Origin of the sequence: Xanthobacter dioxanivorans (assembly GCF_016807805.1) — a bacterium.
GTDB lineage: Bacteria > Pseudomonadota > Alphaproteobacteria > Rhizobiales > Xanthobacteraceae > Xanthobacter > Xanthobacter dioxanivorans.
In genome coordinates this window covers 951,247-1,006,736 of record NZ_CP063362.1, presented here as the reverse complement: position 1 = coordinate 1,006,736, position 55,490 = coordinate 951,247, and the positions used below count along the sequence as shown (strand labels likewise).

Below are 55,490 nucleotides of genomic sequence, written 5' to 3'. Positions count from 1 at the left end.
TCTGCGTGAGCCTCGGGCTCAAGGACTGCGCCGCGCCGATGCCGTGACGGCGGCGAGGCGGCGCGCTTTCGCACGGATGGGCGCGGCCTTGCCCAGGCGCGTTGTTTCAACGCGTTGTCCTTCAGCCTTCAGGAATCCGCCTCGCTCGAAAGCCCTCCAACTCTAAGATGGATAACGCGTTTTCCGATCAGCTTGCGAGGCAGCCGATCGGCGCGTGCGCTAGCGTCGGCCTTCCACGGTATCCACGAGCTCGGCCATGGCGCAGGTGATGTGGTAGAGCGAGCTGCCGGGCGCCGGCATGGGCACGAAGGTGCCATCGGGGTTCAGCACGTCCTGCCACGTGCCGGGAACGGGCATGTCGAGATAGAGCTTGAGGCCCTGATAGGCACGCCGGGCCTCGCGCTCCTCGTCCGGGCGACCGGTGCGGCGCAATCGGGCGAGCGCCACCTTCAACCGTTCCGTCTGCGGCCAGAGGCGGGCGGTGGCCTTGTGCACCGAGCCGTCGGTCAGCACCTCGTTGATGGCCACGTCCTGTACCGGATCGATGCCGGTGCGCCGGCCGAAGGCGACGAGGCGGTCGGAAATCTCGGCGCCGGGCCAGCCCCAGGCCGAAAGTCCCTCGAACAGCCACGCCCATTCGAAGCAGTGTCCCGGCTCCACGATGGTGCCGTCGATGCCAGGGGCGGGCACGAGGTCCTGCGTGAAATATTCAATCAGCGCGCCCGTGGCCGGGTCGATGAAGCGGTCGCGGCACAGGGTCGCCATCTCCTCGGCCAGCGCCTTCCAGCGCGGTCTGCCGGTCACGGCGAAGAGGGCCGAGAAGGCCTCGAAGAAATGCATGTGAGGGTTCTGGTGGCGGAACGGGCGGGGAATGTCGTGCTCGACAAAGCCGCCGGCCGGATGCCGCCAGCCGTGCTCCAGCGCATCCGCTTGCCCTTCCGCGACCTCGAGCAGATCGGGCCGGCTCAGCGCCCGGCCCGCATGACCGAGGCAGAACAGCATGAAGGCCTGGTCGTAGAGATCGGCCCGCTTGTCCAGCACCTGCCCATCGGCGGTGAAGCGATGGATGAACAGGTCGTCCGGACGCCGTCCGTGGGCAAGCAGATAATCCATCGTCTCGCCGGCCAGCGCCTGCCACGGCCCGTCCCAACCGAGCCGGCCCATCTCGCAGAAGGCATAGACATGGCGCGCCTGCACGAACAGGCGGCGCGGCGCGTCGTCCGGTGCGCCGGCGCTATCGAGGCGCTCGGCGAACAGCCCCTTGGGGTGACGCCCCCTGCTCGCCCACAAGGGCGCCGCCGCTCCGAACATCCAGGCGCGGGCATCTTCGGCGAGATCGGCGAGGGGGTGGGCCTGTGCGGCGGGGCGGGTCATGGCCGCGGCTCCGGATGAGGAAGACGAGTCACGGGACGAGGGGGCGGGCGAAGGCGAGGAGATCACCGCCGGGAAACAGGTGGCCGGCGATGCCCGCCGCGGCCGCCGCTTCCATGTCGGAAGGCTGGTCGCCGATGAGCAGGCTGCGCGCCGTGTCCACCGGCCAGCGGGCGAGGAGGTCGAGGATCATGCCCGGCGCCGGCTTGCGCCAGGGATGAGCGGCGCGATAGGCCTCGACGGTGGCTTCCGGGTGGAACGGGCAATAGCGCCAGTCGTCCACCCATGCTCCCCCCTCCGCCAGTTGCCGGGCCATGAAGTGGTGCAGGGCGTCCACGTCTGCCTCGCCATAGTAGCCACGGGCGACCCCCGACTGGTTGGTGACCACGAAGACGAGGTAGCCGCTGTCGTTGAACAGTCGCACCGCCGCCTGTGCGCCGGGCACCCAGCGCAAGTCCTCCGGCCGATGGGCATAGCCCGTGTTCACGTTGAGCACTCCGTCGCGGTCGAAGAACACCGCAGGCCGGCGCGGGGGTGGGGGGCTCAAGAAAGATCTCCCGTCAGTCTGGCATTGTCCGGGCTGTTCCCGCATTCCGGAGCCAGCCTAACCCGGCGCTGCATCGCGCAGGCGGCGAAGCGCCAAGCTGCATTGGCCAAGAGGATGGTAATATCACGCCCCTGCGGTGTCCTTGTCTTCTGACTAGCGTCTGGTATGACCGGAGAAGCTACAGCATTCCACCCCATTTCCAGCGCAACGGGGCCGTTCCGGAATGGGGCGTGTACTGACGACATTCAAGGGCATCATCGAGAACCGCATGCCGCGGGTTTTCGCTTTCGTTTGCCCATGGATCGACGAGCACGTGGCGAGAGATCCGGCCAGCGAGATTGGGCTTCTCCCGATGCTGGTGGCGCAAGGCGACACTGTCTGCGACATCGGCGCCAACCGCGGGCTCTTCACCTACTGGCTGCTCAAGGCGGGCGCGCGGGTGTTCGCCTTCGAGCCCAATCCGCGCCTCGCCAGCATTCTGCGCCTGCGGTTTCCCGAGGAACTCGCCTCCGGCCAGCTGAGGCTTTTCGAGACCGCCCTGGGGAGCGGCAGCGGCGAGGCGGTGCTGCGCATTCCGCAGGACATGTCGCCGCTCGCCACCATCGACGGCAATCTCGCCAACGACATGCACGGTCCCGTCGATGACGTTCGGGTGACGCTGGCGCGGCTCGACGCGTGCGTGGACGCCGATGTCAGCTTCATCAAGCTCGATGTGGAAGGCTACGAGAATAAGGTGCTGGAAGGGGCGGCGGGCGTGCTGCGCGCCAGCCGGCCGACCCTGCTGATCGAGGCCGAGGAGCGCCATCGACCCGGCGCGGTGGCCGCCGTGATGCGCATCCTGGAGCCGCTCGGCTATCAGGGCTTCTTCCGCCTGGGCGGGCGCATGCAGCCCATTGCGGCGTTTGATCCGGCCATACACCAGGCGCTCCATGCGCTGGTGCCTGACGGCTCCCGGCCGCGGCGCGGGGCCGTCTATGTCAACAATTTCCTTTTTTCGGCCCGCCCCGCCGTGACCGGCCATCTGCGGCGCTGGACGGCCTGACGTCGACCCACGGCCAGCCAACGTCGGTGTCAGGCCGCGCCGGATGTCACGCCGCCCGATGGGTCGAGCCTTCGCCCAGGACCCGGCCCTGCGGATGGAGGGCGACGTAGTTGCCGAAGTCGGTGGGGCGTGCGGAGAGCGGCTTCAGCGCGCCGTTGTCCTCAAGCTGGAAGAAGTGGTAGCCATGTGCCGCCAGCGCCTTCCAGGCCCCGGCGGTGTCGCCGCCGTCCTTCACCAGGGTGGGGCAGTTCATCTCGAAGATGACGGTCGGGCGGAACGTCTCCAGCGTGCGGGCGGCACCGCCGATCACCCGGTCCTCCGCCCCTTCCACGTCGATCTTGATGCAGTCGACCCGCGTGAGGCCGAGGTCCGCCACGAGGGTGTCCAGGGTGGTGATCTCCACCTCCTCGCTGTCCGTGCTCGTGCCGTCGTTGATGAGGGAGAAGGCCTGGGGATCGTCGCCCAGGGGATTGTGAAACAACACCGCCTTCCCGACCGTGTCGGAAATGGCCTTGGGCACGATCGTGACGTTCTTGAAGCCGTTGAGGGCGAGGTTCTGCGTAAGCTGGAGGCCGGCATCGGCCCCGGGCTCCGCCGCCACCACGCGACTGGCGATGGTGGCGGCCTTCAGCGTGAACAGGCCGATGTTGGCGCCCACGTCCACGAACACGTCACCCGGCCGCACGAATTTGTCGAGATAGCGGACCTCGGGCTCCACGCTGTCGCGCAGGAGGTAGACCGAAGTGGTGGTGAAGCGCAGGTCGGCCGGAAGCTTGAGGCGTGCGCCGGGGGTGATCTCGGCGATGGGGCTGCGGCCGAAGGCGACGTGCAAGGCCAGGGAAATCGCCCGCCCGGTCACCGTCAGCGGGGCTTCGCGAAATGCCGGTTCGTTCACGAGCTTCTTCACCCGTCTCAACATCTCGCAGCCCCCTCAACTCTCTGAACCGATCGACGGTCGAACAACGCTGGCACCGTGGCCGCCCTTCCGCGCCTTCCGCAGGGGCGCGGCGCGCGAGCGGCCACGAAGGCCGGAATAGACAGACCTTGCCGGACTTCGGCAAGGCTTGAAAGGGCCCTTCGGTCGAAAAAGGCTGCCTCGGGGGACGTCGTGTCAGCTCCGCCCTTCCGGAGCGGCCTTGCGGGCGGGCCGCTTCTCGCTCATCAGGCGCAGGAGCGGGCGCTCCACCAGCAGATGGACCACGACGGAGACCACGATCGCTGCGCCTACCGCCGTCACCGCGCAGGCGATGTAGAGGGCCGGCCCCTGCAACGCCAGCTGCGGGGAGAGCCGAACGAACACCTGGCCCACGGCGGACAGCACCATGCCGTGAACCAGGTAGAGCGAATAGGAGGCATCCCCCAGCAAGGCGAGGAGGCCGACCCGGGGCACGGGCCGGGACCGTTCCAGCACCAGGGCGCCAACCACCACCATGGCCGCCGGGATGCCCCAGCGGAGCATGCGGGTCTCAGGTGGCACGTCGCCTTGCGAGAGCAGGGAGACGAAGCCGCACCCCATCAGCACCCAGCCCCATCCGCGCCCGATCGTCGGACCCTTGAGGTACCAGAGGCCGATCGCGAGGCCGAAAACGAACTCCAACATGATGGGAGATGTGTAGAAGGCGAAGAACGGGTTGTCGCCGGGCGCGGCGATGCCGAGGAGGGCGAGGCCGGCGATCGCCAGGCTCACTGCCGGTAGCCTCTGCCGCTGCGGCAGCAGCAGGGCCATGCCCCACAAGAGGTAGAAGAACATCTCGTAGTTGAGTGTCCATCCCGGAACCACAAGCGGCTCCAAGGTGCCGAGCACCGGGTGCCGGGCCGGCAGGAAAAGGTAGGAGGCGATGATGTGCCAGGTCTCGGCCCGTCCGCTCTTCACCAGCTGCGGCGCGAGCAGCAGCAAGGCGAGGCTCGCGGTGGTGACGATCCAGTACAGGGGGGCGATGCGCACGAGCCGCTTGTGATAGAAGCTGGCCGTGTAGCCGGTCCGACCGTAGGTGGTGACCAGCATCAGGAAGCCCGAGAGCACGAAGAAGATATCGACGCCCGCGGCGCCGGACTGCGGCCAGGGCGCGATAAGACCGAGCCGCTGCAGCGGCGCTCCGAGATGGAACACCACCACCATCAGGCTGGCGAGCGCCCGCAGGACTTGCAGCGATTCAAGCATGGGCGCCTCGGGTGCGGCTGCGCACGGCTTCAGCCCGCGCTCCTTGGGGCCCCGGCGCGGCCCAGCGTGACATGACGGGTGGCATGGCTGTTTCCCAGGGTTCGACTGATGCCGCGGTGCAGTGGTCCGCGCGATGCGGGAGGGCATGGCGTCCTGCGCCGCTGCCGATCCAGATGGACGATGAGCGCCATCACCACGCCGAGTTCGCCAGGGGTGAACACCACCGAATAGACGGCCGAGCTGACGAGCAGATACAGCACGTAGTCGGCGAGGGCGAGGGTGAAGGCGTCCGCAAGGTCGCGTGTCAGGCGGAAGACGTAGATGAAGCACCAGATGTAGAGCACGGCGAGGAGCGCTGCCCCGATCACCCCGTACTCGAAGATCACGCCGATCCAGCCCAGGTCGGCGATGAAGAACTGGTCGTTGCCGAAGATGTCGTTGAGCGTGGTGGTGCTGAAGCGGGTGGTGGCGCCCACGCCGAACGTCCAGCGCATGGGATCGTCACCGAGGAAGGCGAAGGCCAGCGCCGACGAATTCTGCCGCACCGACAGCGAGGCGCCGAGCGCGTCCTTCGCCCCGTCCAGGGAGCCGCCGGAGAACAGGCCGAGCTTGTAGGCGATGAAGACAATGCCGGCCGCCATCCCCAGCAATGCCGCGCCGAAGATGATGCGCCGCGCCTTCGGTGGCAGAGACATGGTCATCCCGTACGCAACCACCACCACCGCGGCCGCGATGGCGGCGCGCTGCTTGAAGATGAACAGCATGGGCAGGAAGGCGAGGGCGATGGCGAGGGCAAACAGCACGTTGCGCCGCAGGATGAACGAGCGCGCGAGGAAGAACACGAGGATCATGCCGAAGAACATCGGCATGTAGACGCGATAGCCGCGTTCGAGGTCGTACAGCAGCAGCTTGCTGTCCGCGGGATTGTTCGCGTACCAGGAGGTGGGCGCGGCCAGATAGATGAGGACCATCAGGACGAAGGTCGCAGCGCCGAAGGCCAGGACCACCTTGCGGATGCTCGTCACCGGCACGGCCAGCAGCGCGAGCATGGCCGACAGGCTGAAGTAATAGGTGAAGGGCCAGGCTTTGATGGTGGTGGTGAGCGCGTCGAGGAAGCCATTGCCCAGCTGGATCATGGAGACCAGCGGCGTGAAGCCGAGCGCATAGGCTAGCACCACGAGGAACATGCCGCCCACCGGCAGTTTCATCCGGGCCATGGCGTAGAGCGCCAGCGGCAGGGTCAGGAACGGCCAGCCCTTGGACAGGAGGTAAGGTGGGGGATACTCATTGAGATAATAGAAGACCTGCGCGAACAGCGGCAGGGTGGCGGCGAAGACCAGTTTGGCGAACAGCACCGCGCCGTGGTTCAGGCCCGCATCCGCGGGGGAGAACGCGACCGCCGCGCGCCGCAGCGGCATCACCACGCGGGGGCGCGCGACAGAGGCGCTGGCGCTGGTGCCGGGCGGGCCTGCCGCGCCATCCGCCATCATGCGGGGTCCGCGCCGGAGCGTTTCATCCCGTAGGCGGCGGGATCGCGTTTCGCCTTCGCTGCGATCCGGAAGATGGGCAGGGAATCGACGAACACCCGCTCGATGTGGGTCCCCGGGCTCTGGATCAGCCGGTACAGCCACTCCAGCCCGAGCCGGCGGAAGGCAGGGCTCGCCCGCTGCACGAGGCCGGTGAGGAAGTTGAGGGCGCTGCCGACGCAAAGGCCGGTGCCCACCGCCCTGCCGCGCGCACGGATCATGTGGGCGAGGTATTCCGAGCGGGGCGCCCCCGCCACCAGGAACACGTAGCGCGCGGGATGCTCCTCCACGAAGCGGATGGCCGCCTCCACCGCCGCGGGATCGTCGATGAAGCCCATGGGCGGCACATGCAGGTTGAGCGTGCGGATGCCGTAGCGCTCCACGAGGCGCCGCTTCATCTCTTCGCTCCCGCCGATCACGGTCACCGCATCGTCCGGCCCGATGACGTGCTCGAACAGATACGTGGTCAGGTCGCTGCCCGGGCAGAGCGGAATATCGAGGCCGAAGAGGTTGCGGGCCAGCCAGTGGGGCACCGAGCCGTCCAGCGTGTGCAGGCCGGCGGCGGCCAGCGCCGCCACGAAGCGCGGGTCGTCGTGCTCGTTGAGCCGCACCAGGTGCGAGGCGTTGGACGTGACCACGTAGCTGAACGGCGCGCCCGGCGCGCGCCCGGCGATCGCCTGCGCGGCGCCGGGGACGTCGAGGCAGGCAAACGGCACCTTGAGGAAGGTCTGCGTCCGGACGGCAGAAGCCGGGTCGAACTCCGCAAGCATCTTGGGTCCAAGCCTCTTCGGGCGCCGTGTCCGTTCGCGGCGCGGGAACTGCACGGTACCGGGGCGCGCCGCCGCAAGGTTACTGCAGGAACGAGCTTGCGCCGCCGGTCTGAGTGTAGGAACCGATCGTATAGCTGAACTGGCGCTGGAACGGCACCACCTTGGTGATGAACTGGTCGATCCAGAGATTGACCTCGGCAATGGACGAGCGCGGCACGTAGATGATGTCGCCGCTCACCAGCGGCACGTCGTTGGCGTCGAAGCCGGTCTGGATCACGTCGCGCACGTTGATGAGGCGCAGCATGGGCTCGTTGTTGGGGCCGCGGCGGATGAGCGCCACCTGCCCGGTGCGCGATTCCTCGGTGAAGCCGCCGGCCTGAAGGATGCCCTGCAGCACGCTGGTGCCCATGTCGGCAAGCCGGAAGGCGCCGGGATGCGCCACCGTGCCGCCCACATAAATGCGGGCCGAGACCGCCTCCTCCAGCGAGACCACGACCTTCTGGTCCGTCAGTTCCTTGCGGGACTCGCGGCGGATGTATTCCTGGATGCCGGACAGCGTGCTTCCTTCCACCCGGATCTGGCCGATGGCGCGGGGCGCGACCGACCCGTCGGGGCTGACGGTGAGGTCCTCGTCCATCTCGCGGGTGATGAAATACTTGACCTTGATCTTGTCGCCGGGACCCAGGCGATAGCTCGGCACCTGATCGGTCCAGGGCTTGAAGCGGTCGGAATTCAGTTCGGTGAAACGCAGCTCGTGCCCGGTGGTGAACGGCTCCGTGCCTGTGCTCTGCGAGGTGGCGATGGCAGCGCAGCCATTGAGCAGGAGGCTGATCCCCGCGATGGCCACCCCGATGCGCCAGGCGGCGGGCCCGCGGCCGCGGGTCGCGGAGCGGATCATGTCCGGTGCCGTGCCGCGAGCGGTGTCCACCCCGTCGCACTCTGGCAAGACCATCGACGAACCCCCGCAACGAATCATAAGCAAATGGTTAACGCGCAGGTGATCATGTTTCGGCCGCCTTGTGAGGAGGCGTCAACAGAGGAATCTGCGGCGAGAACCGTCGAACGTGGTAAAACCACCCTAAAGGCGCATGGTTAACGATCGCTTATTGACGGTATCGGACCGCTCACTAAGCTGCAAAATGTCGGTGCTTCAAAAACTTAAGGGGCGCCATCGCGCCCCTTTTCTTTCGGCGACAGCGGCTTTGTGCGCTGGCCTACGCGCGGCGATAGAGCCACTGCGGCAGGTAATAGCGTCTGCCGAGGAAGATGAATCCGAACAGCAGCCCGCCGCTTTCGACCACCGAATCACGCAGATGAATGGCGGCGGGCTTGCGGGTGCGCTCGGCCTGCACCGCCATGATGTTGCCGTCCACCAGCTGACAGAAGCGCTGGGTCACGAGCGAGGCGCGCGGCAGGTTGGAGCAGACGACGATGCAGTCGAACGCCTGCTTCAGCTCGGCCATCATCAACTCGGCCTCGGCGATGGGCAGGCGGATGTCGAGCAGGGGAGAGCGCTCCACATCCGCGGCGGCCCACAGCAGCGGCACCGGCGTGCCGGTCACGGCGATGCCGCCGCGCACTTCACCGCCGCCGGCATCCAGCGGATACGGGGTCGTTGAGCACAGGTCCACCAGCAGCGTGCGCTTTTGCCGCTGCCGGGCGAACTCCTCGGCCAGGCGCCGGGCGAACCAGGGCAAAGCGTCGTCCGCGTCGGGGGAGAGCAAGTGCATGGCCCGCAACGGCTCGTCGTCGATGCGCGTGTCGAGCAGCATGGTGGCGCAACTGCCGATCGCCCGTTCGGTGGCGAGGCTTTCGGGCTGCTCCGCATCCTCGTCGAGAACCGCGATCGCCGGCATGCCGAGCACGCGCTCGGCCTCGCTCGGCATGATGAAGGAGGTGCGCAGCGTCGAGGTGATGGCCCCGGCCGCGGCGCCGAACAATAGCCCGGCGAACAGGCCCGCCGCCAGCAGCGGCAGCGCCAGTGAGCGCTTGGTGACGGCGGAGCCTGCCTCCTGCACCACCCGCACCGACGATTGGCGAGACTGGGCTGCCGCCTCCTCGATGGAGGCCGCGACGGCCCGGCGCTGATACTCGCGGAAGCCTTCGCTCAGCGAGTCACGCTTGCGGTTGAGCTCGATCAGCGGTGTCTCGGCGGCGCGCAAGGCGGAAAGCCGCTCCTCCGCCACCCGCTGCTGCTGCACCAGCTCCCCTTTCTGACGGGAGAGCGAATCCTGCTCGACCCTGAGGCTCAGGATCATGTTCTGGATGTAGTTGACCTGAGGATTGCGGACCGCGCGGTCGGTGGAATAGCGGCGCTCGGAACGGCTCTTGATGCGCGCCCGTATGGTCACGATCTGCCGTTCAAGGTCGCGCAGCAACTGGCTGCCGGGGGCATACTGGGAGGCGATGCGGTCGCGCTCCAGCAGCAGCTTGCTGAGCGTGTTGTTGTCCTCGTCTCCGGGCAGGGCGTCGGTCTTCTCGGAGAAGTCGAAGACGGAGTCGGGCAAGGCGGCGAGTTGCTTCTCGGCCTCGGTCAGCTGGGCGGTGACCGCCACCTCGCGCTCGGCCACCTGGCGGCGGCGCTGCAGGATGCCGTCCACCTGGTTGGCGGCGAGGATGGCGTCCTGGCTGAACTCGATGATGCCGGCCTTGGCCTTGAGCTTCTCGATCTCGGCATCGACCGTGCTGAGGTCGCGGCTGAAGCGGGTGACCTCCAGGTTCAGGATCTTGGCGGTGGGGTTTTCAAACAGGCGTCGCCGCGCCGCGAGATAGTTCTTCACCAGCGCGTCGGCGGCCTCCACCGCCAGGTCGCGGTCGGGATTGGTGAAGCTCACGCGGATCACGTTGGAATCCGACAGGACGGATGCACGCACGCTCGCCTGAAAGCGTTCCACCGCCTTGTCCAACACGTCCTTGTCGGAGCTGAACAGTCGGGTGATGGCCGAAAACCGGCCCGGGGGGAACAGGCGGTCGGCGCCCACCTGTTCCACCGTGGCGCGGGCGACATCCGCGCTCTCGATGATCTGCACCTCCGACTCGACCTGCTTCAGTCCCTCGATGCTGAGCACGGAGGGGCCGGTGTCGGTCACGTTCTGGGAGTTGGAGACCTCGCGGCTCACGATGACCATGAGCAGGCTGGAGGCGGTGTACTCGGTTCGGCTCGTCACCGCCGCGCCCACGCCCACGGCGAACGGCAGGAGCGCCGCCAGCAGCACGACCCGGATATGATAGAAGGTGGCGATCAGGAGGTCGCGCAGGGTGAACCCGAGGGGGGCGGTCCCGGTATCCGGAGCCGTGTCCGTGGCGCCCGGCTGCGCCGCGTGCGGCATCAACATGCTTCCCCCTGATTGCTCCGCGACGCGGGTCGGCACTGAGGTCATCGCTTGCCGCCCCCGCTCCGAAGCGGCCGGCGCCCCGCGTCTTGCGTGGCGTTGCCGGCCCGGCGCTGCGGCTCAGGCGGACGATGACGCCGTGAGACTGCAGCGGTGCCATTACTTTAGCGTTAACCACGGGTTTCCGCCGCCCCTCCCCACTCAATAAGTTGGAGGCGATAAGCGATCGGATGGAAAACCGGTCCTGTCGGTCCGGTCAGCGAATCGTCCCTCGGGCGTTTCCCGTTTCACGGTATCGGGAAACGCATTTCTTCACGCGAATCGGTCTCCACTTCGCTCGAAAGCGCCCTAGGTGTTTAGTCCCAGCATGTCATGGTTTGACCGGCGCCAGCGGTGCGGCGCGGATGCCCGGGACAATTCCTGGGGTCAATCCGCTAGCCAAGGCGCGACAGCTCACGAAACTGACGCGGCGTCACGCCTGAGATTCGTCGGAAGGCGCGACTAAAATGCGCAGGGTCCGTGTAGCCGGAGGAAAAGGCGACGTCGATGATCTTGCAATCGCTGTCGCGCAGCAGCCGGCTCGCATTCTCGTACCTGACCGTGTCGAGGAGGTCCGAATAGGACAGGCCGACATGGGCGAGCCTTCGTTGAAGCGTCCGCGCGCTGACGCCCGCAATCTCGGCGACGTCGGCAAGGGCCGTGGTGCCCTCGTCGAGATAGGCGGGCAGCATCAGCTTGAGCAGATCGACGATGTCATAGGCGGAAGGGCCGTCTTCATTGTCGCGCGGCGACGCAAACGAGGCGGTCGAACGGTTGGGGAGGCCGAGCAACGTGATCGGCAGGCTAATCCAGGCGGCATGCTGGCCTGACAGAAACCGCACATTCGGCCAGCAGGATCGCGTCGCCGGGCTCGGCGCATAAGACGACTCGAAGGCGATCGCCGTCGGCATCCAGTCAGGCCCCGCGAATTGCCGGACAATGTGGATCGGGAAAATATTCTGGATCCATTGCGCGTATTTCAGATGCAGTCGCCCCGTCCCGGCAAGCCGGCTGCAGACTCGCACATGATCGGCGCCATGTTCGATCCACATGCTGAGGATGGTGTCTTCTCGCGACGCCCAATAGCAGGCGTGCCGGAGCGCGACGAGCAGCGTCGGAGAGTGCGCGATCAGGGCCCGCGTCTTTTCTCTCATATGGGAGAAATGCAGGCGTTGGGCGGCGAGAAAGCCGAAATCCGCGATGCCCTGGGTTCTCTGGGCAGTCTCGACGAAGTGCAGCGCCGGCAGGAGCGGCAAATAGAGATCGCTCTTTTCGGCCAGAGACGAGGGCAGCCGGGACCGCTCCAGGAGCGTCTCCGTCGGAGCGCCGATATCGTCGAGGATGCTGACGAAGGGCAGCAGGAACTGGCCGCGTGTCAAAGGAATATCAGCCATCTGACCTCGCCGCGATCACCGCGTTGACGCCTTTCACAAGGCCGAATCCCAAGACATTCGCGACCGCAGGGTTGAAGACTACCCGGTGGCGATTGTCGCGAAAAGGCAAGACGGGCAGGTTGGCCATGCTCGAAAATCTCGCAGTCGAATTCGCTTGCCGATCTGGCCGCGATCGCGTGTTGCAGCGCCCCGAAGCGCGCACCGCCGAGGCCGCGGCTCTGTCCGGGCAGTGATGGCGTGGTCCCGTTGGCTCACGCGTGTGCTGGCCTTCGTGATGCAAGTGGGCGGGAAGGCTGGCAATGCAGGCAGGGACGGTTCAGGCGAGGGCGTCGTTGGAGCGAGCGCGCGATGGCATGATCTTCGTGCCTGCCGGAAGCTTCTGGATGGGATCCGATCATCATTACCCCGAAGAGAGGCCGGCCCATCGCGTGAGCGTCGACGGCTTCTTCATCGACGAGACCCCTGTCACCAACGCACAGTTTGCCGAGTTCGTGGCAGCCGCCGGATATCGCACGTTTGCCGAATTCGCGCCCGACCCTCGCGACTATCCCGGCATCTTGCCGGAGATGCTGTATGCGGGGTCGCTCGTCTTCCGGGAGCCTGCCGGGCGGGTCGATCTCCACGACTGGTCGCAATGGTGGACTTTTCTCAAGGACGCCAATTGGCGCCAGCCCCATGGGCCGCACAGCGGCCTGGCCGGACTGGACGATCATCCCGTTGTCCACGTCACCTACCACGACGCACGGGCCTATGCTCGATGGAAGGGCAAGGATCTGCCGACGGAAGCCGAATGGGAGTTCGCCGCCCGCGGGGGGCTCGACCGGGCGGAATATGCCTGGGGATCGGAACTGAGCCCCGATGGCCGCTACATGGCCAATACTTGGCAAGGATCGTTTCCGAAGGTCAATCGCAAGCTCGACGGATACGCCCGCACTTCGCCCGTAAAGGCCTTTCCGCCCAACGGATACGGTCTCTACGACATGATCGGGAACGTCTGGGAGTGGACGTCCGACTGGTTCGCCCCGAAACACGAAGCGGACGCGACGAAAGCCTGCTGCATCCCCAAAAACCCGCGCGGGGGGCCTGAGGCCGCCAGCTACGACCCGTGTCTCCCCCAGATCAAAATTCCGCGGAAGGTCTTGAAGGGCGGGTCGCATCTGTGCGCTCCGAACTACTGCCGCCGCTACCGACCCGCAGCGCGCCATGCGGAGGCGATCGATACGTCAACGAGCCATGTCGGGTTCAGGTGTGTTGTTCGAAATGGAGAAATGAATGAAACGGTCTCCTAGTCACCCATTTCGAGCGCGCTGGTTGGGCGTGAGCACGACGCTGCTGATGTTGGGAGCGCCAGCAGCGGCCCCGGCCCAGGAATCGCTGCCGTTCCCGCTGACGCCCTCGGGGAGCAAGGCTGGTCCGACGATCGCGGAGTCGACCTACAGCCCCTTGCCGGTGAAGTCGCACTTGCCCGCCAATGCACCCAACATCGTCGTCATCATGCTCGACGACGTCGGCCCGGCGCTGCCGAGCACCTTCGGCGGCGTGATCGATACACGCACGTTGAGCCGCGTCGCCGGTGACGGGATCACCTATAACCGCTTCCACAATGCCGCCATGTGCTCGCCCACTCGCGCGGCGCTGCTGACCGGGCGCAATCACCATCGCGTCGGCTACGGCCAGATCGCCGAACTGGCAAACGACTGGGACGGCTATTCCGGCCGGATCCCGCGCACATCGGCGACCGCGGCGAAGGTCCTCGGCTATTATGGCTACGCGACGAGCGCCTTCGGAAAATGGCACAACACGCCGGCCAACGAGACCACGGCCGTCGGCCCCTATACGAACTGGCCGGCGGGCCAGGGGATCGGCTTCGACTACTTCTACGGCTTTCTTGCCGGAGAATCCTCGCAATGGGAGCCTGCGGTCGTCGAGAATACGGTTCGCGTGAATCCCTCCGAAGGGAAGAAGGAATACCACTTCACCGAGGACATGACCGACAAGGCGGTTTCATGGATGAAGCAGATCCATGCGCTGACGCCGGATCGGCCCTTCTTCATGTATTGGGCGCCGGGGGCCTCTCATGGCCCGCATCACATTTTCAAGGAGTGGGCGAACAAATATGAGGGCAAGTTCGACGAGGGCTGGGACGTCATGCGCGAGCGCGTCTTCGCCCGCCAGAAGGAACTCGGCTGGATCCCGAAAGACACCGAGCTGACGCCGCGACCGAAGACGCTTGCCGCGTGGGCCGATATTCCCGAGGACGAAAAGCCGTTCCAGCGTCGGCTCATGGAAGTGTTCGCCGGATACACCGAGCACGCCGATGCGCAGGCCGGCCGGTTGATCGATGCCCTGGACGAGCTCGGCATCCGCGACAACACGCTGGTCTTCTACATCTGGGGCGACAACGGCTCGAGCGCCGAAGGTCAGAACGGCACGATCAGCGAACTCCTGGCGCAGAACGGCATTCCTTCCGACGTGAAGGATCACATTCGCACCATGAACGAGCTCGGCGGTCTGGACGTGCTCGGCTCGCCCAAGGTCGACAACATGTACCATGCCGGCTGGGCTTGGGCGGGCTCCACTCCGTATCGCTCGACGAAGCTGATCGCGGCGCATTTCGGCGGAACGCGCACGCCGCTCGCCGTGTCCTGGCCAAGCCGGATCAAGCCCGACAAGACACCGCGTCCGCAGTTCCATCACGTCAACGATATCCTGCCGACGATCTACGACGTCCTGCACATCAAGCCGCCCAAGCTTGTCGACGGGGTCACCCAGGATCCGCTCGACGGCACCAGCATGACCTATTCCTTCACATCCCCGATGGAGCCGGACCACAAGAAGGAACAGTATTTCGAGGTCATGGGCAGCCGCGCCTACTACAAGGACGGCTGGATCGCGTCCGCCTTCGGGCCGAGAGTGCCTTGGCAAGCAGGTGTCGATCCTTCAATCATGACATGGACGCCCAAGAACGACGTCTGGGAGCTTTACGATCTCAAGAAGGATTTTTCGCAGGCGAAGGACTTGGCCGCTACCAATCCCGGCAAGCTCGATGAGCTGAAAAAGGCGTTCGAGGTGAGCGCGAAAGCCAACAAGGCCTATCCCATCGGCGGAGGACTGTGGTCGGCTGTCTTTCACCCGGAAGACGCACCATCCAATCCTGCCAAGGTGTTCGAGTTCACCCAAGAGGTCATTGCGGTCCCGGAATTCACCGCGCCGCAGCTCGGATCGCGTAGCAACCTCGTCATCATCGATGCCGATCTGCAGGCGAACTCGAAGGGGGTGCTTTACGCGCTTGGCGCCGTCTCGGGCGGCGTCGCGTTGTGGGTTGAGAACGGCAAGCTCAGCTACGAGTACAACCTCTTCGAGGTCGAGCGGACGCGGCTGGAAAGCTCATCCCCCCTCCCGACTGGGAAGGTCAAGATCGAGGTCGAAACTCGCAAGGCCAACGGGGTACGCCCCGCGCCTCTCGACATCGTTGTCCGCGTGGACGGCAAGGAGGTAGCCAAAGGCCGCGTCTCGCGCTCGACCGCGATCGGGTTCACCGCCAACGATGCCTTCGACGTTGGCCGGGACAGCTATTCACCCGTCTCGCTTGCCTATTTTGACCGTAAGCCATTCGTGTTCAATGGCAAGATCCAGCGCCTGAAGGTCGAGTATCTGGATTGAGCGCCGACCACCCGGAGACGGCGAGCACGATCTTCGCCGCCTCCTTTCGGGATTCCGACAGCGCGGAAACTTCACTCTTCGGAGCAGTGAGGAGGCCATCCCGGCGGAAGCCGCGGCTGAATCACGAAAGGAACGTGATGATGAGACGAGTTGCTTTTGCCGCTGCACCTTCGACGCCGCTGGCTCCGGCCAAACGGAGGCGTGGCAGTTGAAATGATGAAAACGGCTCGACTGTCTCGCGAGTACCAAATCTCGGACCTTCTCCTCTAGCTTCCAGGCCAGACGTGATATCGTGATCCAGCCGGTAGAAGATCCTCCACGAAAATCGGTCTAATATCGACCAGAGATGGTTGTCATGCCGCATCTTGAGCATATGCTAGAAGACATTTCGGCCAAGAAGCGCTCGATCTCTCAAATAAAATCGGACGATCATTTCATTCGCGATGCAATCGATAGTACTATAATCGTAATATCAACAGATGTAAGCGGAATAATAACCTGCGTCAGTCGTAAATTTTGCGAGATGAGTGGATATTCCGAAGAGGAATTGATCGGCTCCAATCATCGGCTTCTCAAGTCCGGCGAGCACGACACGGCGTTCTTGCGGGGCATGTACCGTCAGATCGTACGCGGCAGAATCTGGCACGGGGAGATTTGCAATCGCCATAAGGACGGGTCGCTCTACTGGGTCTACGCAAGCATCGTTCCGCATATCTGCGAGCGCGGGAAGATCAACGGCTACACCTCAATCTGGTTCGATATCGCGGCGCGTAAGCTGCTGGAGGAGGAGCTGCGCGCGAGTAAGGAGGACCTCGAGCGACTCGCCAGCATTGATCCCCTGACGAATCTGGAGAACCGCAGGCGGTTCCAAGAACACATCAGTTCGCTGGTCCATGAGTATCCGCGCACAAAGCGCGAATTTCACCTCGCGCTTCTCGACGTCGACAGGTTCAAGGAGGCCCACAATACCTTTGGTCATCCGGCCGGAGACGATCTTCTCAAAATGGTAGCGACACGCCTGCGCGCGATCGCTGACGAGCACCTGCTCATTTCCCGCCTGGGCGGAGATGAATTCGGGCTGATCTTGACGGCCTGTTCGAGTGAACAGGCGAATGCTGTCTTAGAGGCGGCATTAGAGGTGATCCGCCAGCCCATGCTGATCGCCGGCACGTCGCGACGCTATTCGGCGAGCCTTGGCTTCGCGACTTTCCCGATGCACGCCGAGGATGGCGCCGACCTGCTCAAGGCCGCGGGCCTGGCTCTCCATCACGCCAAGATGAATGGCCGGGACTGTATCGAGAGCTTCCAGCCGCAGTTCCGAGATGTCGCCGAAAGGAGAGCGTTGCTTTTGGCCGAGGTTGAAGGCGGCCTTCGGCAGGGCGCCTTCGAATTCCACTATCAACCCATCGTTCCGGTCGCGGAGCACAATCCGGTTTCGCTCGAAGCGTTGATGCGCTGGCGCCACCCGCAACAAGGCCTGCTGTCGCCCGCCGGCTTCCTGGAGGGCTTCGCCGACCAACAGGTTCGCACCGCCTTCGGCACGTACATGCTGAAGAAGGTATTCGGCGACGTTGCTGCATTCCAGACGTACGGGCTCACGATCGGCCGCGTCGCGCTCAACTTGACTAGCTCCGACTTCCAATCGGATGCTTTTCTGGATCATTTTTTCAACCTCAGCGCAGGAACCGGCATTCCGCTGTCCAGTTTCTGCGCCGAGGTGACCGAAGGAATGTTTCTGGGAGCGAATCAGAAGCGTGTCGAGTGGGGCCTTCACCGTCTCCATGAAGCCGGAGTCGAAATCGCCCTCGATGATTTCGGAACGGGCTTTGCCTCGCTCACGCATCTACGCCAGCTTCCGATCGATCGCTTGAAAATCGACCGCAGCTTTGTCGCCAACATGGTCTTGTCAAACGAGGATCAGGCCATCGTCCGCGGGGTGATCGATATTGCCCATGGCCTGGGTGCGGTCGTTACCGCTGAAGGAGTCGAGACCGTCGAGCAGGTCGAACTTCTGACCGATCTGGGCTGTGACATGCTGCAGGGTTGGTATTTCGGTAAGGCTTGCGCAGCCGAACGCTTGCCCTCGCTTCTCAGTGCCATGCCTGATTGCCGAATACGGCGGCCTGAAGTTTAGGCGCCTCTCATGGTGGCGGCTTGTCGCTCGATCAAAACGCGCTCGAGCAAAAAATTCGTATGTCGCCCGTGAGTCCCGGAAATCCGTCACCAGGCTGCTGCGCAACCCGGCGCCTCGCCGCGATCGCCGCTGACGCTTTTTACAACGCCGAATCTCGGGGGGTTCGCTACCGGCGGGGGAGAATAGCGGCGCGCGATTGGCGCGAAATGGCAAGACGGGCAGGCTGGCCATGCGCGAAATGCCTACAACGACATCCGTCGGCCGATCGGGCTGCGATCGCGTGCGGCAGCGAGCCGGAGCGCTCGCGCATGCCGGTAGGACCGGCAGGGCAGAGGACACCCAGCAATGTCAAGCGCAACGGCGCGCGATTTCGCCATAGGCTTGATGTCGGTTTCCTTGTGCGGGTCGGCTTGGGCATCCGATCTCCCGGAGTCCGCCACGCGGCCGGCTCCCGTCCTGGCGTCCGCTCCCAGCTTCTCGGTCACCGGCTATGTCTGGGCAACCGCGATCGACGGCACGAGCGCGACGCTGCCGCCGCTGCCGGCGGCAGATATCAGCCTGCGCTTTCGCGACGTGCTCAAGGAACTGAACGGCGCTTTCATGGCATCTGCCGAGATGCGCATCGACCGCTGGAGCTTCCTGGTCGACGGACAGTTCTCGCAGCTGACGACCGGCGGTACTCTGCCCGGCCCGTTCTCCGCCAGGCTGAAGCTGCGCTCCCAGAGCCTGACCCTGCAGGGCTCGGCCTTCTATCGCGTCCATGAGGACGACGTTTTCGCGCTCGATGTCGGCGGCGGCGTCCGGTTCTGGAACCTCAACACCAAGCTCGAGATCGCTTCCGGGCTTACCAGTCTCCGCATCGATCACAGCGAAACGCAGATGTGGGCCGACCCGATCGTCGGCGCTCGCCTTGGTGTGGAGCTCGATGGTCCATGGAGCCTGACGGTGGCGGGCGACATCGGCGGTTTCGGCGCCGGCTCGCGCTTGACCTGGCAGGGTCTGGGCAGCGTCAACTATGCCTGGAGCGAAAGCCTGACGCTGAAAGTCGGCTACCGGGCGCTCCATATCGATTATCGCGACGGCGGCTTCCTTTATGACGTGACGCAGCACGGCCCCGCCGTCGCGGCAACGTACCAGTTCTGACCGGGGCCTGGATGAGTTCGGCCATGTCCAAAGGAATAGTAATGTCGATGACCGGAACCACACTGCGGGCCACCCGTGTTTCCCTGCTGGCGCTGCTCGCGCTTTGTGGACAGGCCCTGGCGCAGGCAGGCGAAGCGCCGCCCGCTGTCACCGACCCGCATTTCAAGATCGCGCCGGGCTATCTCAAGCGTTCCGACCTGCCGAACAGCCTGGTCCTGCTCGGCCCGCCGCCCGAGGCGAACTCGGCCGCGCTGGCCCGGGACGAGGAAGCGCGCAAGGCGACGATCCCCGCGCGAAATACCGAGCGCTGGAAGCTCGCCCATAACGACGCCGATCTCGCCTTTCCGCAGGCCGCCGACAATTTTTCCTGCGCAATGGGAGTTCGCATCGACAGCGAGCAGACCCCTCGCCTTTACGCGATGATGCTGAAGATGCTGTCGGATTTCGGCCTCTCCACCTATGGCGTGAAGAACAAGTACAACCGGACCCGTCCCTTTGTGGTTCACAACGAAGCGACCTGCCGGGCGGATCAGGAGGCCATTCTGCGAGACGACGGCTCCTACCCGTCCGGCCACACCGCGGCCGGCTGGGGCTGGGCTCTCGTGTTCGCGCAGATCAATCCCGAGCGCGCGGATGCCCTGCTGAAGCGCGGCCTCGAATTCGGGCAGAGCCGCGTGATCTGCAACGCGCACTGGCAGAGCGACGTCGATGCCGGGCGGATCATGGGCGCGGCGACGGTCGCGCGGCTGCAAACCGACCTGACTTTCCTCGCCGACCTCGAAGCCGCAAAAGCGGAAGTGAAGGACGCGAAGGCGAAGTCGGTGCCCTCGGCGGCCGAATGCGCTGTGGAGGCTGCCGCGCTGTCCGCGCAGTAGCCGATCGACCGCCCTTCGCCGGCGATCAGCCTAAAACACGGACGCGGTGCCCTTCGGACTTGCCCCGATGAGCAAATCAATCAAAGCGCCAATGAGGTACCGTTCAATGCGAATGACCTTGGTCTACAGCCTGAGTTTCCTGGTTCTCGCGCCATGCGCGGCGTCGTCGCAGCCGGTTCCTGTCAATGTCGACAACTTCAAGCGCGCCGAGACCGATTTCTACATGGGCAAGACGGCCGAGGCCGGCGGGCTCGGGAAGTTCGTCCATAACCGGACGCCGACGCCGATCGACAACCAGCCCGTGGTCCGGATGAACCGGGATACGCTCTATTCCCAGGCGCTCTTCGACCTCGATGCCGGCCCGGTGACCATCACCCTTCCCGATGCGGGCAAGCGCTTCATCTCGATGCAGGTCATCAACCAAGACCATTACACCCCGATGGTGGTCTACGAGCCGGGCCGCACGACGCTCACCAAGGATGAGGTTGGCACCCGCTATGTGTTCGTTGCGGTGCGTATCCTCGTCGACCCCAACGACACCAAGGACCTCGCGCAGGTTCACGCCCTGCAGGATGCGCTGAAGGTGGAGCAGACGTCAGTTGGCACGTTCGAGGCCCCGAACTGGGACTTGGCTCAACAGAAGAATATCCGCGCGGCACTCGAAGCGCTGGCTCAGGCATCCGGCAGCTTCGCCAACGCTTTCGGCCCGAAGGGAGAGGTCGATCCGGTCAAGCACCTGATCGGGACAGCCGCCGGCTGGGGCGGCAACCCCGACAAGGACGCCTCCTACCCCTCAGTGACCCCGGCCAAGAACGACGGCAACACGGTTTACAAGCTCAGGGTAAAGAAGGTCCCTGTCGACGCGTTCTGGTCGATCAGCGTCTATAACGACAAGGGCTTCTTCCAGAAGAACGATTACGATGCCTATTCGGTCAACAGCATCACCGGCACGAAGAGCGCCGATGGCGCGATCGACATCCAGTTCGGCGGCTGTGACGGCAAAATCGCGAACTGCCTGCCGATCACGAAAGGTTGGAATTACACGTTTCGGCTCTACCGCCCTCGGGCCGAGATCCTGAACGGAGAGTGGAAGATGCCGGAGGCGCAGCCTGCGCCGTAGAAGGCATGTGCATAAGTGCGGAGACGGGACGCTGGTTAGAAATGGCCTAAACCCCTTAAGACCTTTCATAAATCCCGAAGGTAGCCGGAGTTCCGATCGGTGCCGATAGGGACCCCAGGTGACACGAGCATCTTGAAGCTATTTCAATGAGTTGAAGCGATCTGAGCCGGGGGACCCGGGCGCTGATTCACATCCTCAACCGACGCACCACCAACCATCAGATCCCGAATCATGGTCGCCCATCGATTCACAAACCCTGAAAATGCAACTGTAGTGAGAGACCGGAATCGGTCAGGAGCGGGCCCTCCCGAGCGAGCCTCCTCCAATTTGAGCATGAGAACGTCGGCCCCGATGGCTCAATGATCGCGCTGCCGGCCCAGCTTCCACGCATTTCAAATCTCCGCGAAGAGCAAGTGTCGATCTCGGTCAAAACCTGCCGGGGCATGACGGTGGACGACGCGGACACTGAAGGTCGATCGTTCCTAGAAGGCGCGGGGCATCAGGCGGCGCACGGCGACGGCCGAGCCGATGGCGAGCTGGGCCGCGAATACGGCGGTGGCGATGGCCGCGCCGATCATGCCGAACGGTGGAATGAGCAGCACGCACAGGACGAGGCAGACCACCGTCTGCGCTACCGTGAGCCAGCGCAGGATGCCGCCGTGGCCGGCCATGGCCAGCACGATCTCCTGGCAGGGCAGGAGCGCGTAAACCAGCTGGCCGACCGCGAGGATGACGAGGGCGGTGGACGCGATCTCGAAGCCCGGGCCCACCAGGTGCAGAAGTGTTGCCGGGAAAAAGAACATGCCGGCGAGCAGCGGCGCGCTGAAGAGAGCGACCGCGAGGCGGACCTTGCGGTTCAACTGGCGCAGCTCGTCCCACCGGCCCTGCCGGTGTCGTGCGGCGAAGGAGGGGGCGGCCACGCTGCCGATGGAGGCGCTGACCACCCAGGTGAGCATGGAGATGCGGCTGGCCACGCTGAACGCACCGACCTGGGCGGGAAGCCCGAAGCTGGCCAGCAGCAGCACCGGCAGGGCGGGCAGGAGGATCTGCACGGTCTCCACCACAGCCAGCGGCATGGCGGTGCGCCAGAGCGCGGGCAGCCGCTCCGCGTTCGCCGTCTCCGACGGGGCGTCGACGAAGCGGTGGCGCTCCCGGAAGACCAGCGCGGCGCCGATGGCTGTTGCGGCCGCGTTGGCGGCGGCGAGGGCGCAGAGGATGCCGTCGAGCGAGTGCACTCCGGCGAAGAGGGCCGCGAGCGTGAAGAGGGGCCACAGGCCGTTCTGGACCAGCTGTCCCCATGCGCTCTTGTGCAGGCCCATCAGGGCGTTGCCGACGAAATAGCACAGGGCCTGCGGCAGGATGACGAAGGCCGCGAGGAAAAGCGGCCGGGCCGCCTCCGGGTCACGGAACAGGTAGGTGGCGATCGGCGCCGAGAGCGCGCCGGTGGCGATGGACACGACGAGGCCGAGCATGAGCACCGCCAGGGCGCCGGCCAGGAAGGCGTGTCCTGCGGCGCGGCCCTTGCCCACGGCGAGTTCGGCCGCCACATGGCGCACCACCGCCCGCTCGAAGCCACCCCGTGAAACCGTGGCGAGGACGCCGATCCAGGTGAGGCACAGGAAGAAATAGCCGGACTCATGCACGCCGAGGATGCGCGCGCTCACGATGTAGAGCCCGAGCTTGCCCACGAGTTCCAGGCCGCGCGCCATCATGGCGGCGACGTAGCCGCCATAGGTATTGATGAGGCTCGCCAGGGAGCGGGGCAGCGTATCGCTCACGGGCGTGCCGATCGCCGCCGGAGGAAGGCGGGCGCCAGGTCAGGGCGTGGCACCTGCGTCGGCTCAGCGCCGGCTTCGTCTTCCGCGCAGGTGTCGCCTGTCGTCCGCACGCCGATCCCCCCGCAAGGGCGTCACCGCCCCGTCCCGCCTGCCCATGGCCCATAATGGGCCTCCCGCCCGGCGGGGGTGATTCCCCAAAGCACCGTCCGGCTCTATGAGGGAGCATTAGTGCGCGCGCGTCGCGGAGGGAAGCCGCTGGGCGGGGGATGGCGCATTTTGCGCCCGCCGCCGATGCTCCCGCTCTCCCGTGAGGTGTGGCGCGGCGACTTGAGGGCGTCGGCGGATGATCACAGGTACCGCATCATGCAAGGGACGCCCACAACGGCGCGCGCGCGCTCCGGCGCGGGCGGCTCACTTGTGGCGGGCGGGAGTCGTCGTGGCGGCGTGCGTGGGGTGGCTCATCGGGCCGGCTCTGGGTCAGGCTCCCATGCAAAGTCTTGGCGACCTGCCGGGGCGTCCATTCATCGATCCGGATGTGGACCCCTACCCCTTCGATCCATTCCTTTCCCTGCGCACCTATCTGCGCCAGCGCCTGCCGGCGGGCTGGTGGGCGCGCGACCCGGTGTTTGACGCCGGAGCCTTCTCGGTGGTGGTGAACATTCCGGAGAACTGGCGGGGCAATCCCACCTCGGCCATGCTGCAATTGTGCCCGCAGCCGGGGAGCACGCTCTGGCAGGGGATCGGCGTTATCGAGCTCAAGCCGTTTTATCACAAGAGCCCGTGGCCGTCGGTGACATGCCGGCGGTGATATGCCGTCGCTGAACCGGGGGCTCGGCCCCGCAGCCTGCCGACGTCAGGCCACGTCGTTCAGACCTCGTCGTTCAGACCACGTCGTCGCGCAGGGAGCGGTGCACATGCACGGCGGCGGCGGGGGCGAGGTGCCGGCCGCTGTGGCGCTCCAGCCCGATGGTGGCCGAGATGAGCACGAACGCGAAGAACACGATGCTGCTCGCCGTGGAGAGGGTCAGCACGATGCTGCCGATAACGTGGAAAGTCTCGATCGGATGGGTGACCGCGGCGAACAAGAAGGCGACGGCCAGTAGGGCCGGGACCAGAACGCGAATGATAGACATGTCGCCTCCTCCGGCAACCCACACCAATGTTAAGCTCTCTTTAGCCTAACACGAGAAACCACACGTTGAAAAGCCGTGGCCGACAACGAAAGCGACCCCCCGGCCTCCCGGCCGGGGGGGCGTGACGCAACGGATCCTCGGCCGGGGTCAGATCTGGCGCTCGACCATCATTTTCTTGATCTCGGCGATGGCCTTGGCCGGGTTCAGGCTCTTCGGGCAGGCCTGGGCGCAGTTCATGATGGTGTGGCAGCGATAGAGCCGGAAGGGGTCTTCCAGGTAATCGAGCCGGGGGCCGGTGCGCTCGTCACGGCTGTCCTTGAGCCAGCGGGTGGCCTGGAGCAGGGCGGCCGGGCCGAGATAGCGATCGCCGTTCCACCAGTAGCTCGGGCAGGAGGTGGAGCAGCAGGCGCACAGGATGCATTCGTAGAGGCCGTCGAGCTTCTCGCGGTCCTCCTTCGACTGGCGCCACTCCTTCTCGGGGGCGGCCGTGTCCGTCTGCAGCCAGGGCTCGATGGAGGCGTGCTGCGCATAGAAATTGGTGAGGTCGGGAACGAGGTCCTTCACCACTTCCATGTGCGGCAGCGGGTAGACGTTGACCACGCCCTTCACCAGCACCTCGTCCATGCCCTTGGTGCAGGCCAGCGTGTTGGTGCCGCCGATGTTCATGGCACAGGACCCGCACACGCCCTCGCGGCAGGAGCGGCGGAAGGTGAGGGTGGGGTCGACCTTGTTCTTGATCCAGATCAGGCCGTCCAGCACCATCGGTCCGCAATCCTCGCGGTCCACGTAGTAGGTGTCGATGCGCGGGTTTCGGCCATCGTCCGGGTTCCAGCGATAGATGCGGAACTCGGTCAGCTTCTTGGCGCTCGCCGGCTTCGGCCAGACCTTGCCGGGCGTGATCTGCGAATTCTTCGGAAGCGTGAGCTCAACCATGGGACGTCCTGGAACGCTGGAGCGGTGACCGCCCGCAGGAATTCTGGCCATGCCCGCGCGCGGCGGGCGCTTTGGCCCTTACCGCGCGCGGTCGAGGGGATATCATCAGTACACGCGCTTCTTGGGCTCGATGTACTGGATGTCGTTGGACAGCGTATAGGTGTGCACCGGCCGGTCATCGAGGCGCACGTTGCCGGATGCCGTGTCGAAATACGACAGCGTGTGCTTCATCCAGTTGTGGTCGTCGCGGTCCGGATAGTCCTCGCGCGCATGGGCGCCGCGGCTTTCCTGGCGGTTGGCCGCGCTCTCCATGGTGACGATGGCCTGGGCGATGAGGTTATCGAACTCCAGCGTCTCCACCAGGTCCGAGTTCCACACCAGCGAGCGGTCGGTGACGCCGATGTCGCCCGCGCCCTTGTACACCTCGTGGATCAGGGTCTTGCCCTCTTCCAGCACCTCACCGGTGCGGAAGACGGCGCAGTTGTTCTGCATCACCTTCTGCATGGAAAGGCGCAGCTCGGCGGTGGGCGTGCCGCCGGAGGCGTTGCGGAAGTGGTCGAGGCGCGAGAGGGCGAGGTCGGCGCTGCCGGCCGGCAGCTCGCGGTGCTTCTCGCCGGGCTTCACCAGCTCGGCGGCGCGCAGGCCGGCGGCGCGGCCGAACACCACGAGGTCGATGAGCGAGTTGGAGCCGAGGCGGTTGGCGCCGTGCACCGACACGCAGGCGGCCTCGCCGATGGCCATGAGGCCGGGCACCACGGTATCCGGATCGCCCTGGCGCTTGTCCAGCACCTCCCCGTAATAGTTCGTGGGGATGCCGCCCATGTTGTAGTGCACGGTGGGGATGATCGGGATCGGCTCGCGGGTCACGTCCACGCCGGCGAAGATCTTGGCGCTCTCGGAGATGCCGGGCAGGCGCTCGTGCAGGATCGCCGGGTCCAGGTGGTCGAGGTGCAGGAAGGCGTGGTCCTTGTTCTTGCCCACGCCGCGGCCTTCGCGGATCTCCATGGTGATGGAACGGGACACCACGTCGCGCGAGGCGAGGTCCTTGGCCGAGGGGGCATAGCGCTCCATGAAGCGCTCGCCCTCGGAATTGGTGAGGTAGCCGCCCTCGCCGCGGGCGCCCTCGGTGATGAGGCAGCCCGAGCCGTAGATGCCGGTGGGGTGGAACTGCACGAATTCCATGTCCTGCAGCGGCAGGCCGGCGCGCAGCACCATGCCGCCGCCGTCGCCAGTGCAGGTATGGGCCGAGGTGGCGGAGAAGTAGGCGCGGCCGTATCCGCCGGTGGCAAGCACGGTGAGGTGCGCGCGGAAGCGGTGGATGGTGCCGTCGTCGAGCTTGATGGCGATGACGCCGCGGCAGCGGCCGTCTTCATCCATGATGAGGTCGATGGCGAAGTATTCGACGAAGAATTCCGCCTGGTGCTTCAGCGCCGCGCCGTAGAGGGTATGCAGCATGGCGTGGCCGGTGCGGTCCGCCGCGGCGCAGGTGCGCTGGGCGGTGCCCTTGCCGAAATGCGTGGTCATGCCGCCGAACGGGCGCTGGTAGATCTTGCCGTCCTCGGTGCGGGAGAAGGGCACGCCCCAGTGCTCAAGCTCGTACACCGCCGCCGGCGCGTTGCGCACCAGATATTCGATGGCGTCCTGGTCACCCAGCCAGTCCGACCCCTTGACGGTGTCGTACATGTGCCATTCCCACTTGTCCTCGCCCATGTTGGCGAGGGAGGCGGCGACGCCGCCCTGGGCGGCCACCGTGTGGGAGCGGGTGGGGAACACCTTGGTAATGCAGGCGGTGCGCAGGCCCGCCTCGGAGCAGCCCACCACGGCGCGCAGTCCCGCGCCGCCGGCACCTACCACGAGCACGTCGTAGGTGTGATCCTCGATGGGGTAGGCGCCGCCGTTATAGGCGGGCGCTGCGGTCCCGTTGGTTGCGGTGTCGGCCATCTCAGCCTCCCAGGCTGATCTTGAGCACGGCGAAGGCGCCGGCGAGGGCAACGGCGATGCTGAAGAAGGTGTTGGCCACGATGAGCAGCACCTTCATGCTTTCGGTGTGGACATAGTCCTCGATCACCACCTGCATGCCGATGCGCATATGCGTGGTTACGGAGAGCAGCGTCAGCAGGATGATCACCGCCACGAAGGGATTGCCGAGGGTCGCCCGGGTCTGCGCATAGCCCTGGCCGGCCAGGCAGATGACGATCGCGATGAAGGCGATCATCAGAATCAGGTTGGCAAGGCCGGTGACCCGCTGCTTGAAGAAATGGTCGGTGCCGGAGTGGGCGGAGCCGAGGCCGCGCACGCGGCCGAGCGGGGTGCGCATCGGGGCGTGGCCGGAAGAATGCGGAGTGCTCATGTGGTCCTCCTCAGCCCTTCACCGCGAGGCCGACGACCCAGAGGATCACGGTCAGCGCCACGGAAGCGGCCAGGCTGGCCTGGGCCAGGAGCACGCGCTCCTTGGGGCCGAAGCCGTGGATGAAATCCCAGATGAAATGGCGCACGCCGCCCAGCGCATGGTGCAGCAGGGCCCAGGTGTAGCCGAACAGGACGAGGAGCCCGATGGGCGAGCCCGCCACGGAGCGGAAGGTCTCGAACGCCGAAGGGGAGGTCGCCGCCGCCAGCAGCCACCAGACCAGGATCGCCGTCCCGAAATAGAGGCCGACGCCCGTGATGCGATGCACAATGGACATCACCATCGTGAACAGCGGGCGGTAGATCTGTAGGTGGGGCGAAAGCGGGCGATGAACGCGCTGAGGGCTGTCGGCCATGGGGCCTCCTCCAAAAAATCGACCGATCAGGTATCTCAATCGTCGCCTCTTCGCAACGATTCCAAAGCACCTTGGCGGGCTTTAAATCCCGATACGCGGTCGCCGGCAATTGGATGAATGTTGCATGCGGCCGTCGCCGGCCGGAGAATTGTTGCATTGCCAACGTTCGGGGCGCAAAGGGCGGCCTGACCTGCGGGCAAAATAAAAACAGCGCCGGCGAGCCGGCGCTGTCGAAAGATGCGCGAACCGTGCGCGATCGTCAGAAGCGGTAGGTGACGCCGGTGCCGAAGATCCAGGGATTGAGGTCGGCGGTGCCGGTGATATAGGCGCCGCCGACGGTCTGCAGCGTGAAGTCGGGCTGCAGGAAGATCTTCTTCACGTCGACGTTGAAGCCCCAATGCTTGTCGATCATCCAGTCGAAGCCGGCCTGCAGGGCGAGGCCCCAGCTGTCCTTCACCTTGACCTCGGCGAAGGCGGGGTTAGTGGCCTCCTGGCTGAAGAAGGCGGTGTAGTTCACGCCGGCACCGAGGTAGGGCTTGAACGGGCCGAAATCGGTGAAGTGATACTGCAGGGTCAGGGTCGGGGGCAGCAGCCACACCTTGCCCACCTGGCCGAGGCCGGAAATGGAGCCCGCACCGTTGATATCGTGCGGCGTCACGCCGAGGATAAGCTCGGCCGCGATATTCTTGGTGAAGTAATAGGTGATGTCGAGTTCGGGCACCACGGCGTTGGAATAAGTGAGGTCCGACCCCCAGATGCCGTTCACGCTGCCGCCGTCTTCCGGCATCACGTAAAGGGCGCGCACGCGGATCTGCCAGGGGCTCTGGGCTTCTTCGACCACCGGGGCCTTGTAGACGGGCGTCGACAGATCGGCTGCAACCGCGCTGCCGGCCGTCAGAGCGGCCATGCCCGCCGCGAGAATGACACCCAGACCGAACTTCTTCATTGCCCCGCTCCCGCGAACGTTCGTAGAGAAAACCATACGTCAACACTTCGCGCCGTGGGGGCGCGGGAAGTTTGATTTATGTCAATTTCAGGTCGGTGGCGGGCGAAGTGTGGCGCCCGAGCCACAGACCTGCCGCCGCCTCGCCGCATTCCTCCGCCAAGGGTGCGGGATGCGGGGCAGGTCCGGCGCCGTCTCGAATTTCGCTTTCTGGTGAAGGACTTCCCTTCGTATGCGCGGTTCGTTCGAGGTTGTGTGGCGCCGTCCGGCGCGTGGTCTTTCGACTTTCGTCCTGCGGCAATCGCGCCCGCGGTGGTTGCGCCATGCCGTAGCGGCAATCCTGCCCGCGGTCGCGCTTTTCTGCCTTTTTTCGGCGACGCCCGCGCAAGCGGATTCGGTGCGCGACCTCCGGCTCGCCGTGAACGGGGAGAATCGCCGCTATGTGATGGTGGTGCCGGACGGCGTGACGGGGCCGGCGCCGGTGGTCGTCGCGCTGCACGGGGCGGCGCAGACGCCGGAGAGCTTTCGCGCCTATTTCGGGCTGGACGCCGCAGCGGCGGCGCACGGCTTCGTGGCGGTCTATCCGGAGGGCGAGGGCCGGGTGTGGAATGACGGGCGGCCGGCGGCCATGCGGCTGAAGATGGTGCTGCGCCCTGGCGACGACGTGGCCTTCCTCGTCGCCCTCACGCGCAAGCTGGCGGCGGATGGGATCGCCGATCCCGGCCGCATCTACCTCACCGGCATCTCCAACGGCGGATTCATGGTCCAGCGCATGGCCTGCGAGCATACGGGCCTGTTCGCCGCCTATTCGGCGATCATGTCCACGGCGCCGGCCAACTACAAGGACGAGTGCCAGCCCGACCGGGCGATCCCCATCCAGTTCATCCACGGCACCGCGGATTCGGTCATCGCCTATGCCGGCTTCTGGACGCCGGTGGGGGCGACGCTCTCGGCGCCCGACAGCGCCCGCCTTTATGCCCGGATCGATGCTTGCGGCCCCGCCATCGAGCGCGAGCTGCCCGATTTGGATGCCGCGGACGGCACCACGGCGGTCCTGCGCCGCTGGGACGACTGCCGGGACGGGGCGGCGGTGGAGCTCATCAGCATCGAGCGCGGCGGGCACCAGTCCCCGCGCGGGTGGACACGAAGCCCGATCTCGCCACGCCGTTTCTCGGGCTGCGCAGCCGCGACATCGATGCCGGCGAGGAGGTGTGGCGCTTCGTCTCCGCCTATGGGGCCCCGGCGCGGGCGCTGCCGGCGGCCGTGCCGCTGCCCCCGCCCTCGCCGCTGCGCACCGGCCGGGCCGGCGCCGCCGCCCGCCCGGCGACGGCGGATCAGCGCGGGATCAGCGCCCAATAGTCCAAGTCGAGGATGACGCTCGGGTCGTAGTCGTCGCCGCTCTTGTAGGGGAAGTCGGCCGTCGGCCGGTCCTTGGTGGCCACGGTTCGCAGGCGCAGGGCGCCCACGTCCTCGCGTCCGGGCAACTCCTGGGCGTCGAGCACCTCGCTGAAGGCGTGCACGGTGAGCCCGGCGAAAAGCGGCGCCACATGCCGTCCGCCATTGATGGCGGCCACGTGGAAGGCATTGGCGAGGCCATTGAACGACAAGGCGCGGGCGATGGAGATCACGTGCCCGCCATAGATCAGCCGCCGGCCGAATCGGCCCTGGCCCTCGGTGAACTGGTTGAAGTGCACCTTCGCCGTGTTCTGGTAGAGGCGGGTGGCGATCATGTGCTCGGCCTCCTCCACCGTCATGCCGTCCACATGGTCGATGCGCTCGCCCACCTGGTAGTCGGCGAAGCGGGCGCTGGACCCGGAAAGGTCGGTGCGCCAGGCGTCGGTGTCGAGGATTGGCACGGCGCCGCCCAGGGTGTCGGGGGCGAGGGCGGCGGGCAGGGTGGGAATCACCGGGTCCGGCGCGGGCAGGGAGGTGTCGGCCTTGCGGACCATCACCCAGCGCACATAGTCCAGCACTTCCACGCCGTCCTGGTTGAAGCCGGTGGAGCGCACGTAGACCACGCCGCTCTGGCCGTTGGAATTTTCCCTGAGGCCGATGACCTCGGAAACGGCGGTGAGGGTGTCGCCGGGATAGACCGGCGCCAGGAAGCGCCCGCCGGCATAGCCGAGATTGGCCACGGCATTCAGGGAAATGTCCGGCACGGTCTTGCCGAACACCACGTGGAAGACCAGCAGGTCGTCCACCGGCGCGCGGGGATAGCCGATGTCCTGCGCGAAGCTGTCCGCCGACTGCACCGCGAAGCGCGTTCCATAGAGGGCGCTGTAGAGGCTCACGTCGCCGACCGTGATCGTGCGCGGCGTCGCGTGCCGGATCACCTGGCCGACGGCGAAGTCCTCGAAGAAGTTGCCCCGGTTGGTCTTGCTCATCACTCTCCCCCAGATCTGCCGGTGCATGTTGCAGAGCGCGCGCGTGCGACGCAACAGCCGCCTCCGGCGGCTTGACGCGGCGGGGCCGCATGGTCCTCATGGGGGCAAGGTGGGGCGGACGGCGCCGCCAAGCGACAATGGGGGTAGGGGTGTCGGGTTCCGCGAGCCAGAAACTGTCGTTCCAGGCCATGATCTTCACGGCCTGCCTGTTTCCCTTCTACATCCTCGCCGCCACGCTCACCAATTCCGCGGCGATCCTCACCGACCTCCTCGCCACGTCCTTCGACCTGACGGCGCTGACGGCGTGCTGGCTGGTGCTGCGCCTCGCCCACAAGGCCCATACGGGCAAGTATGCCTACGGCCTCGGCAAGCTGGAGAACCTCGCCGAGCTGATGATCGCCATCCTGCAGACGTTGCTGGTGTTCATCGCCAGCTCCAACGCCATCATGCGCATCATCCACCCGGAGGGAGTGAGCGGGGCGGAGCTCGGCCTCTTCGTCACCGCCGCGGCGGTGATCGGCAACGTGGTCCTCAATCGCAAGGCCACCCGCCTCGCCCACGAGACGCGCTCCCCGGTGCTCGCCGCGCAGGCGCGCGTGCACCTCGTCTCGGCCATCTCCTCGGGATCGGTGTTCACCGTCACCGTGATCCTGTCCATCTTCCACGACGTGTACTGGATGTTCTACCTCGACCCGGTCGCCTCGTTCATGGTGATCGGGTTCATGATCTACAACATCTTCGCCATGCTCTCGAACTCGGTCGCCTCGCTGCTCGACCAGGCCATCGACGAGGCGGGGCAGCTGCGGATCCTGCGGGTGCTCACCTCACATTTCGACGATTTCGACGAGCTGGGAGACATCCGCACCCGCCAGTTCGGCGGCAAGATGTTCGTCGAGCTCCACCTGGGCTTCGAGCCCGACTGGACGATGGCGAAGACACGAGCGGTCGTCGGCAAGCTCACCGAGGCGGTGAAGCGCGAATTCCGCGAGGCCGGGGACGAGGTGGATGTCTCCGTCGTCCTCATCCCCGACCATGCGCCGGCGGAGGCCGCGCCCGCGAACGCCTGAGGCAGCTCGGGCGGTTTCGCCTCAGTGCTCGGAGAGCACCACGTCGTCGGACCACTCGCCCTCCACCTCCTTCACGATGGCCTGGCCGCAGATGACGCGACCCTGGACGGAATCGAAGGTGAGGGTGGGCGCGCCGTGCAGCTGCCAGCCCCGGTTCAGGGCGGCGGAGACGCGCTTGCAGAAGGCCGCGTCGTCGGGGCCGGTGAGATAGCGGTAGAGCTTCATGACGGAGCCTGGGTCTCTGGCGGGGACGTGAAGGTCACGGTTCGGAGGGCAGGCGCGCGCCGGCGCGCCGGGCGGCCGCCTCGCGCTTGTCTTGGAAGGCGGCGGTCCGGGCCCGCACCTCGGCCACGAGGCGCGCATCCTCGCGGTCGCGGGACGGGAAGGCGGGGGCGGGCTGGTACTCGATGGCAAGCGCGATGCGGCGGGCCTCGTCCTCCCCCGCGATCTCGGTGGCGAGGCGCAAGGCGAGGTCGATGCCCGAGGAAACCCCGGCCCCGGTGAAGCGGTTGCGGTCCACCACCACCCGTTCCTCCACCGGCTCGGCGCCCAGTAGGGCCAGCTGGGGCAGGGACAGCCAGTGGCTGGTGGCCCGGTAGCCCTTGAGCAGGCCAGCCGCCCCGAGCACCAGCGAGCCGGTGCATACCGAGGTGATGTAGCGCGCCTCCACCGCCATGCGGCGCAGGAAGTCGAGGGTGGGCCCGTCCTCCATCAGCTCCAGCTGGCCGGGGCCGCCGGGCACGAACAGGACGTGGCAGCCGGCGATCTCGTTGTAGCTGGCGGTGGCGACGATGCTCAGGCCCGCCGCATCCTCCACCGGGTTGCGCCGGCTCTTGGCGACGATCTCGATCTTCGCCGCGGGCAGCCGCGCGAACACCTCGAACGGGCCGGTGAGGTCGAGCTGGGTCATGCGCGCGAATGCGAGCATGACGATGCGCAGGGGTTCGGCGGCAGCGGCCGCCGCGGCGTCAGCCACGGGCGGCGATGGCGTCGGCGAGCGCCACGGTGCGCTTGGCCATTTCGGCATGGAGCAGCTCCACCATGCGCCCGTCGAGGGTGATGACGCCCTTGCCCGCGTTCTCCGGCAGGGCGAAGGCGGCGATGATGGCGCGGGCGCGCGCCACCTCCGCCTCGGGCGGGCTGTAGGCGATGTTGCAGGGCTCGATCTGGCTCGGATGGATCAGCGTCTTGCCATCCATGCCGAATTCGACGCCCTGGGCGCATTCGGCCTTGAAGCCGTCGAGGTCCTGGAACTGGTTCCACACCCCGTCGAGCACGTCGACGCCATAGACGCGGGCGGCGGCCACCACGAGGGCGAGCCAGCCCACCATGGGGGCGCGGCCCGGCACCAGGGCGGCGCGGGTCTCCTTGGCAAGGTCGTTGGTGCCCAGCACGAAGACCGAAAGCCGGGTGAGCGGATCCCGCGCCGCCTGGGCGATGGCCTTGATGTCGAGGATGGCGAGCGGCGTCTCGATCATGGCCCAGACCCGCGTGGTCGCCGGCACGCCCAGCGCATCGAGCCGCCGGCCGACGGTGACGAGCTGCTCCACGGTCTGCACCTTGGGCACCAGGATGGCATCCGGCGCGGCCCGCGCGGCCGCCTCCAGGTCATCCGAGCCCCACGGCGTGTCGAGGCCGTTGATGCGGATGACCACCTCCCGCGCGCCGAAGCCGCCGGCCGTCACGGTTTCCACGATGCGGGCCCTTGCCTCGGCCTTGGCATCGGGCGCCACCGCATCCTCGAGGTCGAGGATCACGCCGTCCGCGGGCAGCGTGCGCGCCTTTTCGAGCGCACGGGCATTGGAGCCGGGCATGTAGAGGACGCTGCGGCGCGGACGAATGGTCATGAGGACTCCCTTCGGCAAATGAGGCAGCTCGGGATGCGCGAAGCGATGCGGTCGCTCCGGCGATCATCTTCTCTGACTGGAATCGGTAAAGCCCCGCCCGCGCTTTGAAAAGGGGCCTTGCTGCGGCGCAGTGCGGATGAGGGGTGGTTTTGCCGCCGCGGCACGCGGGGATGCCCCGGGATGGCCCGCAGGCGGAGCACGCCGACGGCCTATCGGGCGCTGGCGCCGGTATCCGTGGCGCCGGGCGGGGGCCAGGAAAAGTCGTCGGCGCGACCGCGCACCGGGTGGGGCGCGACGCCGTCCTTCAGCACGCGGGCGGACGCCTTGGCGCTTGCCGCGGTCGCCAAGGGCGCGTCGCTCGCCTTCGGCGGGTTCGGCGGCCCGGCCAGGGAGATGGCGCGGGCGGAGGAGGGACCGGCATCGGGCGCAGACGGCGCCTTGCCCGGTTCCTCAAGCATGCGGTTGATGTCCTTCTGGACGAAGAAGGCGAGCTTGCGTCCGCCGGCACGGGTGAAGCGGACGCCGTCGTTGAAGCGCAGCCGGCGGCGCTGGCCATCCACCGCTGGGCCGTTGGCCATGTACTTGCCTTCTTCGTCGACGAAGCCGTCCCACACATTGGCGAAGGGCAGGCCGGCCCGGGCGGCGCGGGCCTTGAGCACCTCGTTGAGGCGGGCATATTCCTCCGAGAGGCCGCCATTCGCGACCGGGGCGAGGCCCACGACGATCACGCGGCCCGCCTTGTCGCGCAGGAAGGCGAGCACCTCGTCCACCCGCTTGGAATAAAGTTCGAGCCAGCGTTCGGTGAGGGGCTGGGCGAAGGCGTCGCCGTCCTTGATCGGCTGGAGGTCGTCCGAGCCGAGGGCCACCACCGTCACCGACGGGCGGCCGGCGGCAATCGCCTCCGTCGCGCGCGCCAGCCAGTCCACCGGCTGCGGGAGGAAGCCGCTCTCCTCCACCGTGCTTTCGACGACGGCAATCCGCGCCCGGTCCGGCACATAGATGTCGGCGAGACCCTGGGCGAGCTGATTCGCGAGGCGGTCGCCGAGAACGAGGACGAACTGGCTGGGCGGCTGGCGCTTGCCCTGGATGGCGGCGTCCGCCGAGGAATAGACGACGCCCTCGGGCTCCGGCGGCGGCTTGGGCTTGGTCGCCTGCGGGGGCTGCACGGGCATGTCGGGCTGGGGCTGGAAGGGCCACCAGCCATTGGTGTGGCTCGGCCGCTGCGGGCGTGGCGCGGCGCGCGGGACATCGGCGGGCGGCCGCAGGAAGAAGAAGAGGTCGGCCTGCGCCTGCGCCGGATGGCGTGCATCCATGGCAAGGCCCAACCCGGCGACGAGAAGGGCAAGGAGGCACGCTGCGGCACGCGGCAGGAGTCCGGCCAGGGATAGGTCGTCCAGGGATAGGCCGGCGAGGGACAGGCCCGCCCGTAGCCGCCGCGCGAGCGTGCGCACGCCGGAGGCCGGGGGCGCGGCCAAGGGGGCCGCGGGGATGTCCTTGCGCCACATGCTCAAGCAATGGACCAGCGGGGCGGCAGTTTCAAGGCCGGCGCATTTGCGGCCGGCGGATCGCCGCGCGATCATTCGGGCATGCGGGCTTGGACGCACGTCGCTCCGTTCCCGACATCGGATCGACAGGGCTCCGGGTGCGCGCCGGTTCCAGGCCGCGGGGCCAGGAGCAACGGGGTGGCATTCCGCAAGTGAGGAGGCTTCGCCGCTGCGCGTGCCACAGGTCCCGGCTTGCGGGCGGGTCCGCATTTCGGCTGGCCGGCGATCGTGACGCCGGCCTTTGTGGTTTTGGGGCGGCGGTGCGGCGCCTTGGCCGGGTGTTCCCCCAACGAAAAAGGGCCGCCGGATGGGCGACCCTTCGGGAATTGCGGCCGCTCGCGAGCGGAAGGAGATCAGTTCAGCTTGGACTTCAGCTCGGAGATGGCGCCGGACACGAGGCGCTCGGCCACCTCGCCGCGCGCACCGGCAGCCAAAAGGGTCTCGGCCGCCTTGGCCGCGGCGTCGGCGGCAATGGCCTTCACGTCCGCCACCGCCTGATGCTCGGCGAGGGCGATCTTTTCCTGCGCCATCCTGGTGCGGCGGGAAATGAAATCCTCGATCTTGGTCTTGGCCTCGGCGGCGAGGCGCTCGGCCTCCGCCTTGGCGGCGGTGACGATGGATTCGGCTTCTGCCTCGGCCTCGCGCTGCTTGCGCTTGAACTCGGCCACCAGCTTCTGCGCCTCCTCCTTGAGGCGGCGGGCCTCTTCGAGCTCGGCGGCGATGCGGTGGCCGCGGGTGTCGAGGGCCGACGCGATGGCCTTGTGGGCGCCCATGTAAGCGAGCAGGCCGACGAAGACCACGAAGGCGACGGCGACCCACAGTTCGGCCAGACTCATCTCGTTCATCACAGGGTCCTCAGATCCGTCGGCGGCGCGACTGCCGCATCCTCGAGGCTGTCGCCCCTTGTGCCAACTTTGTACGCCAACTTTGTACGCCAACTCGGCACGCTAACCGGGTGTGCCCACTCGGTCTTCGCGCGCCCCTGGCCCAACGGGCCCGGCCGGCGCGCGCTTACCCGCCATCCTGCACCCGTCGTCCTCGAACATGCCGTCCCGATGGTGACGGCGGTCGACGGGGCTCGCCCCGATCCGCCGCGTTCCGAACCGGCACCTTCGCGCCGCGACCCGCTCAGGCCGCGTCCTTCCTGGCCAGCGCCCCGTCCACGGCCTGCTCCACATCGGCGGTGGCCGGGGTGGTGCCGATGAGGGTGTTGACGATGGTATTGGTGGCATCCACCGCGATGCCCTTCACATGGGTGAGAGCCTCGGTCTTGGTGGAGGCGATCCGCTGCTCCGCCGCCGCCAGCTTGTCGGCGAGCTCGGCCTCGAGAGCCTTGCGGTTGGCATCGGAATCGGCGGCGAGGCGGTTCCGGGTCTCGCCGGCAATGGAATTGGCCTTGGCGCGCGCCTCGGCGAGCGCCTTCTCGTAGGAGGCCTGCGCGGCCTCGCTCTCAGCCTTGTGCTTCGCCGCTTCCTCGAGGTCGTCGGCGATGCGGTCGTGCCGCTCTTCCAGGATGCGGCCGATGCGCGGCAGCGCGATGCGGCTCATCAGGAGGTAGAGCAGACCGAAGCTCAGGACGAGCCACAGGAGCTGGGAGGCGAAGGTGGTGCCGTCGAAGGGCGGGAAGTGGCTTTTCTTCCCGTGGCCTTCCTCGGCATGGCCCGCCGCCGCGCCCGGTGCACCCTCATGGGTGCCCTGGCCATGGCTCGGCTGGGCGTGATCACCCTGGGCCGCCTGCGCGACCAGGGTCGCCGGCGCGGCGGGATCGCTCGCCGCCGAGAGGGGAGCCGCCAGAAGGACCGCACCCGTCATCGCCAGCGCGACAGTCATTTTCCACGACTTCATCATGGCTCGCCCGCTTTCGCACCAGATCTTGCTTCATGCCCGGGCGCTGACGCCCGGGGACCTCGTTGGTCCGGGCGCTCAGGCCACGAACAGGAGGACGAGGGCAACGACCAGCGCGAAGATGCCGAGACCTTCCGCGAGCGCCGCGCCGATGAACGCGCGGGCGAACTGGCCATCGGCCGCCGACGGGTTGCGCAGGGCGCCCGACAGGAAGTTGCCGAAGATGTTGCCGACGCCGATGGCGGCGAGACCCATGCCGAGGGAGGCGAGACCGGCACCAATGTACTTACCAGCTGCGGGATCCATGGGACTGCTCCTTGAGAATACGTTGATTGTGGGATCTTCCGATGCGCCGCCCCGGCCTCAGTGGCCGGGATGGATCGCGTCGTTGAGGTAGATGGAGGTGAGCACCGCGAAGACGTACGCCTGCAGCACCGCCACCAGAAGCTCGAGCGCCGTCAGCGCGACGATCATGAAGAAAGGCAGGGTGGCGCCGAACCAGCCGAGCACGCCCTGGGTGGCCAGGCCGACGACGAAGAAGGCGAACACCTTCAGCGCGATGTGGCCGGCCAGCATGTTGGCGAAAAGACGCAGCGACAGGCTGATGGGGCGGGAGAGGAACGAGACCACCTCGATCACCACCAGGAACGGCAGCAGGAAGCCCGGCACGCCCGACGGCACGAACAGGTGCAGGAAGTGGGTGCCGTGGCGGACGAAGCCGTAGATGATGACCGTGCTGATCACCAGCAGCGCCAGCGCCGCGGTCACGATGAGGTGCGCGGTGACGGTGAAGGTGTAGGGGATGAGGCCCACCACGTTCGCCACCAGCACGAACATGAACAGCGAGAACACCAGCGGGAAGAAGACCATGCCTTCGCCGCCGGCCGAATCGCGCACCATCTTGGCGATGAATTCGTAGCTCATCTCCGCCGCCGACTGCGCCCGGCCCGGAACCAGGGTCCGGCCGCGGGTGGCGTAGGTGAGGAAGAAGAAGATGATCGCCACGATGGCGAACATGAAGACGGCCGCGTTCGTGAACGAGAACTGAACGTTGCTGAAGTTCAGCAGGTCCACGTAGCGCTTGATCTCGAACTGGTGGATCGGATCGACGACCATCCGAACGCGCCCCCCTGCAGTGCGGCGCAAGCCGCCAAATGAATATCCGGCAAAGGCTGCTCGCACAGCATCAGCCGCGAAAAATCAGGCGGCGTCATGCCGCAAACACCTTTTCCGATCCCGCCGCGCCCCCAGAAAGGGGCGCCCGTCAGGACCCGGTCTTGCCGCGGCGCCCGCCTTCGCCCGACGCGCGCAGCATGTTCAGCACCCCGGCGGCAAAACCGACCAGCGTGAAGACGATCAGGCCGAATGGCGTGATCGAAAAGAGCCTGTCGATGCCGTAGCCGATGAGCGAGCCCACCAGAACGCCCGACACGAATTCCGCACCCAGCCGGAAGGCAAGGGCGACACCCGAGGGGGACGAGGTATCCCGCGCCTTGTCGGCGGCAGGCGTCCCAGCCTTCGCGCGCACCTGGCCCAACGAGGTGTTGAGCCGCTCGAGCCTTGCGGAAAGCTCGGTCTCGCTCGGCCGGGAACCTTCCGCCCCGTCCGGTCCTCGGTTCCCCCCTTGGGAGGCATCTTCAGGTCCGGACATGGCGCAAATCCCGGCACAGGTGAAAGGCGGTGGCCTTCCCCCTGGAAACCGCGGCGCACCATAGTTGTGTCAAAATTGGGTGTCAAGGCACGCCGCACTGATATCAACTAATTGATAAAAAAGAAGAAAATTGTGGCTGCGACATCGTGTTTCGCAGGTGTCCCGGGCCACCTTCCGTTTGGACGTTCCGGCCTTCGCCGCTGCGGGCGCCGTGCCGGTGCCGGGATGGGGCAGGCCTACACCGCCTCGCGCAGCTGCTCGGCGCTCTGGAGGTCCACGGACACCAGCCGTGAGATGCCGCGCTCGGCCATGGTGACGCCGAACAGGCGATTCTGGTGGGCCATGGTGATGGGGTTGTGGGTGATGGTGAGGAAGCGCGTGTCGGTGAGGCGGGTCATCTCCTCGAGCAGGGTGCAGAAGCGCTCCACGTTGGCGTCGTCCAGCGGCGCGTCCACCTCGTCGAGCACACAGATGGGCGCCGGATTGGTGAGGAACACGGCGAAGATGAGCGCCATGGCGGTGAGCGCCTGCTCGCCGCCGGACAGCAGCGAGAGGGTCTGCGGCTTCTTGCCCGGGGGCTTGGCGATGATGTCGAGGCCGGCTTCCAGCGGGTCGTCCGCCTCGGTGAGCACGAGCTGGGCCTCGCCGCCGCCGAACAGCGTGTCGAACAGCTTGCGGAAGTGCCCGTCCACCACCACGAACGAGGCCTGAAGGCGCTCGCGGGCCTCGCGGTTGAGGCTCTGGATGGCGCCGCGCAGGCGCTTGATAGCCTCGATGAGGTCGTCGCGCTCGGCCACCAGCTTGTCGTGCTGTCCCTCGGTTTCCCCCAGCTCCACGTCGGCGCGCAGGTTCACGGCGCCGAGGCGGTCACGGTCGCGCTTGGCCCGCTCCAGTGTCGCCTCGATGGCGGAGACGTTGGGGGCCGGCCCGTCGGCGGAAAGGCCGGCCTGCTCGCGGGCGAGCTCCGGCGGGCCATCGAGCGCGTCGGAAATCTCGCGCAGGAGGTCGTCGCGACGCTGGCGGGCGGCCTCCAGCCGGGCATCGGCGCGGGCGGCCTCGGCCCGCGTGCCGGACATGGCTTCCAGCGCCTCGCGGGCGGCGCGGTCCGCGGCGGCGAGCGCCGCTTCTCCTTCCGCCAGGCGATCGGCGGCCGCGCGGCGGGCGGCTTCGGCCGCCTCCAGAGCGGTCATGAGCGCCCGGCGGCGGCGGATGAACTCGGCCGGGGCGTCCTCCAGCGTCGCGAGCTCGGCCTTCGCCTCGCGTTCGCGGGCGGCCACGGCGGCGAGGCGATCGGCGGTGCCGCCGGCGCGCTGGCGCCACGAGCGCTCCTCGGCGGCGACGGCTTCCAGGCGCCGCAGCCGCTGCGTGCCGTCGCGGCGCAGCGTATCGACGCGGGCGCGGGCCTCGGTCAGCGCCGCGCGGCGCTCGCTGGTCTCGGCGCGGGCGCGGGCGAGCTCGGTTTCGAGCACCTGCGGCGCGTCGAGGGCGAGAAGCTGGCCCTGCGCCTCGTCCAGGCGCGTGTTCCCCTCTTCCCGCACGGCGGTGAGGCGGGTCCGCGCCTCCGCGAGGGCCGAGAGGCGGGCGAGGTGCTGGGCGGCGCGGCGCTCGGCCGCTTCCAGCGCCATGCGGCTTGCCTCGGCGGCACGCTGGGCGGCGCGGCGCGCCTCGCGGGCCGCATGCTCCGCCTCCGCGGCGTGCCGCAGCGTGCCGTCACGTCCGGCGAGGGTGGCGCGGACCTCCTCCAGATGGGCGGCGGCGATGGCTGCCTCCGCCTCGATGTCGGCGAGCCGGTTGCGCTCGGCGAGGCGGCGGGCGGCGGCGGTGGGAGCATCGGCGGCGGCGACGACGCCGTCCCAGCGCCACAGGTCGCCCTCGATGGAGACGAGGCGCTGGCCGACCTTGAGCTGGGCTGAGAGGCCGGGGCCCTGCCCGCGCGTCACGATGCCCACCTGCGCCAGGCGTCTGGCCAGGGCGGGCGCGCCGGATACGAAGCGGGCGAGGGGCTCGATCCCGGCCGGCAGGGCGGGGTCGGCCGAATCGGCCGCCGCGCCCGCCCAGCGCGCCGGGGCGGCGGCGTCCACCGGCAGGTCGAGATCGTCGCCCAAGGCCGCGCCCAGCGCCGTCTCGTAACCCTTGGCGACGGTCACGAGATCCGCCACCGGCGGAAAGCGCCGGTCGGAGGATTGCAGCAGCTTGGTAAGGGTGCGGGCCTCGGTGTCGAGCCGGCCGAAGCGGGACTGGGCTTCGGACAGGGCCGGGCGCAGCTCCTCCACGGCGCGGCGGGCGGCCGCGTGGGCGGCCTCCGCGTCCAGGCTCGCCTCCTCGGCCTCGGCCAGGGCATCGCGGGCGGCCTCCGCGTCGAGGCGGATGGTTTCCAGCGCGTCGGTGCCCGCCTGCTGTTTCAGGCGGGCTTCCTCGGCCTCCACCGAGGCGCGCTCGGCGGCATTGCGCCCGAGCCGGTCGCGGATTTCGCGGATCGCCTGTTCCAGGCTGGCGCGGCGTGCGCCAAGGTCGGCGAAATGGGCGGTCTTTTCCTCCAGCGCCCGCTCGGCGTCCTCCAGATGGGCCGCGGCCTCGTCCAGGCGCTCGGCGGCGACAGCTTCCTGCTCGGCCGCCTCCTCCTGGTCGAAACGCAGGGTCTCGGCCTCGGCGGCGAGGCGCTCCAGAACCCCTTCGGCGTCGGCGGAGAGGGCTTCTTCCCGGGCGGTGTCCTGGGCGAGCTGGACGAGGCGGCGCTCCAGCTCGTCCTTGCGGGCGGAAAGCCGCGCCTCCTCGGCGTCGAGCTCGGTGCGCGCATGGGTCAGCCGCTGCAGGCTGGCGGCGGCTTCCGCCTCCTTCTGCCGCAAGGGCGGGAGCGCGTGGGCGGCCAGCGCCTGGAGCCGCGAGGCCTCGGCCTGCAGGCGCGTATGCTCGGCGCCGTCGCGGCCGGCGGCCTCCACGGCCTGCTCGGCCTCGGCGAGGGCGCGCGTCACTTCGCCCCAGCGCAGCCAGAGCAGGGTCGCCTCGCACTGGCGGATCTCGGTGGCCAGCGCCTTGTAGCGCACGGTCTGGCGCGACTGGCGGCGCAGGCTCTCCACCTGGCTGCCGAGCTGGGTGATGACGTCTTCCAGGCGCAGCAGGTTCTGCTCGGCCGCCTTCAGCCGGGTCTCGGCCTCATGGCGGCGGGCGTGCAGGCCGGCGACGCCGGCCGCCTCCTCCAGGATGCGGCGGCGGGCGTTGGGCTTGGCGCCGACGATCTCGCCGATCTGCCCCTGCCGCACCAGGGCCGGCGAGCGGGCGCCGGTGGAGGCGTCGGCGAAGATGAGCTGCACGTCGCGGGCGCGCACGTCCTTCCCGTTGATGCGGTAGCTGGATCCGGATCCGCGCTCGATGCGGCGGACGATCTCGAGCTGGTCCCATTCGTTGAAGGCGGCGGGGGCCGTGCGGTCCGAATTGTCGAGGCTGAGCACCACCTCGGCGGAATTGCGCGCCGGCCGCCCGGTGGTGCCGGAGAAGATGACGTCGTCCATGTCCTGGGCGCGCATGGCCTTGTGGGAGCTCTCGCCCATGACCCACCGCAGCGCTTCCACGAGATTGGATTTGCCGCACCCGTTCGGCCCCACGACACCGGTGAGGCCGGGCTCGATCAGGAGATCGGTCGGCTCGACGAAGGTCTTGAAGCCCACGATGCGCAGGCGGTCGAACTTCATTCGGGCGAGACGGGCGTGCGCGTGGTGCGCGGCTCGGCGGGGGATGCGGTCATCGGGGCGGGGTGTGCCAGCCTTCCAGGTTGCGGTCAAACCCGAGCGTGCCCGCCGCCGCCGTGCGGCGCAAGCCTCGGCCGGGCAACGATCCACAGGGGGAAGGGTGCGGGGGCCGGGTGCGGGGCCCTCGCGCGCGCCTCCTGGTTGCATCAAGGCCGCCGTCTTACCTTCCGCCGCTGAAAGCGGTAGAACGGCGCGGAACGCCGATTGCGCGTGCGCGGCGAACGCCCATTTAAGGGCTGCCCCTCCGGCGACGGCCGGGGCGGGCCGGGATTTCGGGGATTGCGACACATGCTGTTGAACCAGGCGGGCGCCGGACAAGGCGCGGGCAACGTGGCGGCCGGCGGCGACATCATCGACACCACCACCCAGACCTTCTTGGCCGACGTGATGGAGGAATCCAAGCGCCGCCCGGTGCTGGTGGACTTCTGGGCGCCCTGGTGCGGGCCGTGCAAGACCCTCACGCCGGTGATCGAGAAGGCAGTGAAGGCGGCCAAGGGCAAGGTGCGCCTCGCCAAGCTCAATATCGACGACCACCCGGTGATCCCGGGCAAGCTCGGCATCCAGTCGGTACCCACCGTCTATGCCTTCGTGAACGGCCAGCCGGTGGACGGCTTCATGGGGGCACTGCCCGAGGGCCAGGTGAAGGCCTTCATCGAGCGCCTCACGGGTCCCGCCACCGACGGGCTGGAGGAAGCGCTGGCCACCGCCGAGGCCATGCTGGCGGAGGGCGACCTCGCCGCCGCCGCCGAGATCTTCGCCGGGGTGCTCGGCGAGGAGCCGGACAACCTGAAGGCCCTGGCCGGCCTCGTGCGCGCGCAGGTCGCGGCCGGGGCGCTGGATCAGGCCAAGGCCGTCCTCGCCCAGGTCCCGGCCGACAAGCAGAACGACAGCGCCGTGGCCGCCGCCCGTGCCGCGCTGGAGGTGGCCGAGCAGGCGGCCTCCCTCGGCGATCTCGCGACGCTCAAGGCGAAGGTGGATCTCGACCCCAACGACCACCAGGCCCGCTTCGAGCTCGCCCTGGCGTTCAACGCCAAGGGGCGGCGCGAGGACGCGCTCATCCACCTGCTCGACATCGTCAAGCGCGACCGCGCCTGGAACGAGGACGGGGCGCGCAAGCAGCTGGTCCAGCTGTTCGAGGCCTGGGGTCCCACCGATCCGCTCACCCTTTCGGGGCGTAAGAAACTGTCGGCGATCATGTTCGCCTGAAGGACTTTTTTCGTGGCTGCCAACCGTTCTTATCTGTCACCGGCGGAGGTTCCGGCGGTGATCCCGGTTTTTCCGCTCGCCGGCGCGCTGCTCCTGCCGCGCGCGGACCTGCCGCTCAACATCTTCGAGCCGCGCTACCTCGCCATGGTGGATGCGGCGCTCGCAGGTCCGCGCCTCATTGGCATGGTGCAGCCCGACGAGGCTGTGCCGGAGACCGCGCAGGGCCCCGGCCTGTACAAGGTGGGCTGCCTCGGCCGCCTCAGCCAGTTCAGCGAGACGGGGGACGGCAGGTATCTCATTACGCTGACCGGCATCTGCCGGTTCAGCATCGTGGAGGAACTCGCAGTCACCACGCCCTACCGGCAATTCCGGGTGGATGCGTCGCCGTTCGCCTCCGACTTCCAGGCCTCGGCCGGCGAGGCGGCGGTGGATCGCGAGGCGGTGCTCGCCGCGCTCGCGGCTTTCCTCGACGCCAACAAGCTGGAGGCGGACTGGGACGGCATCCGCCAGGCCGGCACCGAGACGCTGGTGAACGCGCTTTCGGTGATGTCGCCCTACGGGCCGCTGGAGAAGCAGGCGCTGCTGGAGGCGGAGAGCCTCAAGGCCCGCGCCGACATGCTGGTGGCCATCACCCAGATGATGCTGGCCCGCATGCCCGGCGACGGCGACGGCTCGCTGCAATAGGGCCGGAATTCACGGGTACCAAGGAAGGCTCCGGCCCGCCTCACGGCTCCACGGCGAAACGCAGCCGGCCGGCCGGCGCGAGGGTCCGGGCGTCGAAGGTGCGGATCTCGGTGGCGCCGGCCACGTCCAGGATCAGGACCACCACATCGCCCGACACCGCGGTGGAGACGATCTTCGCCCCCTTGGGCAGCAGGGCGGTCACCTCGCCGGTGGCGAGGGGCTTGGCCCGCAGCAGGCGGTAGGAAATGACGCCGAGCACCGCCGCCACGCCGATCACCATGATCAGCAGGGAGGCGCTGGAGAACCGGCGGAACTTGCGGATGATGCGTTCCTGCTCCGGCGTCAGCGCCTCTTCCGGGGTGTCGGTGGGGGGCGGGCGGTGGAACATGAGGGGCCCTGGCTCCTGATCGAAAAACGGAGATGAACGCGACGATGAACCCCGCCGAGGACGGCTTCGACGACGGCACCGTGGACCCGAACACAGTGGGCCCGAACACACGGGACCCGGACACCGTCGACCCCGATACCGTCGACCTGGACGAGGGCGAGACCCTCACCGTCCAGGCCGGCGCGGATGACGCGGGCGAGAGGCTCGACCGTGCGCTTGCGCGCCTGCTCGCCCCCCAGGCGCCGGACCTCAGCCGCACCCGCATCCAGCGTCTCGTTGCGGAAGGGCAGGTCTCCATCGGCGGGCGTGTGGTAGGGGACGCGGCCGGCCGGGTCAATGCCGGCGACATCTATACCATCCACCTGCCGCCTCCCGAGCCGGCGGCGCCGGAGCCGGAGAACATCCCGCTCGTCATCGTGTACGAGGACGCGCACCTTGTCGTTATCGACAAGCCGGCCGGGCTCGTGGTGCACCCGGCGCCGGGGCATTCCAGCGGGACGCTGGTCAATGCCTTGCTCCACCATTGCGGAGACACCCTGTCCGGCATCGGCGGCGTGCGCCGACCGGGGATCGTCCACCGCCTCGACAAGGATACGTCCGGCCTGCTGGTGGTGGCGAAGTCCGATGCCGCCCACAAGGGGCTCGCCGCGCAGTTCGCCGACCATGGCCGCACCGGGCCGCTGGAGCGGGCCTACCTCGCCTTCGTCTGGGGGATGCCGGAGCCGCGCGGCACCATCGACGCGCCCATCGACCGGCATCCCACCCATCGCCAGAAGATGGCGGTGCGCACCAGCGGCCGGCAGGCCGTGACCCATTGGGAGGTGGTGGAGGCGTATGCCGGGCACGGCCGCGCCAGTCCCCGCAACAAGGGGCTGGTGAAGGGCGAGGTGAGGACCGAGGAGGGGGTTGCGAGCCTCGTGGAATGCCAGCTGGAAACCGGTCGCACCCACCAGATCCGCGTGCACATGGCCCATGTGGGCCATCCGCTCCTGGGCGACGAGGTCTACGGCCAGGGGTTTCGCACCAAGGTGTCGCTGCTGCCGGATGCGGCGCGGGAGCGCCTTTCGGGTCTCGGCCGCCAGGCGCTGCATGCGGCCCGCCTCGGCTTCGCCCATCCGGTCACGGGCGAGACGCTGTCGTTCGAAAGCCCCCTGCCGGAGGACCTCGCCGCGCTCGCCGCCGCGCTTTCGTGATCATGCAGGCCTGATGGTGCAGGCCCGATCGTGCAAGCGTGATCGTGCAAGCACGCAAACATCTCTCGCGTCGACGTGAGAGGGTGAAACCTATCCGCGTTGCGTTCGTATCTATATCATGACGCGTCGCGGTCGGCGTCACGCGGCCGCACAGGCGGCCGCCCGGACGGGGACCGCGGTAGAAGGAGGCCTTCCTTATGGCCCAGAAGTCCATGCCCATTCCTTCCGCGGAAGGCGGGCTCTCGCGGTATCTGGAGGAGATCCGGCGGTTTCCCATGCTGGAGCCGCAGGAGGAATATATGCTTGCCAAGAGCTGGCGCGAGCATGGGGACCGCGATGCCGCACACAAGCTCGTGACGAGCCATCTGCGCCTCGTGGCGAAGATTGCCATGGGCTATCGCGGCTATGGCTTGCCCATTTCGGAAGTGATCTCCGAGGGCAATGTGGGCCTCATGCAGGCGGTCAAGCGCTTCGAGCCTGAAAAGGGCTTCCGCCTCGCCACCTACGCCATGTGGTGGATCCGCGCCTCCATCCAGGAATACATCCTGCGCTCGTGGAGCCTCGTGAAGATGGGCACCACGGCGGCGCAGAAGAAGCTGTTCTTCAACCTGCGCAAGGCCAAGAGCCAGATTTCCGCGCTGGAAGAGGGCGACCTGCGCCCCGACCAGGTCAAGCAGATCGCCACCAAGCTCGGCGTCACCGAGCAGGACGTGGTGGACATGAACCGCCGCCTGTCCGGTGACGCCTCGCTCAACGCCCCCATCCGCGAGGATTCGGAAGGCGGGGAGTGGCAGGACTGGCTGGTGGACGAGCGCCTCGACCAGGAGGAGCAGCTGGCCGAGAGCGAGGAGCTGGACAACCGGCGCTCGGCGCTCTCCGGCGCGCTGTCCGTGCTGAACGAGCGCGAGCGGCGCATCTTCGAAGCCCGGCGCCTGTCGGAAGACCCGATGACGCTGGAGGACCTCGCCTCCGAATTCGGCGTCTCGCGCGAGCGGGTGCGCCAGATCGAGGTGCGCGCGTTCGAGAAGGTGCAGAAGGCGGTCATGGACAAGGTGCGCCAGGTCGAGGCGCCGAAGACGGAAGCGATCGGCGCCGCCTGACGGCGCCGGTCAGACGCGCGACACGACGTTGCCGCGCGTCGCTTGGTCCTGCGTCGCCGCGCCCGCCCCGCGCGGGACGGGCGTCAGCCCGTCACCACCGGGTGCTTCCCCTTGGGGCGGTCGCCGAGGGCGATGTGGATCATCATCAGCTCGCCCACATTCTCCGGGGTCAGCAGGCCGACCAGCTTTCCGGCCGCATCCACCACGCCCACCGCCGGCGCCTGCGCGGAGGTGATGAGCTTCAGCGCGACATCGAGCTTGGAGCGGGCTTCCACCGTGGGCACGTCCGCCTGCATCACGTCCAGCACCGGCGTCTGCGGCCCCTGGTCCTTCAGCGCGCGGATCATGGCGTCGCGGGTGAGCACGCCGCGCAGCCGCCCGGCCCCGTCCACCACGGGGAATTCCTTCTGGGTGGAACGGATGAGCGCATCCGCCGCGTCGTCCACGGTGGCTTGCGGCCCGAGCGTCTCGAAATGCGTGATCATGGCGTCGGAGACGAGCAGCCCGCGCGAGGCCTCCTTGAGCTGCACCTGCCCCGCCTCGCCGGACGCGGCGAGGAAGACGAACACGCCGATGATCATCAGCATGGGGTTGGTGAAGATGCCGAGCAGGCCGAGGCCGATGGCGAGGCCCTGGCCGATGGAGGCGGCGGTGGCGGTGGCCTTGGCGTGGCTCATGTTCATGGCGAGCAGGGCCCGCAGCACGCGCCCGCCATCCATGGGGAAGGCCGGGATGAGGTTGAACAGCACCAGGAAGATGTTGGCTCCGGCGAGCTTCACCAGCATGGAGGTGCCGGGATCCTCGACCTTGGCGAGGTCCTCGGGCTTGAGGTCCGCCCCGTTCAGGCTCGCGCCGAGGATGACGAGCAGGATGGCGGCGATGACCACATTCACCAGCGGCCCGGCAATGGCCACCACCAGCTCCTCCGAGGGCTTCTCCGGAATGCGTTCGAGATTGGCGATGCCGCCGAAGGGCCAGAGGGTGACGTCGGGCGTCTTCACCCCGTAGTGCCGCGCGGCGAAGACGTGCCCGAGCTCGTGCAGCAGCACGCAGGCGAACAGCAGGGCCACGAACACGACGCCTTCCCACGCCGCCTGCCCCCCCGGAACGGTAATAGGCGGCCCAGATCCAGACCAGGAAGAGCAGGAAGGTGACATGGATGCGGATGGCGGTTCCGCCGACGCGGCCAATGGTCAGGGACCAGGGCATGAACGATCTCCGAACGGTGTGGTCCACACATAGCGCCTCGATCCCACGGCGCAATGACATTGGATCTTGATGATAAGGTAGACTTACTATATATTTGCCTTACTATGGATGAGCCCTCCCTTGGATTTGTGCTGGTGGATGCCGCGCGGCTGTTCCGCGGGCGCACCGACCGGGCCTTCGACGCCGCGGGCCTCGGCCTCACGGCCGGGGAGGCGCGGACCCTCGCCTACGTGAATTTCCATCCCGGCCTGCGGCAGATGGCGCTGGCCGAGAAGATGAACGTGGAGCCCATGACCCTCGTCGGCTTCCTCGACCGGCTGGAGGCGGCCGGGCTCGTGGAGCGGGAAGCCGATCCCAAGGACCGCAGGGCCAAGACCGTCTCGCTGACGCCGGCCGCCACGCCCTATCTCGCGGCGATCCGCGCTGCCGGGGCGCTGGTGCGCGCCGAGGCGACGGACGGCTTTTCCGAGGGCGAGCGGCAGATGCTGCGCGACCTCCTCCTCAGGGTGCGGGCCAATCTCGCCCGCGAGCACAAGTGCAGGGACGAACGATGAAGCCCGTCGGCCCAGGTCGGCCCTCGGCGGCGGCCGGCTACGCTGCGCCGGTGCCGCTGATGACGGAGCGGGAAGTGTGCGTGATCGGCGGCATGATGGTCATGCTCGGTCCCATCAGCCTGTCGCTCTACACGCCCGCGATGCCGGCGATGGTGGAGGCCTTCGGCACCACCATCGCGACGGTGAAGCTGACGCTGACCGTCTTCTTCCTCGGCTACGCCTTCTCGCAGCTCGCCTGCGGCCCCCTCTCCGATGCCTTCGGGCGGAGGCCGGTGGCGCTCTGGTTCTTCGGCATCTATCTCGTCGGCAGCCTGGTCGCCATGCTGGCGCCGAGCATCGCCTGGTTCATCGCCGGGCGCGCCCTCCAGGGCGTGGGGTGCGCGGCCGGCATCGCTGTCTCGCGGGCTCTGGTGCGGGACCAGTATACCGGGCAGGCGTCGGCCCGGATCATGAACCTCATCGGCACCATGCTGGCGGTCGGGCCGGCGGTGTCGCCGACGCTGGGCGGCATCCTCCTCGGCACCGTCGGCTGGCACGTGATCTTCGTCGCCATGGCCGCCTACGGGCTCGTTCTGGTGGCCGTGCTCGCCTTCCGCGTGCCGGAGACCAACCGCGCGCCCGATCGCCGCCTCGCCTCACCCTCCGGCGCGATCGCGAGCTATGCCCGCCTCCTCACCGACGCGGCCTTCATGCGCGCGGCGGTGGCGGCCGGGGCGGCGCTGGGCGGCATCTACACGCTCGCGGCACTCCTGCCCTTCATCCTGATCGAGCGGATCGGCCTCACGCCCACGCAGTTCGGTCTCGCCATGCTGATGCAGACGGGTGCGTTCATGAGCGGCACCCTCATCGCCCGGCCGCTGCTCAAGCGCTTCCACGCGCACAGCCTCATTCTCCCGGGTCTCGGCCTCGTGGCGACCGGGGCGGTGGGGCTGAGCCTTGGGCCGCTGCTTCTACCCCTCTCCACGGCGAGCGTGATGCTGCCCATCTCGCTTTGGGCCTGCGGCGTCGCCCTTCTCCTGCCCGGCTGCACCACGGGCGCGCTTGCGGGAGCCGGCCCCATCGCCGGGGCGGCCTCGGCCCTCATGGGCTTCCTGCAGATCGGCAGCGGCTTTCTCGGCACGTGCCTGTCGGTGTTCTTTCCCTCGCCGCTGACCGCGATGATGGTCATCGTGCCTTTGTTCGCGGCCACCGCGGCGGGTGCGCACCTGCTGCTGGCGCCACGCCGCGCGCCCGGTACCGCCGCGCCGCCGGTGGTCGCCGAGATGGACGACAGGGTGGAGGCGACCGACCTTGAGCTCGCCGCCGATCCGCTCGGCCTGGTGGGCGCCGCCGGTGACGAGATCGGGGCGGGAGCCGGGGTCAAGGTCCAGCGCGAGCGCTAGAGCGTTTTCGAGCGAAGTGGAGACCGGTTCGCGTGAAGAAAACGCGATCACGCAAAGACATGGAGCGTTTCCCCGATTCCATGAAACGGGGAAACGCTCTAGGACCGGGCAGGGTGCGCGTCGTCCGATCCGCCTGCCGTTGAAACCGGTCTGCGTGTGCTCCGGGGCGGGAGGGTCCGTGGCCGCCGAAAGCGTCGAGCGCGGGGGACAACATCCGCTTTTCAGCTTACGGCGCGTCATCGCGGTTGACCGGCGACGACCCGCGATGATCAAGTTCCCTGCTCGCCAAGGGGGGCGGGGAGGGGGGAAGAGATGAGACGTGCAGGACTGGTTCTGGCGGCGCTGCTGGCGCTGGCCGGCGCAGAGGCGCGCGCCCAGACCATCAGTTACGCCCAGGCTGCCGGCCTCCTGGCGCAGCATTGCGGCGGGGACATCATGAAGGTCTGCCGGGGCCTCAACCTCGGCAACAACGCCATCCACGACTGCCTGGTGCAGAATTCCGGGCGGCTTTCCCCCGCCTGCGCCGCGAACCACGCGGCCATCCGCGAGATGACCGAGGCCCGCGCTGCCGCCCAGCGCCAGGTCCACCAGGCCTGCGACCGCGACCGCGCGCAGTTCTGCCCCGGCCTCGTGGCCGGCGACGGCAACATCGTCTCCTGTCTGCTCGAGGCGTCCAAGGTGGTGAGCGCGACCTGCACCGCCTCCCTCGTCAATGCCGGCTACGCGCAGTGAAGGGAGCAGGGGGAATGACCATGACCTCGAACATGAACAGGCGCCTCGGCGCCGCCTTGCTCTTCGCCGGCGCGGTGTTGGCCGCTGTCTCGCTGCCGGGCGCCGCGCCCGCCGTCGCCCAGGCCTTCACGCCCAACAGCGAGATCGTCCAGGGGCTCCAGAGCTCGCTGGACAACGTGCCGCCGGTGTCCGCCGAGGCGCTGCGCGGTCTTGCCCAGGCGCACATGCAGTATTCCGGCCCGCCCGAGAGCCGGCCCCCGCTGGCGATCCAGCTCGACCAGCTGGCGCAGATCAATGTGGAGATCGAGTTCGACCTGAACTCGGCGATGATCAAGCCGGGCTCCTACCGCACCCTGGGCTCCATCGCCGACGCCATGCACAATCCGGTGCTGCTGGGCTACAAGTTCCTGGTGGTCGGCAACACGGATGCCACCGGCACCCGCGAGTACAACATGAAGCTGAGCCAGGAGCGATCCGACGCCGTGGTTTCCGCCCTGTCCACCACGTTCCGGGTGGATCCGCGCCGGCTTCAGTCCGCGGGCCTCGGCGAGGAGGCGCTTCAGGACGTGAAGCACCCTGACGCCGCCATCAACCGCCGCGTGCAGATCTTCAACATCGGCCGCGCCGGCGCCCTGCCGCAGCAATAGGCTTCGATCCGGTCGCCGGGGACAGCCGCCGCAGGGGTCCTCCCGGCGGCGGCTTCTGTTTTGGGGTCGGCCTGCCGGGGGTGTCAGGAGGCCTTGCGGCCGCGCGCCGGCTTGGGGGCTGGGGCCTCGGACTTCTTGACCTCGGCAACCTTTGCCGCCTTGGGAGCGGGGGTCTTGCGGGCGGCAGCCTTGGGCGCGGGGACCTTGGGCGCAGGGACCTTGGGAGCCGGAGCCTTGGGGGCCGAAACCTTGGGGGCCGAAACCTTGGGAGCGGGAGCCTTGGCGGCCTTGGCCGCAGGCTTCGCCGCCAGCTTGGCCGGCTTGGCCTCCACCGGTTTCATCTCGACGGGCTTCGCCTCGGTGGCCTTGGCAGCTGGCTTGGCGGTGAGCTTGGCGGCGGGCTTGGCTGCCGCCTTGGCGGTTGCCTTCGGGGCGGCCTTCGCAACAGGCGCCTTCGCCACAGCCGGCTTGACCACGGCCTTCGCGGGCTTCGCGGCCTTGGCCGGTGCCTTCGGCGTCTCGATCTTCGGGGTGGCCGCCTTCACGGCCTTGGCGGGCGCAGCGGCCTTCGGGGCCGGGCCCTTGGCTGCGGTGGCCTTCGGCGCCTTGGCCGGTGCGGGCGCAGCCTTGACCGGTGCAGGAGCAGCCTGGGGCGCCGGCGCTGCGGCGGGCTTGGCGGCGCCCTTCGTCACGGCCTTGGCCGGGGCCTTCGGCTTGTCGGGAGACTGGGTGAGAGCGGAGCCGGCCAGCGTCCTGATCTCGTCGTGGGTGAGGCTGCCCGGGTCCTTCACGGCCTTCGCGGCAATGCTGCTCACCTTTGCACTCGTCACTTCCGGCTTCTTCGCCATGACTCATCTCCGATTCAACGCGCCGGCGCAGAACCGTTGGTCGAATCACGACGCCAGCATCCGATGCATCACGGGTAAGTTTTTCGGAATGGTTAACGCAGAATTTTAGTATTAAATTCCAATACGTTACAAAATTACGCCGGGGCCGACTCGCGGCGGCGTCGCGCCGTTTCAGCCGCCTTTTGGGGTAACAAAGGCCGCCCGGCGCCTCGAGTGATTCGCCGGGCGCGGGTGCATTCCAGTCCTGTCACACCTGCGTCGACCACACCGGCTAGGGTGCCGCTCGACCGGCGGGGCTTCGCGCGGCGCCTCGGCGCGGGGGCGCGGGCGGCCGATTGGAAGGAGCGTCTATGGCAATGACCGGGCGGCCCACCGTGCTCTTCGTCTGTCCCGACAATGGCGGCCTCAGCCTCCTCGCCGAGGCGGTCGCGCTCAAGGAGCATCCCGAGCTTCGCGTCTTCAGCGCCGCCGCGCTCACGCCCGGCGCTGTGGATCCGGCGCTGGTCGCCTGCCTCGATGCCGCCGGCATCCCGGCGGACGGGCTTTCCGCCAAGCCGGCGGGGGTCTTCGCCCTGTCGGGGGCGCCGCGCCTCGACGTGCTGGTGACCTTCGGGGACGAGGCGCGGCGCGCCTTGCGGCGCCTGCCGCTGCTGGGGCTGCTGCACCTTGAGACCTGGCATCCGGTCGCGGTGCGCCATGACGGCGCCGCCGGCTGGCGCCGCGCCGCCTACCGCCGCCTGCTGCCGGAGATCGGCGCCGCCATCGCCAACCTCGAGGCGCGCATCGCGCTGCGCCTGTCCGGCGCGGCGGCTTGAGGCAATCGGCGGCGATCAGTCCGCGATCCTGCCGCCGAGCTCGTCCTCCACATGGATGCGGATGATCTCCTCAAAGGAGGTCTCCGCCACGAAGCCGAGCGCGATGGCGCGGCGCGGGTCGAACTTGCGCGGCCAGCCCGACACGATCTTCTCGATCACCGGATCGGGCGCGCGGCGGATGCGCGCCACCGCCTTGGCGCCGGCCACCTTGCGCAGCGCCTCGATCTGCTCGCCCACCGTCACCGCGAGGCCCGGCATGGTGAGGTTGCGGCGCGCGCCCACCGCCGCGCCGTCGAGGGTTGCGGCATGGATGAGGAAGCCCACCGCGGCGCGGGGCGAGGCGTGCCAGTGCATCACGTCCTCGGAAACGGGCAGGGTCGCCTCCTGGCCCGCCAGCGGCTCGCGGATGATGCCGGAGAAGAAGCCGGAGGCCGCCTTGTTGGGCAGGCCGGGGCGCACGCAGATGGTGGGCAGGCGGATGCCGATGCCGTCGAAGAAGCCGCGCCGCGTGTAGTCCGCCAGCAGCAGCTCGCCGATGGCCTTCTGCGTGCCGTAGGAGGTGAGCGGGGTGTGGAAGAACTCGTCCGGAATGGCCTCCGGGAAGGGCGCGCCGAATACCGCGATGGACGAGGTGAAGACCAGGCGCGGCGCATATCCCTCCACGAGGCGCACCGCGTCGAAGAGGTGGCGCGTGCCGTCGAGATTGATGCGATTGCCCTTCTCGAAATCGGCCTCCGCCTCGCCGGAGACGATGGCGGCGAGATGGAAGATCACGTCCGGCCGCTCCGCCACCAGCGCGGCGGCCTCGCCGGGCACGGAGATGTCGGAGACACGGGTGTCGATGGGGAAGGGCGCTTCCGGCGGCCGGGGCACCACCACGTCGTGGGCGGTCAGGCGGGTGATGGCCTTGTCGCCGAGGCGCCCGTCGCGGGCGAGGCGCTCGATGAGCTTGCGGCCGACCATTCCGGCGCCGCCGATGACGAGAACGTACATGGACATTTCCTCAAGGCTTCTTGGAGCAAGCGGAAGGCGCCCTGTCCGGATCCGGCGCAGGGCGGTGCTTCGTGTGGAACCCGCGCGGCCGGCCCTGCGGTGGGGACGGGGGTGCGCCCGTCAGTTCGCCCAGCCGCCGTCGATGACGTGGATCTGCCCGGTGGTGAAGGCGCTCTCGTCGGAGGCGAGATAGAGGGCGAGCGCGGCGATCTCCTCGGGCGTGCCGAGGCGGCCCATGGGCTGGCGGCCGACGAAGTCGGCGCGCACCGCCTCGACCGGCCGGCCGGTCTCGGCGGAGATGGCCGCGATGCGCTCGTCGAGGGAGGGCGACTGGATGGTGCCCGGGCAGATGGCGTTGGCGCGCACGCCCTTGAGCACGAAGTCCGCCGCCACCGCCTTGGTGAGGCCGATCACCGCCGCCTTGGTGGCGCCGTACGCATAGCGGTTGGGCACCCCGCGGATGGACGAGGCGGCCGAGGCGATGTTGACGATGGAGCCCCGGCCCTTCTCCAGCATGCCCGGCAGGAATGCCGTGATGGTGCGATGCATGGACTTGACGTTGAGGTCGAAGGAGAAGTCCCAGTCGGTCTCGCTGGTGTCGAAGATGGTGCCCTGGTGCACGTAGCCGGCGGCGTTCACCAGCACGTCCACCGGCCCGATCTGACCGGCGAGCGCGTTGACCGCCTCGGTGGAGCGCACGTCCAGCGCGCGGGCCTGCGCGCCATCGAGCCCGGCGAGCTTGCTGGCGTCGAGGTCGGTGGCCACCACCTTCGCCCCCTCGCGCAGGAAGGCCTCGGCGATGGCGCGCCCGATGCCCTGGCCCGCCGCCGTCACCAGCGCGGCCTTTCCCTGAAGTCGTCCACCCATGGCGTTCCTCTTGGATCCGGTTCGGGTTTGCCGGGCCTCACATCGAGGCCCGGATGTCCTCCAGCCGCCGTTTCTGGCGGCCGTTCTCGTCGAAATTCTCGGGATCGAGCCACGCCTCGAAG

At 67.8% G+C, this 55,490-nt stretch carries 53 protein-coding genes and 1 pseudogene (2 of these 54 only partly in view); 20 read left to right on the top strand and 34 right to left on the bottom strand.

Going from position 1 to position 55,490, the window contains the following annotated elements; genetic code table 11:
- Positions 1-47: the 3' portion of a glycosyl hydrolase family 18 protein gene (locus EZH22_RS04835; protein ID WP_203194629.1), read on the top strand. It extends 913 nt beyond the left edge of the window; 47 of the gene's 960 nt are visible here — the last part of the coding sequence; the start codon falls outside the window, past its left edge; it ends in the stop codon at positions 45-47.
- A gap of 172 nt (positions 48-219) precedes the next feature.
- On the opposite strand, the gene EZH22_RS04830 is transcribed toward EZH22_RS04835, so the two are convergent.
- Together EZH22_RS04830 and EZH22_RS04825 are read right to left on the bottom strand one after the other, a co-directional pair.
- Complete coding sequence (locus tag EZH22_RS04830) at positions 220-1,374, bottom strand: AGE family epimerase/isomerase (RefSeq protein ID WP_203194628.1); 1,155 nt, start codon at positions 1,372-1,374, stop codon at positions 220-222.
- 28 nt (positions 1,375-1,402) lie between these two features.
- On the bottom strand, positions 1,403-1,918 hold the full coding sequence (locus tag EZH22_RS04825; RefSeq protein WP_231711301.1) for an HAD family hydrolase: 516 nt from the start codon (positions 1,916-1,918) through the stop codon (positions 1,403-1,405).
- A gap of 268 nt (positions 1,919-2,186) precedes the next feature.
- Between EZH22_RS04825 and EZH22_RS04820 the strand changes: the two genes are divergently transcribed.
- The gene (locus tag EZH22_RS04820) at positions 2,187-2,960 is read left to right on the top strand and encodes an FkbM family methyltransferase (protein ID WP_231711300.1); all 774 of its coding nucleotides are present in this window, start codon (positions 2,187-2,189) and stop codon (positions 2,958-2,960) included.
- A 46-nt stretch (positions 2,961-3,006) separates the two neighbouring features.
- Here EZH22_RS04820 and EZH22_RS04815 read toward each other — a convergent pair whose 3' ends face one another.
- From EZH22_RS04815 to EZH22_RS32340, 8 genes are all read right to left on the bottom strand, one after another.
- Positions 3,007-3,879 carry an FkbM family methyltransferase gene (locus EZH22_RS04815; RefSeq protein ID WP_203194625.1) on the bottom strand — a complete coding sequence of 291 codons (873 nt, stop codon included), beginning with the start codon at positions 3,877-3,879 and terminating at the stop codon, positions 3,007-3,009.
- A 192-nt stretch (positions 3,880-4,071) separates the two neighbouring features.
- Entirely contained in the window at positions 4,072-5,121 is a 1,050-nt protein-coding gene (locus EZH22_RS04810) for an acyltransferase family protein (RefSeq protein ID WP_203194624.1), read from the bottom strand.
- A gap of 29 nt (positions 5,122-5,150) precedes the next feature.
- On the bottom strand, positions 5,151-6,611 hold the full coding sequence (locus tag EZH22_RS04805; protein WP_203194623.1) for a hypothetical protein: 1,461 nt from the start codon (positions 6,609-6,611) through the stop codon (positions 5,151-5,153).
- Positions 6,608-7,417, bottom strand: a complete 810-nt coding sequence (locus tag EZH22_RS04800) for a WecB/TagA/CpsF family glycosyltransferase (protein ID WP_203194622.1) — start codon at positions 7,415-7,417, stop codon at positions 6,608-6,610. Before EZH22_RS04800 ends, EZH22_RS04805 begins: the two co-directional genes overlap by 4 nt.
- 79 nt (positions 7,418-7,496) lie before the next feature.
- Positions 7,497-8,369 carry a polysaccharide biosynthesis/export family protein gene (locus EZH22_RS04795; protein WP_203194621.1) on the bottom strand — a complete coding sequence of 291 codons (873 nt, stop codon included), beginning with the start codon at positions 8,367-8,369 and terminating at the stop codon, positions 7,497-7,499.
- A 262-nt stretch (positions 8,370-8,631) separates the two neighbouring features.
- Positions 8,632-10,752, bottom strand: a complete 2,121-nt coding sequence (locus tag EZH22_RS04790; RefSeq protein WP_203194620.1) for a GumC family protein — start codon at positions 10,750-10,752, stop codon at positions 8,632-8,634.
- A gap of 431 nt (positions 10,753-11,183) precedes the next feature.
- Positions 11,184-12,182 carry a helix-turn-helix transcriptional regulator gene (locus tag EZH22_RS04785; protein ID WP_203194619.1) on the bottom strand — a complete coding sequence of 333 codons (999 nt, stop codon included), beginning with the start codon at positions 12,180-12,182 and terminating at the stop codon, positions 11,184-11,186.
- The gene (locus EZH22_RS32340) at positions 12,175-12,309 is read right to left on the bottom strand and encodes a hypothetical protein (RefSeq protein ID WP_269902906.1); all 135 of its coding nucleotides are present in this window, start codon (positions 12,307-12,309) and stop codon (positions 12,175-12,177) included. Before EZH22_RS32340 ends, EZH22_RS04785 begins: the two co-directional genes overlap by 8 nt.
- A 226-nt stretch (positions 12,310-12,535) precedes the next feature.
- Between EZH22_RS32340 and EZH22_RS04780 the strand changes: the two genes are divergently transcribed.
- The 6 genes from EZH22_RS04780 to EZH22_RS04755 all read left to right on the top strand — a co-directional run bounded on the left by EZH22_RS04780 (position 12,536) and on the right by EZH22_RS04755 (position 21,117).
- Positions 12,536-13,471: a formylglycine-generating enzyme family protein gene (locus tag EZH22_RS04780; protein ID WP_203194618.1), complete on the top strand. Its 936-nt coding sequence runs from the start codon at positions 12,536-12,538 to the stop codon at positions 13,469-13,471.
- Positions 13,455-15,845 (top strand): arylsulfatase, encoded by a 2,391-nt coding sequence (locus EZH22_RS04775; protein WP_203194617.1) that lies wholly within the window; start codon positions 13,455-13,457, stop codon positions 15,843-15,845. Before EZH22_RS04780 ends, EZH22_RS04775 begins: the two co-directional genes overlap by 17 nt.
- A 355-nt stretch (positions 15,846-16,200) precedes the next feature.
- Positions 16,201-17,979: a putative bifunctional diguanylate cyclase/phosphodiesterase gene (locus EZH22_RS04770; RefSeq protein ID WP_203194616.1), complete on the top strand. Its 1,779-nt coding sequence runs from the start codon at positions 16,201-16,203 to the stop codon at positions 17,977-17,979.
- A 345-nt stretch (positions 17,980-18,324) separates the two neighbouring features.
- Positions 18,325-19,122, top strand: a complete 798-nt coding sequence (locus EZH22_RS04765; RefSeq protein ID WP_203194615.1) for a hypothetical protein — start codon at positions 18,325-18,327, stop codon at positions 19,120-19,122.
- 47 nt (positions 19,123-19,169) lie between these two features.
- Positions 19,170-19,997, top strand: a complete 828-nt coding sequence (locus tag EZH22_RS04760; RefSeq protein WP_231711297.1) for an acid phosphatase — start codon at positions 19,170-19,172, stop codon at positions 19,995-19,997.
- Between the two features lie 112 nt (positions 19,998-20,109).
- A complete protein-coding gene (locus EZH22_RS04755) occupies positions 20,110-21,117 on the top strand; it encodes a DUF1254 domain-containing protein (RefSeq protein ID WP_333473680.1) in 1,008 nt (335 codons plus the stop codon).
- A gap of 482 nt (positions 21,118-21,599) precedes the next feature.
- Here EZH22_RS04755 and EZH22_RS04750 read toward each other — a convergent pair whose 3' ends face one another.
- Positions 21,600-22,895 carry a lipopolysaccharide biosynthesis protein gene (locus EZH22_RS04750; RefSeq protein WP_231711296.1) on the bottom strand — a complete coding sequence of 432 codons (1,296 nt, stop codon included), beginning with the start codon at positions 22,893-22,895 and terminating at the stop codon, positions 21,600-21,602.
- 487 nt (positions 22,896-23,382) lie between these two features.
- Between EZH22_RS04750 and EZH22_RS04745 the strand changes: the two genes are divergently transcribed.
- Positions 23,383-23,703, top strand: coding sequence for a hypothetical protein (locus EZH22_RS04745; protein ID WP_203194613.1), 321 nt, complete (start codon positions 23,383-23,385; stop codon positions 23,701-23,703).
- A 73-nt stretch (positions 23,704-23,776) separates the two neighbouring features.
- Here EZH22_RS04745 and EZH22_RS04740 read toward each other — a convergent pair whose 3' ends face one another.
- From EZH22_RS04740 to EZH22_RS04715, 6 genes are all read right to left on the bottom strand, one after another.
- The gene (locus tag EZH22_RS04740) at positions 23,777-24,028 is read right to left on the bottom strand and encodes a hypothetical protein (RefSeq protein ID WP_203194612.1); all 252 of its coding nucleotides are present in this window, start codon (positions 24,026-24,028) and stop codon (positions 23,777-23,779) included.
- A gap of 147 nt (positions 24,029-24,175) precedes the next feature.
- Positions 24,176-24,961: a succinate dehydrogenase iron-sulfur subunit gene (locus tag EZH22_RS04735; RefSeq protein ID WP_203194611.1), complete on the bottom strand. Its 786-nt coding sequence runs from the start codon at positions 24,959-24,961 to the stop codon at positions 24,176-24,178.
- A gap of 105 nt (positions 24,962-25,066) precedes the next feature.
- Positions 25,067-26,902 carry a succinate dehydrogenase flavoprotein subunit gene (gene sdhA / locus EZH22_RS04730; RefSeq protein ID WP_203194610.1) on the bottom strand — a complete coding sequence of 612 codons (1,836 nt, stop codon included), beginning with the start codon at positions 26,900-26,902 and terminating at the stop codon, positions 25,067-25,069.
- A 1-nt stretch (position 26,903) separates the two neighbouring features.
- Entirely contained in the window at positions 26,904-27,311 is a 408-nt protein-coding gene (gene sdhD, locus EZH22_RS04725) for a succinate dehydrogenase, hydrophobic membrane anchor protein (protein WP_203194609.1), read from the bottom strand.
- Between the two features lie 10 nt (positions 27,312-27,321).
- On the bottom strand, positions 27,322-27,723 hold the full coding sequence (sdhC, locus tag EZH22_RS04720; protein WP_203194608.1) for a succinate dehydrogenase, cytochrome b556 subunit: 402 nt from the start codon (positions 27,721-27,723) through the stop codon (positions 27,322-27,324).
- A 259-nt stretch (positions 27,724-27,982) separates the two neighbouring features.
- Positions 27,983-28,669, bottom strand: a complete 687-nt coding sequence (locus tag EZH22_RS04715) for an OmpW/AlkL family protein (protein WP_203194607.1) — start codon at positions 28,667-28,669, stop codon at positions 27,983-27,985.
- A gap of 394 nt (positions 28,670-29,063) precedes the next feature.
- On the opposite strand from EZH22_RS04715, the gene EZH22_RS04710 reads away from it, so the two are divergent.
- Entirely contained in the window at positions 29,064-30,041 is a 978-nt protein-coding gene (locus tag EZH22_RS04710; RefSeq protein WP_203194606.1) for an alpha/beta hydrolase family esterase, read from the top strand.
- On the opposite strand, the gene EZH22_RS04705 is transcribed toward EZH22_RS04710, so the two are convergent.
- Positions 30,001-31,050: a MaoC family dehydratase gene (locus EZH22_RS04705; protein WP_203194605.1), complete on the bottom strand. Its 1,050-nt coding sequence runs from the start codon at positions 31,048-31,050 to the stop codon at positions 30,001-30,003. The genes EZH22_RS04710 and EZH22_RS04705 overlap by 41 nt on opposite strands.
- Positions 31,051-31,199: 149 nt before the next feature.
- On the opposite strand from EZH22_RS04705, the gene EZH22_RS04700 reads away from it, so the two are divergent.
- A complete protein-coding gene (locus EZH22_RS04700) occupies positions 31,200-32,117 on the top strand; it encodes a cation diffusion facilitator family transporter (RefSeq protein ID WP_203194604.1) in 918 nt (305 codons plus the stop codon).
- A gap of 21 nt (positions 32,118-32,138) precedes the next feature.
- Here the strand turns inward: EZH22_RS04700 and EZH22_RS04695 are convergent, their stop codons facing one another.
- The 10 genes from EZH22_RS04695 to smc all read right to left on the bottom strand — a co-directional run bounded on the left by EZH22_RS04695 (position 32,139) and on the right by smc (position 42,693).
- On the bottom strand, positions 32,139-32,342 hold the full coding sequence (locus EZH22_RS04695; RefSeq protein WP_203194603.1) for a DUF1737 domain-containing protein: 204 nt from the start codon (positions 32,340-32,342) through the stop codon (positions 32,139-32,141).
- A gap of 34 nt (positions 32,343-32,376) precedes the next feature.
- Complete coding sequence (locus EZH22_RS04690; RefSeq protein ID WP_231711295.1) at positions 32,377-33,093, bottom strand: DJ-1/PfpI family protein; 717 nt, start codon at positions 33,091-33,093, stop codon at positions 32,377-32,379.
- A complete protein-coding gene (locus EZH22_RS04685; RefSeq protein ID WP_203194602.1) occupies positions 33,086-33,964 on the bottom strand; it encodes an HpcH/HpaI aldolase/citrate lyase family protein in 879 nt (292 codons plus the stop codon). The genes EZH22_RS04690 and EZH22_RS04685 overlap by 8 nt, the downstream gene beginning before the upstream one ends.
- Before the next feature lie 209 nt (positions 33,965-34,173).
- Positions 34,174-35,439, bottom strand: coding sequence for an SGNH/GDSL hydrolase family protein (locus EZH22_RS04680; protein ID WP_203194601.1), 1,266 nt, complete (start codon positions 35,437-35,439; stop codon positions 34,174-34,176).
- 422 nt (positions 35,440-35,861) lie between these two features.
- On the bottom strand, positions 35,862-36,353 hold the full coding sequence (locus EZH22_RS04675; RefSeq protein ID WP_203194600.1) for a F0F1 ATP synthase subunit B family protein: 492 nt from the start codon (positions 36,351-36,353) through the stop codon (positions 35,862-35,864).
- Positions 36,354-36,636: 283 nt separating this feature from the next.
- Entirely contained in the window at positions 36,637-37,338 is a 702-nt protein-coding gene (locus EZH22_RS04670; protein ID WP_231711294.1) for a F0F1 ATP synthase subunit B, read from the bottom strand.
- A gap of 93 nt (positions 37,339-37,431) precedes the next feature.
- Positions 37,432-37,659: a F0F1 ATP synthase subunit C gene (locus EZH22_RS04665; RefSeq protein ID WP_203194599.1), complete on the bottom strand. Its 228-nt coding sequence runs from the start codon at positions 37,657-37,659 to the stop codon at positions 37,432-37,434.
- 57 nt (positions 37,660-37,716) lie between these two features.
- The gene (locus EZH22_RS04660) at positions 37,717-38,469 is read right to left on the bottom strand and encodes a F0F1 ATP synthase subunit A (protein WP_203194598.1); all 753 of its coding nucleotides are present in this window, start codon (positions 38,467-38,469) and stop codon (positions 37,717-37,719) included.
- Positions 38,470-38,617: 148 nt separating this feature from the next.
- On the bottom strand, positions 38,618-39,004 hold the full coding sequence (locus EZH22_RS04655) for an AtpZ/AtpI family protein (protein ID WP_203194597.1): 387 nt from the start codon (positions 39,002-39,004) through the stop codon (positions 38,618-38,620).
- 236 nt (positions 39,005-39,240) lie between these two features.
- Positions 39,241-42,693, bottom strand: coding sequence for a chromosome segregation protein SMC (gene smc, locus EZH22_RS04650; RefSeq protein ID WP_203194596.1), 3,453 nt, complete (start codon positions 42,691-42,693; stop codon positions 39,241-39,243).
- A 345-nt stretch (positions 42,694-43,038) separates the two neighbouring features.
- Between smc and trxA the strand changes: the two genes are divergently transcribed.
- Positions 43,039-43,956, top strand: coding sequence for a thioredoxin (gene trxA / locus EZH22_RS04645; RefSeq protein ID WP_203194595.1), 918 nt, complete (start codon positions 43,039-43,041; stop codon positions 43,954-43,956).
- Positions 43,957-43,968: 12 nt separating this feature from the next.
- Positions 43,969-44,640: an LON peptidase substrate-binding domain-containing protein gene (locus EZH22_RS04640; protein WP_203194594.1), complete on the top strand. Its 672-nt coding sequence runs from the start codon at positions 43,969-43,971 to the stop codon at positions 44,638-44,640.
- Between the two features lie 40 nt (positions 44,641-44,680).
- Here EZH22_RS04640 and EZH22_RS04635 read toward each other — a convergent pair whose 3' ends face one another.
- Positions 44,681-45,028: a hypothetical protein gene (locus tag EZH22_RS04635; protein WP_203194593.1), complete on the bottom strand. Its 348-nt coding sequence runs from the start codon at positions 45,026-45,028 to the stop codon at positions 44,681-44,683.
- 32 nt (positions 45,029-45,060) lie between these two features.
- Between EZH22_RS04635 and EZH22_RS04630 the strand changes: the two genes are divergently transcribed.
- Both EZH22_RS04630 and rpoH read left to right on the top strand, forming a co-directional pair.
- Positions 45,061-46,221 (top strand): RluA family pseudouridine synthase, encoded by a 1,161-nt coding sequence (locus EZH22_RS04630; RefSeq protein WP_231711293.1) that lies wholly within the window; start codon positions 45,061-45,063, stop codon positions 46,219-46,221.
- 197 nt (positions 46,222-46,418) lie between these two features.
- Entirely contained in the window at positions 46,419-47,321 is a 903-nt protein-coding gene (rpoH, locus tag EZH22_RS04625; RefSeq protein WP_203194592.1) for an RNA polymerase sigma factor RpoH, read from the top strand.
- 83 nt (positions 47,322-47,404) lie between these two features.
- Here the strand turns inward: rpoH and EZH22_RS04620 are convergent.
- Positions 47,405-48,530 (bottom strand): annotated as a pseudogene (locus EZH22_RS04620) (site-2 protease family protein).
- Positions 48,531-48,634: 104 nt separating this feature from the next.
- Here EZH22_RS04620 and EZH22_RS04615 point away from each other — a divergent pair.
- The 4 genes from EZH22_RS04615 (at position 48,635) to EZH22_RS04600 (ending at position 51,845) form a co-directional block, all read left to right on the top strand.
- A complete protein-coding gene (locus EZH22_RS04615) occupies positions 48,635-49,084 on the top strand; it encodes a MarR family winged helix-turn-helix transcriptional regulator (protein WP_203194591.1) in 450 nt (149 codons plus the stop codon).
- Entirely contained in the window at positions 49,081-50,466 is a 1,386-nt protein-coding gene (locus EZH22_RS04610; RefSeq protein ID WP_203194590.1) for a multidrug effflux MFS transporter, read from the top strand. Before EZH22_RS04615 ends, EZH22_RS04610 begins: the two co-directional genes overlap by 4 nt.
- Positions 50,467-50,778: 312 nt before the next feature.
- Positions 50,779-51,198, top strand: a complete 420-nt coding sequence (locus EZH22_RS04605) for a cysteine rich repeat-containing protein (RefSeq protein WP_203194589.1) — start codon at positions 50,779-50,781, stop codon at positions 51,196-51,198.
- Positions 51,199-51,212: 14 nt separating this feature from the next.
- Positions 51,213-51,845: an OmpA family protein gene (locus EZH22_RS04600; protein ID WP_231711292.1), complete on the top strand. Its 633-nt coding sequence runs from the start codon at positions 51,213-51,215 to the stop codon at positions 51,843-51,845.
- Between the two features lie 83 nt (positions 51,846-51,928).
- On the opposite strand, the gene EZH22_RS04595 is transcribed toward EZH22_RS04600, so the two are convergent.
- On the bottom strand, positions 51,929-52,693 hold the full coding sequence (locus EZH22_RS04595) for a hypothetical protein (protein ID WP_203194588.1): 765 nt from the start codon (positions 52,691-52,693) through the stop codon (positions 51,929-51,931).
- Positions 52,694-53,043: 350 nt separating this feature from the next.
- Between EZH22_RS04595 and EZH22_RS04590 the strand changes: the two genes are divergently transcribed.
- Complete coding sequence (locus tag EZH22_RS04590) at positions 53,044-53,508, top strand: low molecular weight phosphatase family protein (protein ID WP_203194587.1); 465 nt, start codon at positions 53,044-53,046, stop codon at positions 53,506-53,508.
- 15 nt (positions 53,509-53,523) lie between these two features.
- Here EZH22_RS04590 and denD read toward each other — a convergent pair whose 3' ends face one another.
- From denD to EZH22_RS04575, 3 genes are all read right to left on the bottom strand, one after another.
- A complete protein-coding gene (gene denD, locus EZH22_RS04585) occupies positions 53,524-54,501 on the bottom strand; it encodes a D-erythronate dehydrogenase (protein ID WP_203194586.1) in 978 nt (325 codons plus the stop codon).
- A 120-nt stretch (positions 54,502-54,621) separates the two neighbouring features.
- Positions 54,622-55,368 carry an SDR family oxidoreductase gene (locus EZH22_RS04580; protein WP_203194585.1) on the bottom strand — a complete coding sequence of 249 codons (747 nt, stop codon included), beginning with the start codon at positions 55,366-55,368 and terminating at the stop codon, positions 54,622-54,624.
- Between the two features lie 37 nt (positions 55,369-55,405).
- Positions 55,406-55,490: the final stretch of a GNAT family N-acetyltransferase gene (locus EZH22_RS04575; RefSeq protein ID WP_203194584.1), read on the bottom strand. 623 nt of this gene lie beyond the right edge of the window; the window shows 85 of its 708 coding nt (coding positions 624-708); the start codon falls outside the window, past its right edge; it ends in the stop codon at positions 55,406-55,408.

What these genes read in the sequence shown, in the direction of transcription:
- EZH22_RS04735 (WP_203194611.1), bottom strand. Translation starts at nt 24,961, where the DNA reads ATGGTTGAGCTCACGCTTCCGAAGAATTCGCAGATCACGCCCGGCAAG.
- sdhD (WP_203194609.1), bottom strand. Translation starts at nt 27,311, where the DNA reads ATGAGCACTCCGCATTCTTCCGGCCACGCCCCGATGCGCACCCCGCTC.
- EZH22_RS04715 (WP_203194607.1), bottom strand. Translation starts at nt 28,669, where the DNA reads ATGAAGAAGTTCGGTCTGGGTGTCATTCTCGCGGCGGGCATGGCCGCT.
- EZH22_RS04595 (WP_203194588.1), bottom strand. Translation starts at nt 52,693, where the DNA reads ATGGCGAAGAAGCCGGAAGTGACGAGTGCAAAGGTGAGCAGCATTGCC.
- EZH22_RS04660 (WP_203194598.1), bottom strand. Translation starts at nt 38,469, where the DNA reads ATGGTCGTCGATCCGATCCACCAGTTCGAGATCAAGCGCTACGTGGAC.
- EZH22_RS04670 (WP_231711294.1), bottom strand. Translation starts at nt 37,338, where the DNA reads ATGACTGTCGCGCTGGCGATGACGGGTGCGGTCCTTCTGGCGGCTCCC.
- EZH22_RS04685 (WP_203194602.1), bottom strand. Translation starts at nt 33,964, where the DNA reads ATGACCATTCGTCCGCGCCGCAGCGTCCTCTACATGCCCGGCTCCAAT.
- rpoH (WP_203194592.1), top strand. Translation starts at nt 46,419, where the DNA reads ATGGCCCAGAAGTCCATGCCCATTCCTTCCGCGGAAGGCGGGCTCTCG.
- EZH22_RS04810 (WP_203194624.1), bottom strand. Translation starts at nt 5,121, where the DNA reads ATGCTTGAATCGCTGCAAGTCCTGCGGGCGCTCGCCAGCCTGATGGTG.
- EZH22_RS04805 (WP_203194623.1), bottom strand. Translation starts at nt 6,611, where the DNA reads ATGATGGCGGATGGCGCGGCAGGCCCGCCCGGCACCAGCGCCAGCGCC.
- EZH22_RS04740 (WP_203194612.1), bottom strand. Translation starts at nt 24,028, where the DNA reads ATGTCTATCATTCGCGTTCTGGTCCCGGCCCTACTGGCCGTCGCCTTC.
- smc (WP_203194596.1), bottom strand. Translation starts at nt 42,693, where the DNA reads ATGAAGTTCGACCGCCTGCGCATCGTGGGCTTCAAGACCTTCGTCGAG.
- EZH22_RS04830 (WP_203194628.1), bottom strand. Translation starts at nt 1,374, where the DNA reads ATGACCCGCCCCGCCGCACAGGCCCACCCCCTCGCCGATCTCGCCGAA.
- EZH22_RS04675 (WP_203194600.1), bottom strand. Translation starts at nt 36,353, where the DNA reads ATGAACGAGATGAGTCTGGCCGAACTGTGGGTCGCCGTCGCCTTCGTG.
- EZH22_RS04760 (WP_231711297.1), top strand. Translation starts at nt 19,170, where the DNA reads ATGACCGGAACCACACTGCGGGCCACCCGTGTTTCCCTGCTGGCGCTG.
- EZH22_RS04665 (WP_203194599.1), bottom strand. Translation starts at nt 37,659, where the DNA reads ATGGATCCCGCAGCTGGTAAGTACATTGGTGCCGGTCTCGCCTCCCTC.
- sdhC (WP_203194608.1), bottom strand. Translation starts at nt 27,723, where the DNA reads ATGGCCGACAGCCCTCAGCGCGTTCATCGCCCGCTTTCGCCCCACCTA.
- EZH22_RS04705 (WP_203194605.1), bottom strand. Translation starts at nt 31,050, where the DNA reads ATGAGCAAGACCAACCGGGGCAACTTCTTCGAGGACTTCGCCGTCGGC.
- EZH22_RS04580 (WP_203194585.1), bottom strand. Translation starts at nt 55,368, where the DNA reads ATGGGTGGACGACTTCAGGGAAAGGCCGCGCTGGTGACGGCGGCGGGC.
- EZH22_RS04695 (WP_203194603.1), bottom strand. Translation starts at nt 32,342, where the DNA reads ATGAAGCTCTACCGCTATCTCACCGGCCCCGACGACGCGGCCTTCTGC.
- EZH22_RS04610 (WP_203194590.1), top strand. Translation starts at nt 49,081, where the DNA reads ATGAAGCCCGTCGGCCCAGGTCGGCCCTCGGCGGCGGCCGGCTACGCT.
- EZH22_RS04600 (WP_231711292.1), top strand. Translation starts at nt 51,213, where the DNA reads ATGACCATGACCTCGAACATGAACAGGCGCCTCGGCGCCGCCTTGCTC.
- sdhA (WP_203194610.1), bottom strand. Translation starts at nt 26,902, where the DNA reads ATGGCCGACACCGCAACCAACGGGACCGCAGCGCCCGCCTATAACGGC.
- EZH22_RS04635 (WP_203194593.1), bottom strand. Translation starts at nt 45,028, where the DNA reads ATGTTCCACCGCCCGCCCCCCACCGACACCCCGGAAGAGGCGCTGACG.
- EZH22_RS04765 (WP_203194615.1), top strand. Translation starts at nt 18,325, where the DNA reads ATGTCAAGCGCAACGGCGCGCGATTTCGCCATAGGCTTGATGTCGGTT.
- EZH22_RS04745 (WP_203194613.1), top strand. Translation starts at nt 23,383, where the DNA reads ATGCAAAGTCTTGGCGACCTGCCGGGGCGTCCATTCATCGATCCGGAT.
- EZH22_RS04775 (WP_203194617.1), top strand. Translation starts at nt 13,455, where the DNA reads ATGAAACGGTCTCCTAGTCACCCATTTCGAGCGCGCTGGTTGGGCGTG.
- EZH22_RS04615 (WP_203194591.1), top strand. Translation starts at nt 48,635, where the DNA reads ATGGATGAGCCCTCCCTTGGATTTGTGCTGGTGGATGCCGCGCGGCTG.
- EZH22_RS04785 (WP_203194619.1), bottom strand. Translation starts at nt 12,182, where the DNA reads ATGGCTGATATTCCTTTGACACGCGGCCAGTTCCTGCTGCCCTTCGTC.
- EZH22_RS32340 (WP_269902906.1), bottom strand. Translation starts at nt 12,309, where the DNA reads ATGGCCAACCTGCCCGTCTTGCCTTTTCGCGACAATCGCCACCGGGTA.
- EZH22_RS04770 (WP_203194616.1), top strand. Translation starts at nt 16,201, where the DNA reads ATGCCGCATCTTGAGCATATGCTAGAAGACATTTCGGCCAAGAAGCGC.
- EZH22_RS04780 (WP_203194618.1), top strand. Translation starts at nt 12,536, where the DNA reads ATGATCTTCGTGCCTGCCGGAAGCTTCTGGATGGGATCCGATCATCAT.
- EZH22_RS04790 (WP_203194620.1), bottom strand. Translation starts at nt 10,752, where the DNA reads ATGTTGATGCCGCACGCGGCGCAGCCGGGCGCCACGGACACGGCTCCG.
- trxA (WP_203194595.1), top strand. Translation starts at nt 43,039, where the DNA reads ATGCTGTTGAACCAGGCGGGCGCCGGACAAGGCGCGGGCAACGTGGCG.
- EZH22_RS04820 (WP_231711300.1), top strand. Translation starts at nt 2,187, where the DNA reads ATGCCGCGGGTTTTCGCTTTCGTTTGCCCATGGATCGACGAGCACGTG.
- EZH22_RS04605 (WP_203194589.1), top strand. Translation starts at nt 50,779, where the DNA reads ATGAGACGTGCAGGACTGGTTCTGGCGGCGCTGCTGGCGCTGGCCGGC.
- EZH22_RS04800 (WP_203194622.1), bottom strand. Translation starts at nt 7,417, where the DNA reads ATGCTTGCGGAGTTCGACCCGGCTTCTGCCGTCCGGACGCAGACCTTC.
- EZH22_RS04655 (WP_203194597.1), bottom strand. Translation starts at nt 39,004, where the DNA reads ATGTCCGGACCTGAAGATGCCTCCCAAGGGGGGAACCGAGGACCGGAC.
- EZH22_RS04795 (WP_203194621.1), bottom strand. Translation starts at nt 8,369, where the DNA reads ATGGTCTTGCCAGAGTGCGACGGGGTGGACACCGCTCGCGGCACGGCA.
- EZH22_RS04755 (WP_333473680.1), top strand. Translation starts at nt 20,110, where the DNA reads ATGACCTTGGTCTACAGCCTGAGTTTCCTGGTTCTCGCGCCATGCGCG.
- EZH22_RS04630 (WP_231711293.1), top strand. Translation starts at nt 45,061, where the DNA reads ATGAACGCGACGATGAACCCCGCCGAGGACGGCTTCGACGACGGCACC.
- EZH22_RS04590 (WP_203194587.1), top strand. Translation starts at nt 53,044, where the DNA reads ATGGCAATGACCGGGCGGCCCACCGTGCTCTTCGTCTGTCCCGACAAT.
- EZH22_RS04815 (WP_203194625.1), bottom strand. Translation starts at nt 3,879, where the DNA reads ATGTTGAGACGGGTGAAGAAGCTCGTGAACGAACCGGCATTTCGCGAA.
- denD (WP_203194586.1), bottom strand. Translation starts at nt 54,501, where the DNA reads ATGTACGTTCTCGTCATCGGCGGCGCCGGAATGGTCGGCCGCAAGCTC.